This is a genomic window from Streptomyces sp. NBC_00572 (assembly GCF_026341815.1).
GTDB lineage: Bacteria > Actinomycetota > Actinomycetes > Streptomycetales > Streptomycetaceae > Streptomyces.
Window position 1 is genome coordinate 3,573,448 of record NZ_JAPENX010000001.1, and the last position, 53,825, is coordinate 3,627,272.

A 53,825-nucleotide genomic window follows, 5' to 3' on the forward strand; every position below is an offset into this window, starting at 1 on the left:
CACCGTGTCTGACGCGAACCTGAACGACGCCTTCGAGTCCGAGTCCGTCGAGGACGAGCTGGACATCGTCGAGGCCGCCGACGAGGACCAGGCAGACGCTGCTGACGACGTTGCCGGCGAGGCCGCCGAGGAAGCCGCTCTCCAGGTCGAGGACGAGGACCAGGACGAGTCGGCGACCGACGAGGACGACGACTCCTCCGACGAGGACGCCTCCGAGGACGACGACGACTCCTCCGACGAGGACGCCTCCGAGGAGGACGAGGACGAGACCGTCGTCGAGGCCGAGGACGACGAGGACACCGAGGAAGAGACCGACGAGGAGGCCGAGCCGGCCGCCCCGGTCGACCCGGTCGCCGCGCTCCGCGAGGAGCTGCGCACCCTCCCCGGCGAGTGGTACGTCATCCACACCTACGCGGGCTACGAGAAGCGCGTGAAGGCCAACCTCGAACAGCGTGCCGTCTCGCTCAACGTCGAGGACTTCATCTACCAGGCCGAGGTCCCCGAGGAAGAGATCGTCCAGATCAAGGGCGGCGAGCGGAAGAACGTCAAGCAGAACAAGCTTCCCGGCTACGTTCTCGTCCGCATGGACCTGACGAACGAGTCCTGGGGCGTCGTCCGCAACACCCCCGGTGTCACCGGCTTCGTGGGCAACGCCTACGACCCCTACCCGCTGACCCTGGACGAGATCGTCAAGATGCTCGCCCCGGAGGCCGAGGAGAAGGCCGCCCGCGAGGCCGCCGAGGCCGAGGGCAAGCCGGCTCCGGCCCGCAAGCTGGAGGTCCAGGTCCTCGACTTCGAGGTCGGCGACTCGGTCACCGTCACCGACGGCCCCTTCGCCACGCTCCAGGCGACCATCAACGAGATCAACCCCGACTCGAAGAAGGTCAAGGGCCTCGTCGAGATCTTCGGTCGCGAGACCCCGGTCGAGCTCAGCTTCGACCAGATTCAGAAGAACTGATCTCATAAGTTTCCGACCAGGTCAGAGTGGCTCTCGCAGCTGCTCTGACCTGCTCGGTTTTTGGCCGCAGCGCTATACCCGTTATCGTGGTGCGGTATGCCTGCATCCGGATGACCGGATGGCGGGCTGAACACTCTCACTAGGACCCGGAGAGAGCAATGCCTCCCAAGAAGAAGAAGGTCACGGGGCTTATCAAGCTCCAGATCAACGCTGGTGCGGCCAACCCGGCCCCGCCGGTCGGTCCCGCGCTGGGCCAGCACGGCGTCAACATCATGGAGTTCTGCAAGGCCTACAACGCCGCGACCGAGTCGCAGCGTGGCATGGTCGTGCCGGTGGAGATCACGGTCTACGACGACCGCTCCTTCACCTTCGTCACGAAGACTCCGCCGGCCGCCAGGCTGATCCTCAAGGCCGCTGGTGTGGACAAGGGCTCCGGCGAGCCGCACAAGACCAAGGTCGCCAAGCTCACGGCTGCCCAGGTCCGCGAGATCGCCACGGTCAAGCTCCCCGACCTGAACGCCAACGACCTGGACGCCGCGTCCAAGATCATCGCTGGCACCGCCCGTTCCATGGGCATCACGGTCGAGGGCTGATCAGCCCCCTCGTGACCTAGTGGTAGGGCCAGCGCCGGCCCGCACCACGACTCCACACCTGAACCAACAGGAGAAGCAGTGAAGCGCAGCAAGACCCTCCGCGCAGCGGACGCCAAGATCGACAGCGAGAAGCTCTACGCTCCTCTCGAGGCCGTCCGTCTCGCCAAGGACACCTCCAGCACGAAGTTCGACGGCACCGTCGAGGTCGCCTTCCGCCTGGGCGTCGACCCGCGCAAGGCCGACCAGATGGTCCGCGGCACCGTGAACCTCCCGCACGGCACCGGCAAGACCGCCCGGGTCCTGGTCTTCGCGACCGGTGACCGTGCCGAGGCCGCGATCGCCGCTGGCGCCGACATCGTCGGTTCCGACGAGCTCATCGACGAGATCTCCAAGGGCAACCGCCTGAACGAGTTCGACGCCGTTGTCGCCACCCCGGACCTCATGGGCAAGGTCGGCCGCCTCGGCCGCGTCCTCGGCCCGCGTGGTCTCATGCCGAACCCCAAGGTCGGCACCGTCACCCCCGATGTCGCCAAGGCTGTCAACGAGATCAAGGGCGGCAAGATCGAGTTCCGCGTCGACAAGCACTCGAACCTGCACTTCATCATCGGCAAGGTCTCCTTCGACGAGACGAAGCTGGTCGAGAACTACGCCGCGGCCCTGGACGAGATCCTCCGTCTGAAGCCGTCCGCCGCGAAGGGTCGCTACATCAAGAAGGCGACCATCACGACGACGATGGGCCCCGGCATCCCGCTGGACTCGAACCGCACCCGCAACCTGCTCGTCGAGGACGAGACGGTCTGAGCCCCACAGGCTCACTGAGCGGTCGGCCGGCCCCGCACCTCTTCGGAGGTGCGGGGCCGGCTTTTTGTTACGGTCCGGGAGACGTACGACGTTGATCAAGGAGTGGAACACGTATGGGCAGCTCCGCAGGGAAGCGCGTGGCCTTCGCACTGGCGGCCGTGGTCGTCGTGGCGGGCGTCTCGGGGTGTGAGGACGGCGACGGCGGTACGAAGCCGGCGGGGGCGTCCGCCGGGCCGGCGACCCAGAGCCGGGAGGAGGCCGTGAAGGCCGTCCGGGCCGCGTACACCAAGACCGCGGAGGCCAAGAGCGCCAAGGTCGAGATGCGCGTCGTCGTCAGCGGTGACCAGGGCGGTAGCAGCACGTTCACCGGCGTCCAGGGATGGAGCCCCTCGGTCGCGGACCTGAAGGTCACCGATTCGACGTACCTGGAGGGCATTCCCGGCGCCCCCGTGGAGACGCGCATGCTCACGGCCGGCGGCGCCACCTACATGGACGTGGGCGCCGAGCAGGCCGCTCAGACGGGCGGCAAGCGCTGGATGAAGGTCGAGGCCGAGGGCGCCGCCGGTGGCGACGAGCTGCTGACGCAGCTGACCGCGGGCCTGAGCAGCGTGAACCAGGACCCGGCTCAGGAGCTCGGCCTCCTAGCCGGGTCGTCGACGGTGAAGCACCTCGGCCCGGCGAAGGGCGGCGACGTCACGGGACAGAGGTACGAGGGCGCGCTCTCCGGGGGCAAGCACGTGGAGGTCTGGATCGGCACGGACGGCTATCCGGTGCGGATGATCGTCGAGACGACGGCCGGCGGGTCGTCGACGAAGCTCACCACGAACTACCGCGACTACGGCGCCAAGGCCGCCGTGCAGGCCCCGCCCGCCGACGAGACCTTCGGCTTCATGGAACTGCTGAAGAAGATCGGTCAAGGTCTCGGACAGGGCTGATTTGCCCCGGGCCGACCCGGTCGCGTACTCTTCCGAGGAAGCCAAAGACCGCTGGTCGTCACTGTGCCGTCAAGGTGTGGTGGCCGAAGGATTCGCTGAGACGCGAACGACCCGCGCAGGTGATTGTGGATGAGTTCCCGGATCCTCGTGATGCGGTTGAGCTGAGCCCCGAGCGCCTGCGCCGGGGCGTTTTGTTTTGTCAGCCCCTTCTGAGCGGTCCTCATCACCCGGAAGGAGGCCGACGCTCTATGGCAAGGCCCGACAAGGCTGCCGCGGTAGCCGAGCTTGAGGACCAGTTCCGCAGCTCGAACGCCGCCGTGCTGACCGAGTACCGGGGTCTCACCGTTGCGCAGCTCAAGACGCTGCGTCGTTCGCTCGGTGAGAACGCCCAGTACGCCGTGGTGAAGAACACGCTGACCAAGATTGCGGCCAACCAGGCCGGGATCACCGCGCTGGACGAGCACTTCGCTGGTCCGACCGCGGTCGCCTTCATCACCGGTGACCCGGTGGAGTCGGCGAAGAGCCTGCGTGACTTCGCCAAGGACAACCCGAACCTCATCATCAAGGGCGGTGTCCTTGATGGTAAGGCGCTCTCCGCCGATGAGATCAAGAAGCTCGCGGACCTCGAGTCCCGCGAGGTTCTGCTCAGCAAGCTGGCCGGCGCGTTCAAGGGCAAGCAGTCTCAGGCTGCCTCGCTCTTCCAGGCGCTGCCGTCGAAGTTCGTCCGCACCGCGGAGGCGCTTCGCGTCAAGCTCGCCGAGGGCGGTGCCGAGTAACTCGGCTCGCGTCATGATCTGTGCCGCCTAGGCACAGGTCGTAGCGGGCCGTAACGCCCGCCTCTCTATACATCCGGCACTTGCCGAATTAGTGGAAGGATCGCCCATCATGGCGAAGCTCTCTCAGGACGACCTCCTCGCCCAGTTCGAGGAGATGACCCTCATCGAGCTCTCCGAGTTCGTGAAGGCGTTCGAGGACAAGTTCGACGTCACCGCCGCCGCGGCCGTCGCCGTTGCCGGCCCGGGTGCCCCCGTCGCCGCCGAGGCCGAGGCCGAGCAGGACGAGTTCGACGTCATCCTCGAGGGTGCCGGCGACAAGAAGATCCAGGTCATCAAGGTCGTGCGCGAGCTCACCTCCCTGGGCCTCAAGGAGGCCAAGGACCTCGTCGACGGCACCCCGAAGCCGGTCCTCGAGAAGGTCGCGAAGGAGGCCGCCGAGAAGGCTGCCGAGTCCCTCAAGGCCGCCGGCGCCTCCGTCACGGTCAAGTAAGACCGTTTCGAGTCGCTGAAGCTGACTCCTGCCCCCGTGTAACGCGAGGGCACCGAAAGGCGATCACCCTTCTGGGTGGTCGCCTTTCGGCGTTCCCCGGGAAGGGCGTGGCGGGGCACCTGAGGGCCGCCGGAAGCGGAGTATGGTGATCTTCGCCGTGCGCCCCGCAGACCGGGGGGCCTTGACGAACCGCACGCAGCGCGCAATTCTCAGGACGCGTCGTCACAACGATCCGTTTCCGAGGCATGGATCGACGACTGAACGGGCAGTATCGAGGTGCGCCGCCCGGCGCGAGGTACCGCGGAGTTGAGAGCAACGAGGGTCGCGAATTATTCGCCCTGGACATCAGTGAGCCAAGTGGCTACACTGACCCTTTGCGCTGCCTGTTAGCTGCCCCCTGCCCGTCACCAGGGGCATACCTTCGCATCCGCTTCATAGCCCGACCCAGTCTGACCTGGCCTTTCGGTCATTTCAGGAAACGTCTGCCATGAAGCATGCAGGGGACCGGTACGCGCGTAGTGAGTCCGAGCCCTCGGAAGGACCCCCTCTTGGCCGCCTCGCGCAACGCCTCGACCAATACGAACAACGGCGCAAGCACCGCCCCGCTGCGCATCTCTTTTGCAAAGATCAGGGAGCCCCTCGAGGTTCCGAACCTCCTCGCGCTGCAGACCGAGAGCTTTGACTGGCTGCTCGGCAACGCCGCCTGGAAGGCTCGCGTCGAGGCTGCCCTTGAGTCGGGACAGGACGTCCCCAGGAAGTCCGGCCTGGAGGAGATCTTCGAGGAGATCTCCCCGATCGAGGACTTCTCCGGGTCGATGTCGCTGACCTTCCGCGACCACCGCTTCGAGCCGCCGAAGAACTCGATCGACGAGTGCAAGGACCGTGACTTCACGTACGGCGCCCCGCTCTTCGTCACCGCCGAGTTCACCAACAACGAGACCGGCGAGATCAAGTCCCAGACGGTCTTCATGGGCGACTTCCCGCTCATGACGAACAAGGGCACCTTCGTCATCAACGGCACCGAGCGTGTCGTGGTGTCGCAGCTGGTCCGTTCGCCCGGTGTCTACTTCGACTCCTCCATCGACAAGACGTCCGACAAGGACATCTTCTCCGCCAAGATCATCCCGTCCCGGGGTGCCTGGCTGGAGATGGAGATCGACAAGCGCGACCTGGTCGGTGTCCGCATCGACCGCAAGCGCAAGCAGTCCGTCACCGTCCTCCTCAAGGCTCTCGGCTGGACCACCGAGCAGATCCTGCAGGAGTTCGGCGAGTACGAGTCCATGCGCGCCACCCTGGAGAAGGACCACACCCAGGGCCAGGACGACGCGCTGCTCGACATCTACCGCAAGCTGCGTCCGGGCGAGCCGCCGACCCGTGAGGCCGCTCAGACGCTGCTCGAGAACCTCTACTTCAACCCGAAGCGCTACGACCTCGCCAAGGTCGGCCGCTACAAGGTGAACAAGAAGCTCGGCGCGGACGAGCCGCTGGACGCCGGCGTGCTCACCACCGATGACGTCATCGCCACGATCAAGTACCTGGTCAAGCTCCACGCGGGCGAGACCGAGACGATCGGCGAGAACGGCAACGAGATCGTCGTCGAGACCGACGACATCGACCACTTCGGCAACCGTCGTCTGCGCAACGTCGGCGAGCTCATCCAGAACCAGGTCCGCACGGGTCTGGCTCGTATGGAGCGCGTCGTGCGTGAGCGCATGACCACCCAGGACGTCGAGGCGATCACGCCGCAGACCCTGATCAACATCCGGCCGGTCGTCGCCTCCATCAAGGAGTTCTTCGGCACCAGCCAGCTGTCGCAGTTCATGGACCAGAACAACCCGCTGTCGGGTCTGACGCACAAGCGTCGTCTCTCGGCGCTGGGCCCTGGTGGTCTGTCCCGTGAGCGGGCCGGCTTCGAGGTCCGAGACGTGCACCCGTCCCACTACGGACGCATGTGCCCGATCGAGACCCCGGAAGGCCCGAACATCGGTCTGATCGGTTCGCTCGCCTCGTACGGCCGCGTCAACGCGTTCGGCTTCATCGAGACGCCGTACCGCAAGGTCATCGACGGCACGGTCACCGACGACGTCGACTACGTCACCGCCGACGAGGAGGACCGCTTCGTCATCGCGCAGGCCAACGCCGCGCTCGACGACGACCTGCGGCTCACCGAGAACCGTGTCCTGGTGCGTAAGCGTGGCGGCGAGGTCGACTACGTCGAGCCGTCGGACGTGGACTACATGGACGTCTCGCCGCGCCAGATGGTGTCGGTCGCGACCGCCATGATCCCGTTCCTCGAGCACGACGACGCCAACCGTGCCCTCATGGGCGCGAACATGATGCGTCAGGCGGTGCCGCTGATTAAGTCGGAGGCCCCGCTCGTCGGCACCGGCATGGAGTACCGCTGCGCCACCGACGCCGGCGACGTGCTCAAGGCCGAGAAGGACGGTGTCGTCCAGGAGCTGTCGGCCGACTACGTCACGGTCGCCAACGACGACGGCACGTACATCACGTACCGCCTGCACAAGTTCTCGCGCTCGAACCAGGGCACCTCGGTCAACCAGAAGGTCGTCGTCGACGAGGGCGACCGTGTGATCGAGGGCCAGGTCCTCGCCGACGGTCCCGCCACCGAAGACGGCGAGATGGCGCTCGGCAAGAACCTGCTCGTGGCGTTCATGCCGTGGGAGGGTCACAACTACGAGGACGCGATCATCCTGTCGCAGCGCCTCGTGCAGGACGACGTCCTCTCCTCGATCCACATCGAGGAGCACGAGGTCGACGCCCGTGACACCAAGCTCGGCCCGGAGGAGATCACCCGGGACATCCCGAACGTCTCCGAGGAGGTCCTCGCCGACCTCGACGAGCGCGGCATCATCCGTATCGGTGCCGAGGTCGTCGCCGGCGACATCCTCGTCGGCAAGGTCACGCCCAAGGGTGAGACCGAGCTGACCCCGGAGGAGCGTCTGCTCCGCGCGATCTTCGGTGAGAAGGCCCGTGAGGTCCGTGACACCTCGCTGAAGGTGCCGCACGGCGAGATCGGCAAGATCATCGGCGTCCGCGTCTTCGACCGCGAGGAGGGCGACGAGCTTCCCCCGGGCGTGAACCAGCTGGTCCGCGTCTACGTCGCCCAGAAGCGCAAGATCACCGATGGTGACAAGCTCGCCGGCCGTCACGGCAACAAGGGTGTCATCTCCAAGATCCTTCCGATCGAGGACATGCCCTTCCTTGAGGACGGCACCCCGGTCGACATCATCCTCAACCCGCTGGGTGTCCCGTCCCGAATGAACCCGGGACAGGTCCTGGAGATCCACCTCGGCTGGCTCGCCAGCCGCGGCTGGGACGTCTCCGGCCTCGGGGAGGAGTGGGCGCAGCGCCTCCAGGCGATCGGCGCCGACCAGGTCGCCCCCGGCACCAACGTCGCGACCCCGGTCTTCGACGGTGCGCGTGAGGACGAGCTCGCGGGTCTGCTGAACCACACCATCCCGAACCGCGACGGCGAGCGCATGGTGCTCCCGACCGGTAAGGCGAGGCTGTTCGACGGCCGCTCCGGCGAGCCGTTCCCGGAGCCGGTCTCGGTCGGCTACATGTACATCCTCAAGCTCCACCACCTGGTCGACGACAAGCTCCACGCTCGTTCGACCGGCCCGTACTCGATGATCACCCAGCAGCCGCTGGGTGGTAAGGCCCAGTTCGGTGGCCAGCGCTTCGGTGAGATGGAGGTGTGGGCGCTGGAGGCATACGGCGCCGCGTACGCCCTCCAGGAGCTGCTGACGATCAAGTCCGACGACGTGACCGGCCGCGTGAAGGTCTACGAGGCCATCGTCAAGGGCGAGAACATCCCTGAGCCCGGCATCCCCGAGTCCTTCAAGGTGCTCATCAAGGAGATGCAGTCCCTGTGCCTCAACGTGGAGGTGCTGTCCTCGGACGGCATGTCCATCGAGATGCGCGACACCGACGAGGACGTCTTCCGCGCAGCGGAGGAGCTCGGCATCGACCTGTCCCGGCGTGAGCCGAGCAGCGTCGAAGAGGTCTGACGGGAGTTCGGTCGGGGACTCGGCGCAATACCGCTGAGTCCCCGGCCGGCCCCAAGACCCCCGTATCAGACCCCAAGCCTTACAACCCTGAGAGGGATTGACGCATAGTGCTCGACGTCAACTTCTTCGACGAGCTCCGGATCGGTCTGGCCACCGCTGACGACATCCGTCAGTGGAGCCACGGCGAGGTCAAGAAGCCGGAGACCATCAACTACCGCACGCTCAAGCCCGAGAAGGACGGACTCTTCTGCGAGAAGATCTTCGGTCCGACCCGGGACTGGGAGTGCTACTGCGGCAAGTACAAGCGTGTCCGCTTCAAGGGCATCATCTGTGAGCGGTGTGGCGTCGAGGTCACCCGCGCGAAGGTGCGCCGTGAGCGGATGGGCCACATCGAGCTCGCCGCTCCCGTCACCCACATCTGGTACTTCAAGGGCGTCCCGTCGCGCCTTGGCTACCTGCTCGACCTCGCCCCGAAGGACCTTGAGAAGGTCATCTACTTCGCGGCGTACATGATCACGTTCGTCGACGACGAGCGTCGTACGCGGGACCTGCCCTCGCTGGAGGCGCACGTCTCCGTCGAGCGTCAGCAGATCGAGAACCGTCGTGACTCCGACCTGGAGGCCCGCGCCAAGAAGGTCGAGAACGACCTGGCCGAGCTTGAGGCCGAGGGCGCGAAGGCCGACGTGCGCCGCAAGGTGCGCGAGGGCGCCGAGCGTGAGATGAAGCAGCTGCGCGACCGTGCGCAGCGCGAGATCGACCGTCTCGACGAGGTCTGGTCGCGCTTCAAGAACCTCAAGGTCCAGGACCTGGAGGGCGACGAGCTCCTCTACCGCGAGCTGCGTGACCGCTTCGGCACGTACTTCGACGGTTCGATGGGTGCCGCGGCGCTGCAGAAGCGCCTGGAGTCCTTCGATCTGGAGGAGGAGGCCGAGCGCCTCCGCGAGATCATCCGTACCGGCAAGGGCCAGAAGAAGACCCGTGCGCTCAAGCGCCTCAAGGTCGTCTCCGCGTTCCTGCAGACCGCGAACAGCCCCAAGGGCATGGTTCTCGACTGCGTGCCGGTCATCCCGCCGGACCTGCGTCCGATGGTGCAGCTGGACGGTGGCCGCTTCGCGACCTCCGACCTGAACGACCTGTACCGCCGCGTGATCAATCGCAACAACCGTCTGAAGCGTCTGCTCGACCTCGGTGCCCCCGAGATCATCGTGAACAACGAGAAGCGGATGCTCCAGGAGGCGGTCGACGCCCTCTTCGACAACGGCCGTCGTGGTCGCCCGGTCACGGGCCCCGGCAACCGTCCGCTGAAGTCCCTCAGCGACATGCTGAAGGGTAAGCAGGGTCGTTTCCGTCAGAACCTGCTCGGCAAGCGTGTGGACTACTCCGCGCGTTCCGTCATCGTCGTGGGTCCGCAGCTGAAGCTGCACCAGTGTGGTCTGCCGAAGGCCATGGCGCTGGAGCTCTTCAAGCCGTTCGTGATGAAGCGCCTGGTCGACCTGAACCACGCGCAGAACATCAAGAGCGCCAAGCGGATGGTCGAGCGCGGCCGCACGGTCGTGTACGACGTCCTCGAAGAGGTCATCGCCGAGCACCCGGTTCTGCTGAACCGTGCGCCCACGCTGCACCGCCTCGGCATCCAGGCCTTCGAGCCCCAGCTGGTCGAGGGCAAGGCCATCCAGATCCACCCGCTCGTCTGCACCGCGTTCAACGCGGACTTCGACGGTGACCAGATGGCCGTGCACCTGCCGCTCTCCGCGGAGGCGCAGGCCGAGGCCCGCATCCTGATGCTGTCCTCGAACAACATCCTGAAGCCCGCCGACGGCCGTCCGGTCACGATGCCGACCCAGGACATGGTCCTCGGTCTGTTCTTCCTGACCACCGACGGTGAGCTCCGTGACACCAAGGGCGAGGGCCGCGCGTTCGGCTCCACGGCCGAGGCGGTCATGGCGTTCGACGCCGGCGAGCTCGCGCTGCAGTCGCAGATCGACATCCGCTTCCCCGTCGGCACCGTCGCTCCGCGTGGCTGGGTTCCCCCGGTCACCGAAGAGGGCGAGCCGGAGTGGCAGCAGGGTGACTCGTTCCGCCTGCGCACCTCGCTGGGCCGCGCGCTCTTCAACGAGCTGCTGCCCGAGGACTACCCCTTCGTCGACTACTCCGTCGGCAAGAAGCAGCTCTCCGAGATCGTCAACGACCTCGCCGAGCGCTACCCCAAGGTCATCGTGGCGGCGACGCTCGACAACCTGAAGGCGGCCGGCTTCTACTGGGCGACCCGCTCCGGTGTCACCGTGGCCATCTCCGACGTCGTCGTGCCCGAGGCCAAGAAGGCCATCGTCAAGGGCTACGAGGAGCAGGACGAGAAGGTCCAGAAGCAGTACGAGCGCGGTCTCATCACGAAGGAAGAGCGCACTCAGGAGCTCATCGCGATCTGGACCAAGGCGACCAACGAGGTTGCCGAGGCGATGAACGCGAACTTCCCGAAGACGAACCCCATCTTCATGATGGTTGACTCGGGTGCCCGAGGAAACATGATGCAGATGCGTCAGATCGCCGGTATGCGTGGTCTGGTGTCGAACGCCAAGAACGAGACGATCCCGCGTCCCATCAAGGCGTCCTTCCGTGAGGGCCTCACCGTTCTGGAGTACTTCATCTCCACGCACGGTGCCCGTAAGGGTCTGGCGGACACCGCCCTGCGTACCGCCGACTCGGGTTACCTGACCCGTCGTCTGGTGGACGTCTCGCAGGACGTGATCATCCGCGAGGAGGACTGTGGCACCGAGCGCGGTCTGAAGCTGCGGATCGCCGAGCGCGGCGCCGACAACGTGCTGCGCAAGACGGACGACGTCGAGACCTCCGTGTACGCGCGGATGCTCGCCGAGGACGTCGTCGTCGACGGCAAGGTCATCGCGCCTGCCAACGTCGACCTGGGTGACGTGCTCATCGACGCCCTCGTGGGCGCCGGTGTCGAGGAGGTCAAGACCCGCTCGGTCCTGACCTGTGAGTCCGCCGTCGGTACCTGTGCGTTCTGCTACGGCCGTTCGCTCGCCACCGGCAAGCTGGTCGACATCGGTGAGGCGGTCGGCATCATCGCCGCCCAGTCCATCGGTGAGCCCGGTACCCAGCTGACGATGCGTACCTTCCACACCGGTGGTGTGGCCGGTGACGACATCACCCAGGGTCTGCCCCGTGTCGTCGAGCTCTTCGAGGCTCGTCAGCCCAAGGGTGTCGCCCCGATCTCGGAGGCGGCCGGCCGCGTCCGTATCGAGGAGACCGAGAAGACCAAGAAGCTCGTCGTCACCCCGGACGACGGCAGCGACGAGACGGCGTTCCCGATCTCGAAGCGTGCCCGTCTGCTCGTGGGCGAGGGCGACCACGTCGAGGTGGGCCAGAAGCTCACCGTGGGTGCCACCAACCCGCACGACGTGCTGCGCATCCTCGGTCAGCGCGCGGTCCAGATCCACCTGGTCGCCGAGGTCCAGAAGGTCTACAACTCGCAGGGCGTGTCGATCCACGACAAGCACATCGAGATCATCATCCGGCAGATGCTGCGCCGTGTGACGATCATCGAGTCCGGCGACGCGGAGCTGCTGCCGGGCGAGCTCGTCGAGCGCTCGAAGTTCGAGACCGAGAACCGTCGTGTGGTCACCGAGGGCGGTCACCCCGCCTCCGGCCGTCCGCAGCTGATGGGTATCACCAAGGCCTCGCTCGCCACCGAGTCGTGGCTGTCGGCGGCGTCCTTCCAGGAGACGACCCGAGTTCTGACGGATGCGGCGATCAACGCCAAGTCCGACAGCCTCATCGGCCTCAAGGAGAACGTCATCATCGGTAAGCTCATCCCGGCCGGTACGGGTCTGTCCCGCTACCGCAACATCCGGGTCGAGCCGACCGAAGAGGCCAAGGCCGCGATGTACTCGGCCGTCGGCTACGACGACATCGACTACTCGCCGTTCGGCTCGGGCTCCGGCCAGGCCGTTCCGCTGGAGGACTACGACTACGGTCCGTACAACCAGTAAGCGAGTCGCTTGACCGAAGGGCGGTCACCCCGATGGGGTGGCCGCCCTTCGGCGTGCCCGGCTAGCGGGCGGCGAGTTCCCATACGGCGACGAGCACGCCGGCGCTCGCGGCCAGCGCGGCGATGCTGGTCAGCGGCCAGCGGGAGCGCTCCAGGTCGTCGAGTCGGGCCTCGTGGTCGGCGAGCTGTCGGTCGGTCTGGTCGCTGCGCTGTACGAGCAGCGCGAGTGAGCCGTCGACGCGGGCGAAGCCGGCCTCCAGGGTGCCGCGGAGCCGTTCCAGTTCGAGGGCGACGGCGACGGGGTCGTTCGGATCAGACTCGGTCATCGGCACCGCCCTCGGCCGGGGCGCTGTTGTCGCCGGCGTCGCTGCCGTCGCTGCGGAGCCAGGAGGGCAGCAGGGTCTGCACCACATCCAGGGCCATCACCCGGGCGAGACCGCCGGCGACGGCCAGCGCCCCGGCGACCCAGGGGAGGGTCGCGGGGACACCGGAGGCGTCGACGATCGCGGGGAGCACGACGGCGATGCCGACGGCGGACTGGAGGACGGTGCGGGCCGTGCGCTTGGCGGCATCGGACATCGGGGGTCTCCTCTGGTGCGGTGGCTACTTCGTGTGCGGGACCTTCAGCGCGCTCCAGGACGCGGCGCCGGGGATGCCGTCGGCGTCGGAGCCGCGGAAGCCGAGCTTGCGCTGCCACTTCGCGTAGCTGAGCCGATCGGCCTCGCTCCAGCGGGGGCCGGGTCCGACGGTGTACGCGGAGCAGCCCTCGGCGACGAGTCGGCGGCCCATGGCCGTGATGACCGGGGAGCTCGTCTCCTTGCGGAAGAACGAGGTGCCCGGGAACGGCTGGAGGCGGGGGACGGCGGGCTTTCCGCTGTCGGGGGTGTTCTTCGCGGGGTCCTTGGCGAGCCGGGTCTGGACCCGCTGGCGGAGGGTCGGCATGCCGAAGCCCTTGGGGTCGCTCTTCCAGTCGGACCACTCCAGGTGGCCGATGACGGACTTGGCGCCCCAGCCGTGGGCCCGGCACAGGGCGGCGGAGACCCGTTCGATGGCGTCGAGCTGGGCGGCCGGCCAGGGGTCGGAGCCGTTGCCGAGGTTGATGCACTCGAAGCCGTAGAAGCGGGAGTTTCCGTCGACGGCGCCTTCGCTGCCCTGGTGGGCGCGCGGGGTCGGCGGCCGGTCGCCGTACGTCTCGGTGACCACGGCCTGGAGGACGGACGGGTCGCCGCCGCCGGCGTGGTTGGCGCGCCCGTTGCCGACGAGGTGGACGGTGCCGTCCTTGGCGATGACGCCGTGGCAGAGGGGTCCGGGCAGGCCCTCGTAGCCGTTGAAGCACATCTCGACGGACGAGGTGGTGCCGGAGCTGACGGTGTGGTGGATCATCACGCCGGCGACCGGACCCCAGGCGCCGGCGTGGTTGCGGTTGTGGGTGCGCCAGCCGGGGTGTTCGACGACGGTGACGCCTTCGGCGCGGAGCGCGGCGACGAGCCAGTCCGCGGGGAGGGGAGTGGCCATCTGATGTCCTCCGGACATGAGAAAGGCCCGCACGGAGGGCGGGCGTACGGGTGAGCGGCGGGGTGGTTACGGGGCCGCGGGCGTTTCCGGGGTCGGCTCGGGGTCCGGTTCGGGGGCGGCGGGGACCCAGGCGGCGCAGAGCGCGGCGTAGGCCAGTCGACGGGTCTCGAAGTCGGCGAGCGAGGCCTCGACGGCCCGCTGGACCGCGGTCGGGTCGGGCACAGCCGGGTTGCCGTTGGCCGGGTTGACGGTGACCAGGCCGTAGCCGCGGAGGAAGGCGCCGGTCTCGCCGGTCTCGCTGATCTGGGCGGTGACGTACACGGCCGGGAACTCGCCGGTCATCGGGTCGGGCTCCAGCGGGCCGCCGAGGGTGTTGTCGTACAGGCGGACGCCGATCGTGTGGCCGTTCTCGGTGACGGTGCCGCGGCCCGCGTAGTCGATGGGCAGGCCCCAGGGGTGGTTCGGGTCGGGGATCATGGTGGCTCCTCTCAGGGGGTGGGGCAGGTCAGGTCTGGCGGCCGTACATCAGGATCGGTTTGGCGTAGACCGTGCCGGAGGCGCTGGTCACGATGCCTTGGATCTCCACCGTCAGGTCCTTGCCGAAGTTGGTCTGCATGTCGGCGGTGACCAGGTCGGTGGTGTCGAAGACGGTGCCGGCGGCGACGGTCGCGCCGAACTGGAGGCCGTTGACCATCACCCGGATCTGGCCGGTGGCCGAGGCGGAGACCCGGGTGAGCATGCGCAGGCGCATCTTGGGCTGCCAGATCGGGTTCTGGGACTGGGCGATCGTGGTCCATCCGGTGGCGCTGGTGGCCGGCCAGTTCGCGGAGGCCAGGTCCTGCGGCGGGAGCATCGACAGCCAGGGCCGGGCGAGACCGCCGGTGATGATGTCGTCCGAGAGGATCTCGTGGCCGTAGGCGTCGTTGACCCGCAGGACCGGCTTGGCGGAGCCGGGCCCGCTGCTGTTGATCTGGGTGACGGTGACGGAGGTCGTCGGGTCGTCGGGGTTGGGCTGTCGGCGCACGGTGAGCGAGCCGTTGACGACCTCGGTGATCGGGGGGCGGGTGTTCACCGCGGTGGACAGTGCCTGGATCCGGCGCTCCATCTGGATGAGCCGGTCGATGATGTCCTCGGGCAGCTGGGCCATCAGGCCTCCTCAAGGCTGAGCTCGGCGGTGTCGGGGCGGCCGCGCTCCGGCGGCCGGAACTTGACGCCGACGATCCGGTAGCGGGCGTCGAGCCCCTGGGGGTGCCACTCGTCGGTGATCCGGATCCTGGCGGTACGGCCGAGGAGGGCGGGCGGAACGATTCCGCCACCCAGTCGGATGCTGATCTCGGGGATCAGTACGGAGCCGCTCGCCGCCGTGACCTGCGCCAGGGCCAGCGAGTTGAGCGTGTCGACGTCGCTGATGTCGTTGTGGTCGGAGGACAGGTCGACCAGCGGCCAGTCCGCGTGCTGCGGGCTGAGCTTCACCTCGGAACAGGTGGGCCGGGACTCCGAGGCGGCGTTCGTGTTGGTCGTGGCGCCGCGGGCCACGGCGGCGGTGCCGCCCCGGGTCGCGTCGTCGGGGAACGAGTAGCTGAGGATGGTGCCGGGCCGGTCGAAGACCATGTCGGTCGCGCCGGTACGGATCTTGGGCGAGCCGAGCCGCAGCTGGCGCACGCGCGTGCCGTCGGTCGGGTCGCGGTAGACCAGGATCTGGTACTCGAAGCCGTTCGCCTGGGAGGCGAGCTGGTCGAGCGCCTCCTGGTAGACGGTCTCGTCGCCGAACCGCCAGGACGCCGTCCGCAGGATGTCGGACGGGTCGGTGCCGGCCACGACGCCGCTCTTGCCCAGGCCCGCCGAGAGGTCGGCCCAGAGCGTGCGGGCGATGTCGAACTGGTCCGTCGGCAGGTTGAACGTGATCGGCCTGCGGATGCGGCGCCGGGTCGCGTACGAGTCGAAGGTGGCGGCCTGGATGCCCAGGGTCAGCACCCCGCGGTCGCTGCTCTGCAGGTTGGTCGTCCAGACGATGCCGCCCCACCACAGGTCGCCGCCGCGCTCCAGATAGACCGCGGTGCGGCCCGCCTGGACCTTGTGGGCGCGCTCGGCGATGGCCCGGTCGGAGAGCGGGATGGTGCCGGACAGGGAGCCGGCCCGGCCGATGTAGTCGTCGCACTGGACGTCCCGCAGCGGCAGGATGTCCAGGGTCGTGTCGGTCAGCAGGTCGCAGAAGATCGCCCGGTAGGGCGTGTCGATTGTCATCGGTGGGACCTCACAGCACGTAGGTGGCGGAGACGCGGACGTTTCGGCCGGCCGTGAGAGCGCCGTTCGACGACCAGGTGCGCAGCACCACCTGTCCGTTGGGGGAGAAGTAGGCGCTTCCGGAGGCGAAGCCGTCGCCGGCGGCGGCCTCCAGGTCGAGGACGCAGCGCCAGCCGACGGGCAGCGTCAACAGCGGCTCGTCGTTGATGTTGCCGGCGCTGTTGGCGTAGATGTCGGCGCCGTTGCGGGTGACGGTGGCGGTGACGGTGGCGATGCCGCGGGTGCGGCGGGCGCTGAACGAGATCAGCGTCCAGCCGGTGAGCGCGGTCGCGCCCGTCGTGATCGTCTCCACCTCCACGGGCGGCTGGTAGTTCACCCAGGCGCTGCCGTTCCAGCGCTGGAGCACGCCCGCGTTGTCGCGGAACTGGCCGGGGTAGCCACCGGTGGTGAGCGTCGTCCCGGTGGGGACGACGCCACCGATCTCCTTCGGGTACGCGACCCAGGAGGTGCCGTCCCAGCGCTGGAGGAAATGGGAGTTGTCGTTGTCCTGGTACTGGCCCGGGTAGGAGCCCGGCACTCCGGCGTTGTTGTAGACGGGCAGGATGCCGCCGACGCCGACGAGGGTGGTGCGCAGGTCGGTGAGGGCCCCGCCCGCCCAGTCGATGCCGCCGGTGCCGGCGGAGGCGCCCGCCTTCACCCTGACCTGGCAGAGGGGGAGTGAGAGCGGGGGTGCGGCGGGCGCGACCGGTACCGCCTTCGGTGTGCCCCGCACGATCTCCAGGACGGCTTCGTTCCTGGTCAGGGCGTCGAACTCGTCGTCGTACACGCGCAGGACGACGAGGTCCAGCCGGGGGTTGAGCGGGTCGCCGTCGCCGAAGGTGACCACGGTGTCCTCGTCGAGGGTGACGGGGTAGGCGCCCTGGTTGTCCGCTCCCTGGATGACCGCGCGTCCGTGGTGGACGGTCGCGGTCATCGGGCCGCTGGAGGTCATCGAGAGGCCGCCGACCCGGTACTGGCCCTCGATCGAGCCGGGCAGGATGCCGGAGCGCGAGGCGAGCGGGTTGACCGGGGTGGTGGCGCCGTGGGCGGTGAGGCGGGTCGTGACACGGGTCTGCCCGGTCGGCGGGAGCCAGCCGCTGCGGAGTGCCATGGGATTCTCCTGTCGGGTGGGTGGGCCGGTGTCAGAACTGCGGGTCGACGCGGATGAAGGTGTTGTCGAAGCCGGCCTTGATGGAGGTGGTGTTGGGCGCGATCTTGAAGTAGGCCGTGAACGTGTAGCTCTGGCCCGCTGTCAGCCCGGACAGGCGGCGCATGGCGGAGACCGAGACCGTGGTGTCGCTCGCGACGATCGCCGCGTACTCGTCGTTGAGGTCGTTCACGACCGTGGCGCCCTGGGTGAGCTTGAGCGCCATGAACCCGTAGTGGGTGTTGGCCGACTTCATCCGGGCGCCGAAGGTGACGAGGACGGACTTCGACGGCGGGGCGACGAAGGTGAGCGCGATCGGGTTGGTGGCGCGGGCGGCCAGCGTCGGGGTGTACGTGGTCGACGTGGTGTCGCCGTAGTCGGTGTTGTCGGCGTAGTACGGGCCGGTCACGACCGGCACCCACGCCGTACCGTTCCACCGCTGGAGCTGGCCGCCCACCGTGTCGCGGTACTGGCCGGTGTAGCTGGCGGGAGTGGTGGAGGCGGAGTTCGGGATGATGCCGCCGAGCGCGGACGGGTACGACACCCAGGCGCCGCCGTCCCAGCGCTGGAGGGCGCCGCCGGAGTCCTGGTACTGACCCGGGTAGGCGCCCGGCAGGACCGGGCCCTCGACGGGCAGGATGCCGCCGAGCGCGACGACCGGGGTGCGCAGGTCCTTGAGCGAGGAGGCCCACGGGATGCCGCCGTTGCCCGCGCTGGCGCCGGCCGGGACGGTCACCTCGTACAGCGGGAGGCTGCGCGGCGGGACCGCCGGGGCCTGCGGGGTCTGCCCCGGGACGCCCTGGATGATCTCGATCTTCGCCTCGTTGCGGTTCGAGGAGTCGTAGAGGTTGTCGTAGATCTTCACCACGAGCAGGTCGATCCGGCCGTACAGGGCGTCGCCCGGCGCGAAGGTGACCGCCTCGGACGTCGGCAGGGTCACCGGGTAGACGCCCTGGGAGATCTCGCCCTGGATGACGGCCCGGCCCTCGGAGACGGTCGCGGTCATCGCGGCCGAGCCGAAGGTCCAGAAGCCGGACAGCCGGTACAGGCCGTCGTAGGAGCCGGGCAGGACGCCGGAGCGGACCTGGACGGGGTTGGTCAGGGTGGTCACGCCGGTCTGGGTGAGGCGGGTGTCCTCGCGGGTCTGGCCGGTCTCGGCGACCCAGCTGCTGCGCAGGTTCATGGGGTTTCTCCGTTCGACAGGGAGGGGGTGGGGGTCAGGACTTGATCCACTCGGCGGAGAGGTTGCCGGCGTAGCCCGAGCCGCCGAGGGTCTTCACCGCCACGTCGTGGGTCTGGTAGGCGGCGACCTGGATGATGCTTCCGGCGTTGAGCTTGATCAGGCCCTGGCCGCCGACGACCACGGCGCCGGCGCCGGCCGGGGTCAGCCAGGTGCAGCGCGGTACGCCGACGCTGTCGACGAGGATCCGGGCGCCGCGCATGCCGGCCGAGGAGTCGGGGGCCCAGGCGACGTGGGCGGAGAGGCGCCACCAGCCGGTCCGCGGGACGCGGTAGTAGGAGCCGCCGGACCAGCCCGCCGCGTCGTCGACGTCGACGGTCTGGAAGCCGAGCGTGTACCACGTGTTGGGTGGGACGGTGGACTGCGCCGTCTGCGAGACGCTGAACAGGATCGACGACTTGCCCTCGGCGTACTGCCAGGCCGTGCCGTCCCAGCGCTGCAGCACACCCGCGTTGTCCCGGTACTGACCGACGTAACTGCCCGTGGTCACCGTGCCGTTGGGGGCGATCCCGCCGATGGGCTTGGCGTACGACACCCAGGTCGTGCCGTCCCAGCGCTGGAGGAGGCCCGAGGCGTCCCGGTACTGGCCGACGTAGGCGCCCTTGTAGCCGCTGGTGGGCATGATGCCGCCGAGGGCGACGACCGGCCAGTGCATGGTGGTCACATCGGCGGTGCTCCACTGGACACCGCCGGTGCCGGCGGACGTGCCCTTGCGCACCAGGACCGTGTACAGCGGGATCGTGCTGCCGGGGCCGCTCGCAGGGGCGGTCGGGGAGGCCGCGGGGGTGCCCTTGACCAGACGGACCACCGCCTCGGTGGCGCCCGTCCGGTCGTAGGCGTCGTCCACCACGGCCAGCTCGATCAGGTCGATCCGGTCGTACTGCGGGTCGCCGTCCGCGAGGGTCAGGATCTCCGGCGCGGTCACGGCCACGAGGTAGGCGCCCTGGGCGGTGTCCTTGCCCTGGACGATCGCGCGACCGTTGCCGATCGTGCACTGCATGGGCGTCGACGCGGCGAGGACGAAGCCGCCGGGCACGATGCCCGGCCGCGAGCGCAGTGGCGTCTCCTCGGCGCTCTGCCCGCTGGGGGTGAGCAGAGCGGCGAGGGTCAGACGGGTGTCCTCGCGGGTCTGGCCGGTGGGCTGGAGCCAAGCGGCACGTACGGTCATGGGGTCACCTCTCCGAGAAGGGGGTCGTGGCGTCGGGGGAAGGCCGCGGTCCGGCTGCTCCCGGTCCGGCGGAGGGAACGGTTCGGTTCCGGGGGGAAGGAACGGTTCGGTGACCGGCCACCGTGCGGCGGCCGGTCACCGTGCGGGCGCAGGTCACCATTCGGCGCTGCGCCAGCGCACCGTCATCAGCGCGTCCTCGGTCGCCTCGTCGGGCCGGAAGGACAGCTCCGTACGGCCGGGGTCCAGGACGAAGAGCTCCTCCGGGCTGGAGTCGGCCATCGCGGTGTGCAGCCGGGAGGCCGAGTTGTTCAGCAGGACCGTGCCGGCGCGGGTGTCGATGACGAGCTCGTCGCCGGCCGCCAGATCGATCCCGTACCGCAGTCGCCGCCGGCTGGTCCGCTCGGTGACGGTCGGCATGGAGCAGGGGCCGCGGAAGACGATCACCGGGTGCGCCGGGGCGGAACCGATGTTCTCGACGACGGCGTCGCCCGTGCTCTTCGCCTGGCCCCAGGAGAGCGGCCAGATCAGCGGCCAGGTGAGGCCCGACTCCGGCTGCGGGGCGGTGGCGGTGGCGAGCTGCTCGTTGACGACGTACCGGCGCGGGTCGGAGGCCAGCCACTGGATCGACATGCGCGAGCTGCCCTGGGTGGCGAAGCCCTGGTCCGCGGGAACCACGCGCTGCGCGATCCGGGCGCGCACGGCGAGCATCTCGCCGTGCAGCCGGACGGTGAGCCAGCGCTCCTCGTCGAGCAGGGCGAGCGACTGTCGCAGGGCGCGGACGGCCTCGGTGGCCTGGTTCCACTCCGGCATCAGCACGATCGTGCCGCCGACCTTGCGCGGCTTGGCGTACCGGGAGCCAGGCCAGGCGCCGTGGGAGGTCGGCCGGTCGGCGTCCGAGGAGTCGTACTCGGGCAGGTCCTCCCAGCCCGACAGGCCGGACTTGTCGACGGCGAACGGGGTGCCGGGCCCGATGAGAAGCCCGGCCCACTGCATCTGCCCGTCCTGGGTGATGAGCGAGCCGGGCGCGAGGTCGGCGGTGAAGTTGCTTCCGGCGTAGGGGGTCGTGGTCTCGGCCATGGGGCCGTCACCTCACTTCGGATGGGGCGCGCACTTCGGACGGTGTGCCGGGAGTGGCGCGGTCAGGCATGGCCGGGTCGGACGGAGCGCGGTCGGACATGGCGGGGGCAGGGGCGCGGTCGGCCGGGGCGCGTTCAGGCATGGGCGGCCGCGAGGAAGAGCAGGTCCTCGGCGGTCGACCGGGGGCCGGCGCCGGGCTCCTCGTGGAAGTCCCGGATGCGGTGCGGCGGGCGGGGCGTCTCGGTGAGGGCCGGGATGCGGCGGTTCTCCAGCTGCGCGAGCGAGTCGATGCGGTAGTCGTCCGCGGAGCCGGGGGAGACGATGCCGCCCTCGGCGAGCATGGGGAGCTTGTCGAGTTCGACGCCGAACTTCTTGCCGGTGAGGGGGATCTCGAAGCTCAGCTTGTTGAGCCCGTCGATGATCCAGTTGGCGAAGGCGATCAGACCGTTGATCGGCCCCTTGACGACGCCGATCACGGCGCTGAGGGCGCCCTTGACCAGGTCGCCGATGCCGCGCATCGCGTTGCTCACGGCGTCCTTGGCGGTACGGAAGAACCCGGGCACCTTGTCGGTGACCCAGGTGACGACCGGTTGGACGGCGCTCTTGATGCCGCCGATCGTGTTCGAGGCGATGCCGCGGAGGGCGTTCGTGGCGGAGGAGACGGTGGAGCGGAGCTTGGAGATTCCCTCGATGGCCGCGCCGACGATCTTGAGCGCGGTCTTGAACAGGGTCAGATAGGCCTTGAAGTAGGTGCCCACGGCTTGGCCGAGGAGCCTCATGATCGGCTGGAGGAACTTCCAGACGGCCTGGAACCCCTTCAGCGCCTGTTGCATGCCCTGCTTGATCAGCCGCTGGCCGGTCTCGGAGTTGACCGCGAGTTCGATCAGGTACGCCGCGATGGGCACGATCAGGCCGACGAGGAAGCCGAGCGGGTTGGCCCGCATGGCGACGTTGACGCCTGTCATGGCGAGGGAGGCGATGGTCATGACGGTGCCGAAGGTGTCCATGAGACCGGTGATGACGTCGGTGATGGGCAGCAGCGGCAGGAGGATGCCGAGGGCCACGCCCGCGCCGGTGCCGATCTTTCCGGCGGCGGTACGGGCCTTGCCGGCCGCGGTGCCGATCCGCCGGACGCCCGCGGGTGCGGTGGACCTGCGGATCCGGCCCATGGCGGTGGAGGCTCCGGAGGCGTTCCCGCCGAGGCTCTTGAGGGCGGTGTCGCTCGTGCGCAGGACGGTGGCGAGGCCGCCGATCCCGCCGGTCGCCTGCCGGACGTTCTGGGAGAACCGCCGCAGCGAGCCCCTCGCGTCACCGAGCCCTCGTGACAGGGAGCTCACCGTCGGGACGACCGCCCGGAAGTTCGGCATGGCGCCCGGGGCCACGGCGCTCATGCGCGTGCTCCACGCGCCTTCACGAGGTACATGAGCGCGTCGGCGGTCGCGTGCGGGTCACTGTTCCGGGCCGCGTGGTAGTGCTCGATGTGCAGTCCGGCACCGGCGCCCACGGCCTGGTTGCCCTGGGCCGCGCGGGCACGGCGTGCGGTCTGGGCGAGGAGCCGGTCCAGCTTGGAGAGCGGGAGGACGGCCTCGGCCTCGCCGGCCTCGGCGAGGATCGCCGGGACACCGCCGTGCCGGGGCATGACGACACCACCGGTGGCGAGCATCGGGATGGTCGGGATGTTGACGCCGAAGGTCTTGCCTCCGACGACCGGCACCCATCCGGGGACGCTGACCTTCACCCGGTTCAGGCTGCCGATCATCCCGTTGATCAGGCCGATGACGGCGTTGATCGGGGACTTCACGCCGTCCTTGATGCCGTTGAACGCCCGGGACGCGATGTCCTTGAGGCCGTTCCAGACGGACGACATCTTGTCCTTGACGGCGGTGAACGCGTTCGGGATCGCGGACTTGATCCAGTTCACCACCGGGGTGATGACGGCCTTGATGCCGTTCCAGACCGTGCTGATCACGGTCTTGATGGCCTTCATCACCGTGGTGATGACCGTCTTCCAGATGTTCACGTAGGTCTTGACGACGGTCGCGACGGCCTTGACGACGGTGGAGATGGCCTTCTTGATGCCGTTCCAGACCGTCTTGATGAGCGATCCGGCCTTCTGCATGATCGGCCCGATGGCCTTCATGACGGAGCTGATCACCGTCTTGATGGCGCTGAACGCCTTCTTCAGGACCGTCTGCATCGTCTTCGAGCGCAACGCCATCTCGACGATCGACTCGATGAGCGGCATGAAGAGTTCGAGCAGCCGGACCAGGAAGTTGCCCTTCATGGACCGGTTGAGCTTGTCCTGGCCCTTGGCCGCCTTGCCGGCGCCGGACTCGTACTTGCCGAGCTTGCCGCCGGCCGACTGGGCGGTGTCGCCGGCCTTCTTCATGGCGCGCTCGGCCTGCTCCGAGGCGGTCTTGAGGTTCTTGAGCTGGGTGCCGGAGCCCTGGGCGTTGGTACGGAGCGTCTTGAGCTGGCCGGATGCCGACTTGCCGGCGTCCCCGACCTTCTTGACCGAGGTGCCGGCGTTGGACGCCTGCGTCTTGAGGTTGCCGAGGGCGGTGGACGCGTTCTTCAGGTTTCTGACGAGAGACATGGATGTACCTCCTTTCGCGGTGGGGTGGGGATCAGGCGGTGGCGCCGAGTTCGTCGTTGATGCTGCGGACCGTGGCCGCGAAGTCGCGCATCTTCTGCGCGAGGGTCCCGGTGTTGTCGGCGAGCCGCTTCGCGTTGTCGGCCGCCTGGCCGAGGGTCCCGGCCTTGGGGACCTTGTCGACCTCCAGGCCGTCCATGGCGAGCTTGAGCTTCCCGATGGCCTTGGCGAACGAGGAGGTCTTCCGGGGGTTCGCGTTCTTCACGGCGCCGTTGATCTTGCCCATGCCGCTGGCGACCAGGGCCATGTTCTGGTGGTCGACTTCCTTGACCGCCAGGGCGATCTTCTCGACGACGTCCGCCTTCGCGGCCGCGCCCTTCGTCGGCATCTTGCGGAAGTTCGAGACGAACGAGGGGGCGTGGAGGTTGAACTTCGCGAGGTGCGGGTTCAGCCGTTCGAGCTGACCGCGCAGCTCGTCGAAGTTGGCGTCCGCGGGGATGTCGGCCATGCCGCCGGGGGCGACGCCGTTTCTCTCGGCCTCGATCTCCGAGAAGTTCCGTCGGCCGAAGCTGCCGTCCGCACGCGGGCCGAACGTCTCGTTGGTGGCGCTCCTGCCGGCGTGCCACTTCTGCAGCTGGAAGACGATGAAGGCGCCGAGCGCGGTGAGGAGGATGGGGACGATCATGCCGCCGAGGGCGACGAAGGCGGCCCCGACGGCGGCCATGATGCCTTCCTCGGAGAACTTCTTGATGATCTCGGCCACGGAGCCGAGGCCCAGCTGTTCGAGGACCTGCTCCCAGGGGGCCTTGACGACTTCCTCGGCGACCTTCTCCTGCTCCGCCTTGAGGTCCTCGATCAGTTTGTTGACGGGTGCCAGCTGCTGCTTCATCCACTCGGTGGTGGGCAGCGAATTGTGGTCGACCTTCGTGAGGTAGTGCCGGAGGCTGCCGATCTGGATCGACAGATCCTCCGTTGTCACTTCTGCCATGAGTCACTCCGCTTCCGGCCGGTGACGGCCAAGCGCCGAAAAGCCCCTGCCGGTCCCGGCAGGGGCTCGTTCGTAGGGGCAGCGGGAGGCCGGCTAGGCGTCCTCGGTGCGGCGCGGGCCGCGCCGCACCGTCGCGAGGGCGTCGTTCCAGCCGGCCGCGTAGGCGACCGCCTCACGCCGGTTGACCTCGGCGTACAGCGTGCCGAGCAACGCTCTCTTGTCGAGGGCGGTGGGTCCGTCGAGGAGCTGGCGGAGGCGGTCCTGGAGAGGGATCTGCGGTCGCGATGCCTCGGCCTGCTGGGTCATGGACGCCTGCCTTCCGGTTGCTTGCCCGTGCGTGTGTGGCGGCGCCGCGGATCAGAGGAGCGGGGGCACCACGTGTTCGAACTCTTGTGCGAACAGAGTGTGGAACACCTGTTCGGGGTTTGTCGAGCGGGAAACGTCTGACGGCGTGTCTTCTTGCCTGATTCCCGAACGGGTTGGCGGCTGATCGGACCTTCTGTTCGACCGGGTAACCTGGAAGGCGCTCTCCGGACCGGACCACCTCGGGGCGCGGGGGCGCGAGGGGCGCGCGGGGACCCCAGGGGGCTGGAAGGCAGTGCTGACGCATGGAAACGGAGCCGGGAGCCAACCGGCGGGAGCGAGTCGTCGACTGGCTCGCGTCCCACCCCGATCTGCCCCATCTCTTCGCACGCCTCTCCGAGCTCGTCCTGGTCCACGGGTACGCCACCGAGGACCTCGTCGTGATGCCCCGGTCCGAGGTCGACCGCCGGGAAACGGCCGCGTTCACCGCGGGCTGGGCCGAAGCGGTGTCGGACGAACTCCCGCGCATACGACGGGAATACGAGAAGCGCGTCGCCGACGCCTACTCCCAGGGCCAGGGTGACGCGCGTGGAATCCGCCGGCCCGAGCGCCGGATCGACGGCGGACAGGACGGCGCCCGGGTCATCGCGCTGCCCTTCGCCCGGCTCCTCGAACCGCCGCCCGCCGTGGTCGAGGCCGAGGAGCGGGTACGCAGGGAACGCGAGCTGTTCGAACAGCGGCCCGAACCGGAACCCGAGCACACCTCGGGCCCCGATCCGGGCTCGGACCCGGACGTCCTCCTGACCGCCCAGGAGAGCCGCACCCGCAGGAGCGCCCAGCCGGTACGGAAGGTCGTCCGCGGCAAGGGCGGACGCCCGATCGTGCCGCCGCTCGCCGGGGTACCCGTACAGAACGGCCCGAACGCCGACCGCCGTGACCAGGAGGCCGCCGACCCGGAGCCGCGTCCGGGCAAGGGGCGCCGGGGGTCGTTGTCCGAGCGCGCCAAGGCCCTGGAGAAGGAACTCTCCGGCGAGCGAGCACGGGAAGCGCCCCCGGAGTCCGCTCCCTGACGGGAACGGCCTCCGGGGGCCGCGGGGTCACCCGAAGAACCGGGCGAGGGCATGGGGAGACACGTCCGTGCTCTCCTCGGCACGCGCGCTCCGCCCGTTCTCGTCGGTGTCCGCGCCGTCGTCGTCCCGGTCCGGACCGCCCGGCCGGGGAACGGGCTCCGGCGGATCGGGCTGGTCGCCGTCCTCGCCGCCGTTGACGCACAGGAACATCCAGTTGGCGACGGCCAGATGGTCCACCGTGGCGGCCAGCAGGTGATCGGTGATCGACCACTCCGCGGACTCGCCGTGGAGCTCCCGCTGGACGGCGCTGTCCTGCGGCAGGTTCTTGATCAGCGCCAGGACCCGGCGGCTGGAGAGGGTGCCGCGGTGCCAGTCGAGGAGATCGATGGAGTAGTAGCGGAGCAGGTCCGCCTCAAGGGCCTCGGCGTGTTCGTCGACGAACTCGACGAGGCTCAGTCTTCCCCCAGGCCGAGCCCGGTCTCCTTGCCGTAGGCCTCCAGGATGGCGGCGATGTCCTGCATGGTGACGTCGTGCTGCTCGAAGCGAGCGAACTGCTTCTCACCCATCAGGAGTTCGAGCAAGCCGTCCACGTCGTTGTCGTCGAGCTTGCGCAGCGCCTTGGCCGTCGCACGGCTCAGTTCGGTCGGAAGGGTGTAGCTCTCGCCGTCCAGCTCGAAGGACCAGGCGCGGCCGTGGGCCTCCTGCCGCTGGGCGCGGGCTGCGTTGACGTCGAAACGGGCCATGGTGATGCGTACTCCTTGTTCGAGTGAGTGAAGAGGAGAGGGGCGGGGCGGGACGGATCTCTCCGTCCCGCCCCTGGAGAAGGGATCAGACGGTCGCGGAGTACTGGCTGTCCTTCATGAGGAAGGTCGCCAGCGGCTTGCCGTCGCCCTTCGACATGGCGGTGAAGGTGACGCCCAGCTGCGACGCGGCCTTGCGGGCCAGCTTGATGTCGTCGGTGGCCGTGACCTGGCCGCGCGGGATGATGAAGCGGTACTTGACCGCGGTCGTGCCACCGGCCTTGACGTCGGTGAACTCCAGGCCGAGGGCACGCACGTCGGCGAACGGACGCTCGGCGATCTCGTAGCGGTAGGTGTCGACGGCCGGGGTCGGCTCCGCCTTGACGGCGTCGCCGCCCATGAAGAACGGCAGCGTGTCCTCGTTGAACTGGAGCAGCGAGAACTTCAGCGAGAGGTCACGGCTGGAGTAGATGAAGTGGATCGGGGAGACCGACTGCCACGAGTCGATCGGCTCCAGCTTGTCCTTCTTGGAGAAGGTGACGCCGTCGCCGGAGGTGAAGCCCAGGTCCTTCCAGCCCGCGCCGGACCAGTCGGCGGCGGAGTCGGTGCCGAACGTGGCCGGGGCGGAGGTGCCCGCGTCGGCCACGTAGAGCTTGCCGGTACCGGCGACGCGGATCTCGGCCGAGTTGTTTCCTGCCATGGTGTGTTTCTCCTTGGTGAGAGGCTGACCGCCCCGGACGCTCTGTCCGGGTACGGCAAAGGCCCCGCCGGACGGCGAGGCCTGGTCTGTGGGGCGAGCGACTGGGCGCTCGGGGCGAGCGGCTAGAACACGCTCAGGGAGAGGCGGATGACGCACAGGTAGCGGTTGGCGCCCCGGTAGAGGTAGTCGGGCAGCCAGCGCGGCCCGTCCTGCTCCTCGACGTCGTGGACGACGTTGTTGGCGCCGATCTGCTTGCCGATGGTGGCGAGCAGGGCCCGGCGGGCGCCGTTGGCGAGGACGTGGGCGGCGTTCTTGGTCGGCCCGTACACCTCGAACTCGATCAGCGGCATGTCGACGTGCAGGTCGCCGATCCAGGCGCCGCCGCGGCGGTTCACCAGGACGGCGAGCTGGGTGCCGTCGAAGCCCGCCGGCGCGTTGACCGCGATGGTCGCGCCGGCGAGCGCCGGATCGGCCTTGAGGACGTCGACGACCAGCTTCTCGACGTCCGGGAATGCACTCGGGGGAGTGGTCATGACGGTTTCTCCTCGGGTGAGGGGTGCGGGACGGGGTGCCGCCCAGGGCGCTCCGGCGGGAGGGGGCGGGGCGCGGCAGCGCACCCGGACGGCGAACGGCGAAGCCGCCGCCCGTTGTTCGGGCGCAGCTCCGCCGCTGCACCAACTGTGACAGAGAGCGTGCGCGCACGCAACTAGTTCTGGACGGTCGACAAATCCTCGTTCGCCCATCCCCTGCACGGCCCTCCGCGGGTCCTTACGCGCGGGGCCCGGACAGGCGCCGGATAGGTTGGCGGCCACCGACCGAGGAGCCGCCCCGTGCCCGCCCGCCCCAGCCTTCTGTACGTCACCGACCTCGCCTACCCGGCCCGTGGACGGCGCTACTGCGACGAGGACATCCACCTCACCGCCCGGCTGCGCGAGACCTTCGACCTGGCGATCTGTCATCCGCTCGACGCCGCCGCGCTCATGGACGGCTTCGACGCCGTCGTCGTACGCAACAGCGGCCCGGTCCTCGGCTACCAGAAGGAGTACGACGCCTTCCGTGAGCGCGCCCTGGCCGAGGGCACCCGCGTCTACAACCCGCTCCACGGCCGCGGCGACATGGCCGGCAAGCAGTACCTGCTCGACCTGACCACCGCCGGATACCCCGTCATCCCCACCGTCGACCGGCCCGAGGACCTCCACCGGCTGCCCGCCGCCACCGCGTACGCGGTCAAGCCCAAGGCCGGGGCCGACTCGATAGGCCTGCGCTTCCTGGCGTACGAGGAACTCGCCGGCCTCGCGTACGACGGCCTCCTCGTCCAGCCGCGCATCGACTTCCGGTACGAGGTCTCCTTCTACTTCGTCGACGACCTCTTCCAGTACGCCCTCCACGCCCCCGACCCCGAACGCCGCTGGGTTCTGGAGCCGTACGAGCCCACCGAGGACGACCTCGCCTTCGCCCGCCGCTTCGTCGACTGGAACACCCTCGACCACGGCATCCAGCGCGTGGACGCCTGCCGCGCCCCCGGCGGCGAGCTGCTCCTCGTCGAACTGGAAGACCTCAACCCCTATCTCTCCCTGGACCGCGTCCCCGAGGAGACCCGCGACCGCTTCGTCGCCGCCTTCACGGCCTCCCTCGACCGATTCCTGAGGGCATGAGAAAGCGGCATGAGAAAGCGCCCCCGTCCTTCCTGGACGGGGGCGCTTCTCGTACGGGGGGAGTCAGGCGGTACGGGGACGGCGGCGGGCGACACGCTCGGCGGCGAAGACGTCCTCCAGGCGGAAGAGCTGTGCCCGGCCCGCCTTGCCGGCCGCCCGCAGATGACCGAGCTGGACCCACTTGCGGATGGTCGCGGGGGCGACACCCGCCTCCTCGGCGGCGAGCGGTCCCGGAATCAGGGCCGGCAGGGCGAGCGAGCTCAGCACGAGGTCTCCTCCGTGTCGTTCGTCGTGGGGTCCGCGATCGTGCTCGTCGTCGAGTCCATCGCCGCCTCGATCTCCTCGGCAAGGGCTCCGGAGGCCGCCGCGAGCTCCTCCCACTCCCGCTCCGGCCACAGATGCCGGTAGGCGGGGTCGTCCTGACAGCCGCACACCTCGTCCGTGCACACACAGGCCGGGTTCACACAGAGCACCGCGCGCCGGTCGGGGAAGGCCCGCAGCGACACCGAGTCGCACCAGGGGCAGCGGCCCGACACCCGGACCACCGCCTCCGAGTCGCCGAGCGTCCGGGCGCAGCGCCGGGCCATCCGGCGGATCTCGTCCCGTACGTGCCGGGCCAGGTCCGGCTCGGCGGCGATCGCGTCGAGCAGTCCCACCACCCGCCGGAGCCGGTCGACGACCCCCGCGCGGGGTGGCCGGGGGAGCGCGAGCCGGGCGCACACGGCCTCCTCCAGCTCCACCACCCCGTCGGTGATGTCGCGGATGGCGTCGGAGACGTGCAGCCGGATGGGGGCGGCGCCATGGCCGGGGACGGCGAGCCCGTGCCGCTGCTGGAGCAGCAGCGCCTCACGGCGCTCCTCGCGGATCTGCTCGTCGCGGCCGGCAGGGGAGGGGGCCGGGGCGCTCCCGGCGGGGCCGCGGCGGCCGGGCGCGAGCTCCTCGGCGAGCTCGGGGAACTGGCGTACGAGGGAAGCGGTCCAGAGCGCGATGTCACGCAGCACCGGTTCGACGGATGCGATGGGGGGCGTGCGGTCAGCCACGGCGGCCGCTCCAGGCGAGCGTCGGGGTGAGGGCGACCGCCTTCGCGACGCGCGCCGGGTCCGCCGGCCGCCCGTTGCGGTAGAGGCGGCCCGCGCAGACGCCGTCGAAGTAGCTCTCGGCGGGGGCCACCGCCGTCTCGCACTCGCGGCGGACGGGGCAGTCGGCGCAGGCGCGCAGCGCCGGGGCCGCCTCCTTGGCACGGCGGGCGAAGACGACGGACGGGGAGAGGCCGGCACACGCGGCGGCGGCCTGCCAGGGGGCGGGGTCGGGCTGGAACAAGAGGTTCTCCACGGTCCGGGGCTCCCGGGGACTCCCATGGGGCCGATGGGGCCGTTGGGGCTCAGGGGGCCGACGAGTGCGGCGGCGAGCCAGACTTACATGTTGCGTGCGGGCGCGCAACAAGAAAATGTGTGGCACCTCTGGAGCCACCTTCATCGATTCGACACGTTGCGTACCCGAAACCAGGTAATTCCTTGCGCGCAAGCACGCTAGAGTTGAGCGCCTGGAGGAGTGGAGTGAGGAGCTGTACATGACCACTCGTGGGCTGGACGAGTTCGCAGGCTGGGTCGAAGGCCTGATGCGACAGCGTGGCTACGACATCGACAGCCCGCGCGGCGGCGGCAAGTCCCGGATCGCGGACGAGGCCGGGGTGCACCGGGCTGCCGTGACGCGGCTGCTGCAGCGGCAGAGCATGCCCGACCTGGAGACCATGCGCAGGATCGCCCCGCTGCTGGGCGTCTCGGTCCGCGACATGCTGATCCGGTCCGGCCGCGTGTCGCCCGAGGAGCTCCCGATGGCGGCGGATCTGCTGCCGCCGAGCGACTGGCAGCCCTCGATGGAGGACTTCGCCCGCTGGCTGGGGGTGCCCGACGAGCGCATGGGCGTCTTCGTCAAGGTCGTGAACCAGTTCCTGGAGCCCGACACGGAGGCCGAGGGGCCCGCCGAGGCCCCGGAACCGCGCCGCACCGCCCGGGACTGACCCCGGTCCCCGCATGATCTTGCCTGGTCCCGGCCTTGCTCGGCCGGGACCACGTGCGCGTGGGCATTTGTTTTGACCGGAGTCCATGCGATAGGTACGCTCAAGCCTTGTGCCTGGGGTGTGCCTGGGCTCGCGTGCGTGTCATCAACCGCAAGGCGAGTCATATATCGGCCACCGTGATCCGCGCCTTTCCACTCTGGTGGAGGGGTCCGCGCGATTCGACACACCCGACCGCGTGGGTCGGCGAATGTTCCAGGTTAGTTTCACCGACGGCACACAGAAACCGGAGAAGTAGTGCCTACGATCCAGCAGCTGGTCCGAAAGGGCCGGCAGGACAAGGTCGAGAAGAACAAGACGCCCGCACTCGAGGGTTCCCCTCAGCGTCGCGGCGTCTGCACGCGTGTGTTCACGACCACCCCGAAGAAGCCGAACTCGGCGCTCCGTAAGGTCGCGCGTGTGCGTCTGACCTCCGGCATCGAGGTCACGGCCTACATCCCGGGTGAGGGTCACAACCTGCAGGAGCACTCGATCGTGCTCGTGCGTGGTGGCCGTGTGAAGGACCTGCCGGGTGTTCGCTACAAGATCATCCGCGGTTCCCTCGACACGCAGGGCGTCAAGAACCGTAAGCAGGCTCGCAGCCGCTACGGCGCCAAGAAGGAGAAGTAAGAATGCCTCGTAAGGGCCCCGCCCCGAAGCGCCCGGTCATCATCGACCCGGTCTACAGCTCTCCTCTTGTCACCTCGCTGATCAACAAGATCCTGCTGGACGGCAAGCGTTCCACCGCCGAGCGCATCGTCTACGGCGCCATGGAAGGCCTCCGCGAGAAGACCGGCGCTGACCCGGTCATCACGCTGAAGCGCGCGCTTGAGAACGTCAAGCCCTCGCTCGAGGTCAAGTCCCGCCGTGTCGGTGGCGCCACCTACCAGGTGCCGATCGAGGTCAAGCCGGGCCGCGCCGCGACCCTGGCGCTCCGCTGGGTCGTGGGTTACTCCCGCGCCCGTCGTGAGAAGACCATGACCGAGCGCCTCATGAACGAGCTCCTCGACGCCTCGAACGGCCTCGGTGCGGCCGTCAAGAAGCGTGAGGACACGCACAAGATGGCCGAGTCCAACAAGGCCTTCGCGCACTACCGCTGGTAGTCGCAACCCACATCGAGACCGAGAGAAGACTGAGCCGATATGGCTACCACTTCGCTTGACCTTGCCAAGGTGCGCAACATCGGCATCATGGCGCACATCGACGCGGGGAAGACGACCACCACCGAGCGGATCCTGTTCTACACCGGCGTTTCGTACAAGATCGGTGAAGTCCACGACGGCGCTGCCACGATGGACTGGATGGAGCAGGAGCAGGAGCGCGGCATCACGATCACGTCTGCCGCGACGACCTGCCACTGGCCGCTCGAGAATGTCGATCACACGATCAACATCATCGACACGCCGGGTCACGTCGACTTCACCGTCGAGGTGGAGCGTTCGCTGCGCGTGCTCGACGGTGCTGTCACCGTGTTCGACGGTGTGGCCGGCGTTGAGCCCCAGTCCGAGACTGTCTGGCGTCAGGCGGACCGCTACGGCGTGCCGCGTATCTGTTTCGTCAACAAGCTCGACCGTACGGGTGCCGAGTTCCTCCGCTGCGTCGACATGATCGTGGAGCGCCTCGGCGCCGTCCCGATCGTCATGCAGCTGCCCATCGGCTCCGAGATGGACTTCCAGGGCGTTGTCGACCTGGTCCGTATGAAGGCGCTTGTCTGGTCCGCCGAGGCCAGCAAGGGTGAGATGTACGACGTCGTCGACATCCCGGCCTCGCACACCGAGCTCGCCGACGAATGGCGCGCGAAGCTGGTCGAGACCGTCGCGGAGAACGACGAGGAGCTCATGGAGCTCTTCCTCGAGGGCGTCGAGCCCACCGAGGAGCAGCTGTACGCGGCTGTCCGTCGTATCACCATCGCCTCCGGCAAGGGTGGCGGCGAGAAGACGATCACCCCCGTCTTCTGTGGCACCGCGTTCAAGAACAAGGGCGTTCAGCCCCTGCTCGACGCTGTCGTCCGCTACCTGCCGTCGCCCCTGGACGTCGAGGCCATCGAGGGCCACGACGTCAAGGACGCCGAGCTTGTCGTCAAGCGCAAGCCGTCCGACGACGAGCCGCTGTCGGCCCTCGCGTTCAAGATCGCGAGCGACCCGCACCTCGGCAAGCTCACCTTCGTCCGGATCTACTCCGGTCGCCTGGAGGCCGGCACCGCGGTGCTGAACTCCGTCAAGGGCAAGAAGGAGCGCATCGGCAAGATCTACCGCATGCACGCGAACAAGCGTGAGGAGATCGACTCGGTGGGCGCCGGCGACATCGTCGCCGTCATGGGCCTCAAGCAGACCACCACCGGTGAGACGCTGTGTGACGACAAGAACCCGGTCATCCTGGAGTCCATGGACTTCCCGGCGCCGGTCATTCAGGTCGCCATCGAGCCCAAGTCCAAGGGTGACCAGGAGAAGCTGGGTGTTGCCATCCAGCGTCTCGCGGAGGAGGACCCCTCCTTCCAGGTCCACTCGGACGAGGAGACCGGCCAGACCATCATCGGTGGTATGGGCGAGCTTCACCTCGACATCCTCGTCGACCGCATGCGTCGCGAGTTCAAGGTCGAGGCGAACGTCGGCAAGCCGCAGGTCGCGTACCGCGAGACGATCCGCAAGGCCGTCGAGCGCGTGGACTACACCCACAAGAAGCAGACCGGTGGTACCGGTCAGTTCGCCAAGGTGCAGATCGCGATCGAGCCCATCGAGGGTGGCGACGCCTCCTACGAGTTCGTGAACAAGGTCACCGGTGGCCGCATCCCGAAGGAGTACATCCCTTCGGTCGACGCGGGTGCGCAGGAGGCCATGCAGTTCGGCATCCTGGCCGGCTACGAGATGACTGGCGTCCGCGTCATCCTTCTCGACGGTGGCTACCACGAGGTCGACTCCTCCGAGCTCGCGTTCAAGATCGCCGGTTCGCAGGCCTTCAAGGAGGCCGCGCGGAAGGCTTCGCCGGTCATCCTCGAGCCCATGATGTCCGTCGAGGTCACCACGCCCGAGGACTACATGGGTGAGGTCATCGGCGACATCAACTCCCGCCGTGGTCAGATTCAGGCCATGGAGGAGCGCAGCGGCGCTCGCGTCGTGAAGGGCCTCGTGCCCCTTTCGGAGATGTTCGGCTACGTCGGCGACCTCCGCAGCAAGACCTCGGGTCGCGCAAGCTACTCGATGCAGTTCGACTCCTACGCCGAGGTTCCGCGGAACGTCGCCGAGGAGATCATCGCGAAGGCCAAGGGCGAGTAACTCTTCCGAGTTCACGCTTTAGGCTTGACACCAGTCGCCGGGGCTCAGCCCCCGAAACCCGAGGGATCGGGCCCCGGCGGATGGCATCCCAGCAAAGATCACCTGGCGCCGATGAGCAAGGCGTACAGAACCACTCCGCAGGAGGATTCAGTGGCGAAGGCAAAGTTCGAGCGGACTAAGCCGCACGTCAACATCGGCACCATCGGTCACATTGACCACGGTAAGACGACCCTCACGGCCGCCATTACCAAGGTGCTGCACGACGCGTACCCGGACCTGAACGAGGCCTCGGCCTTCGACCAGATCGACAAGGCTCCCGAGGAGCGCCAGCGCGGTATCACGATCTCGATCGCGCACGTCGAGTACCAGACGGAGTCGCGTCACTACGCGCACGTCGACTGCCCGGGTCACGCTGACTACATCAAGAACATGATCACGGGTGCCGCGCAGATGGACGGCGCGATCCTCGTGGTTGCCGCCACCGACGGCCCGATGCCGCAGACCAAGGAGCACGTGCTCCTGGCCCGCCAGGTCGGCGTTCCGTACATCGTCGTCGCCCTGAACAAGGCCGACATGGTGGACGACGAGGAGATCCTGGAGCTCGTCGAGCTCGAGGTCCGTGAGCTCCTCTCCGAGTACGACTTCCCGGGCGACGACCTTCCGGTCGTCCGTGTCTCGGCGCTCAAGGCGCTCGAGGGCGACAAGGAGTGGGGCGAGAAGCTCCTCGGCCTCATGCACGCGGTCGACGAGTCCATCCCGCAGCCCGAGCGTGAGGTCGACAAGCCGTTCCTCATGCCGATCGAGGACGTCTTCACGATCACCGGTCGTGGCACCGTCGTCACCGGTCGTATCGAGCGTGGTGTCCTCAAGGTCAACGAGACCGTCGACATCATCGGCATCAAGACCGAGAAGACCACCACCACGGTCACCGGTATCGAGATGTTCCGCAAGCTGCTCGACGAGGGCCAGGCCGGTGAGAACGTCGGTCTGCTCCTCCGTGGCATCAAGCGTGAGGACGTCGAGCGCGGCCAGGTCATCATCAAGCCGGGTTCGGTCACGCCGCACACGAACTTCGAGGCCCAGGCCTACATCCTGTCGAAGGACGAGGGTGGCCGTCACACCCCGTTCTTCAACAACTACCGCCCGCAGTTCTACTTCCGTACCACGGACGTGACCGGCGTCGTGACCCTCCCCGAGGGCACCGAGATGGTCATGCCGGGCGACAACACCGCCATGAGCGTTGAGCTGATCCAGCCCATCGCCATGGAGGAGGGCCTCAAGTTCGCCATCCGTGAGGGTGGCCGGACCGTCGGCGCCGGCCAGGTCGTCAAGATCACCGCCTGATCGGCGATCTGACCTGGTAGCTCCAGCGAGCTGCTGAGCAGTAAAGAGAAGGCCCCGCACCGAAAGGTGCGGGGCCTTCTCGCGCTCCCGACTCCTAGGGGGTCCAGCTCCAGGGGTGGCCGTCCGCGCCCAGACCCACCACGGTCGCCCGGCCCGTCCCCAGGTGCAGCGCGGCCGACACCGCCGACGGCCCCGCCGTACGGGTGCGCAGCCGGCCTCCGGCCCGCACCCGCACCCGGCCGCGTGCGTCCGTGCCGAGGAGCACGGTCCCGAGCGCCGCGGAGCGCGCCGCGACCACACCCCCGTAACCGTCCAGACCGGCGTCGCCCGCCGGGCCCAGGAGTTCCCCGCTCGCCGGCCGCCGGTAGTACAGCTCGCCTCCGGCCGCCGCCACCGTGGACCCGGAGAGCGGCAGCGGCTCCGGCCGCTCCACCCCGTCCACCCAGTGGCGTACGGACTCCCGCCCCGCCGCGTGGAGGTGCACCCGGCCCGTCGCGTCGAGCGAGACGGCGAGACCGTCCTGGACCTCCGCAGTGCCGGGAAGCGTCCGCCACGGGCTCCAGGACCCGTCCGCCGACCGCACCAGGGTGGAGACGCCCTTGTCGGCGTTCCGTACGAAGAGATGGACCCGGCCGTCGGGGGCCGCGACCGCCACCGGGGCGCCGACCCGACGGCCCCGGTCGTCACCGCGCTCCGGATTGCCGAGCCCGCGCCAGGCCAGGAACGGGCCGCCGGGGGAGCGCTGCTCCAGGAGCACCAGCTCGCGCCGGTTCGACCCGCCGTGCCCGTCGATCGCGGCGAACCGCACCCCGAAGAGCAGCACCCGGCCGTCGCCGAGCACCGCCGAGCCGAGCGCGGGTGCGAGCGGCCCGCCGCCGAGGTCCGCCGGCTCGCTCCAGACGCCGGGTGCGGTCTCCCGCCAGCGGACGGCGCGCAGACCCAGCACTCCGTACGCGGTGAGGCGGCCGTCCGGCTCCTCGGCGAGCGCCGGGCCGGCGGACGGCCAGCGGTGGTGGGTGGAGCGGACCCAGCCCTTGCGGTTGGTGAGCGGCCGGTCGCCGCCGACGCCGTAGTCGCCGCAGCCCGAGGGGTTTCCGCACTCCCAGGAGGGGTCCCCGCCGTACGGGACGAGGCGCCCTGCCTTCTCCTTGAGCACCTGCGGGGGGAGGTTCTTGGGCCAATGGCGGTTGTAGTAGCCGCGGAAGGCGGTCGTCGTGAAAGCCGGTATCGGGTTGCCGTCCCGGACCGCGTCCGAGACCCAGCGGCTCAGCGCCGCCCAGGTGAAGGAGGCGACCGCCGTGTGGTCCCCGTGGTCGGAGTAGCCGGGCTGCTCGGAGTCCCGCCTGCGGGTGGCCTCGTCGCCGGTCTGGACGTCCGGATCCGGGTCGAGGGTGTGCACCACCGTGGGCCGGAAGCGGCGGAGCAGCCCGACGAGGACGCCGACCAGCTGGTCGTAGTCGTAGGTGTCCGAGCGGGTGACGGACGAACCGGTCGACAGATGGGTCCGCAGCTCCAGGGCGCGGTCGTGCCAGAGCGCGGGCAGGGCCATGTAGCGCCGGTTGGTGTGCATGGGCAGGTTGAGGAAGATCAGCTCTATGCGGCGTCCACCGTGCGTGAGCGTGTCCGTCTCCGCCCGACGGCCGCCGGGGAGCGTGAGCACCTCACGCCGCCAGGGCGTGAACATCGGCAGGCCGAGCGCCGCCGCGTACGACTGGCGCAGGCCCTGGTGGCGTGCCGAGGAGTAGGCGGCGCGGTCCGGGGGAGTGTCCGGCATCCCCTTGATCCGGTTCCGGCCGGTGTGCTCGCCGGCGGTCACGTACACGGAGACGAGCGGGACCCCGGCGTCGAGGAGGCGCTGGGTGTCGGGGTTCATGAAGTACAGGTCGTCGTCCGGGTGCGCGGCGACCTGCAGGAGCAGCGCCCGCCGGGTCCGCGCGGAGGCGATCGGCTTGCCGGGCGCGGGGTCGACGGTCGGGGCGGTCCTGCGCGGCTCGGGCACGGAACACCCGGCGACGGCCGAGGTGACGGCGAGGGCGGCGGCGAGAACCGCCCGCCGACGGGGTGCTGTGGTCACGTACGCGGTCCGTCCCCTGGGCTTTGCGGTCCTCAGCAAGACGAATATTCGATGCTCGGGGTTGTGTGTGGACGGGTCGCCGAGTGGCAGGATTCGGCCACCGGAAAAAGATCTTCGAAGATCGCCGTCGATCATGTCGAGGACCGGCCGGCGGCTCCGACCAAGGGGTGACAGCACGCCACAGGGGCGCGCGGGACGGGGAGGACACCCGAGATGAAGTACGTCGCGATGATCTACGGCAGCCAGGCCAAGTGGGACTCCTTCCCGGCCGAGGCCTGGCCCGAGGCGATCGCCCGCCAGGACGCCTTCAACCGGAAGTACCGGGAGAGCGGTGAGCTGATCGGCGCGTACGGACTCGCCGACGCGGCCGCCGCCCAGCTCGTACGCCGTGAGGGCGGCGCCCCGGCGGTCACCGACGGCCCCTACCTGGAGACCAAGGAGTACCTGGCCAGCTTCTACCTGCTCGACTGCGACAGCCTGGAGCGGGCCCAGCAGATCGCCGCGGACATGCCGTTCGCGGACGTCGACCCCGTCGAGCTGTGGCCGGTCCTGCACGAGTCCGCGGCGGACGTGTGAGCGGCCCCACCGGCATCGAGGACCTGCTGCGCACGTACGCGCCGCAGGTCCTCGGCGTGCTCGTCCGCCGGTACGGCACCTTCGACACCTGCGAGGACGCCGTCCAGGAGGCCCTGATCGCCGCCGCCCGGCAGTGGCCCGGGGAAGGCGTCCCGGAGAACCCGCGCGGCTGGCTGGTCACCGTCGCCTCCCGCAAGCTCGTCGACCAGGTCCGCAGCGAGGCCGCGCGGCGCCGCCGCGAGGACGCCCTCGCCCTCGCCACCCCCGACTCGGAACTCCTCGCGCACGCCGCCGACGAGGAGCCGGGCTCCGACCGGGACGACTCGCTCGCCCTGCTCTTCCTCTGCTGTCACCCGGATCTCTCCCCGCCCAGCCGCATCGCGCTCACCCTGCGCGCGGTCGGCGGTCTCACCACCGCGCAGATCGCCGCCGCCTTCCTCGTCCCCGAGTCGACGATGGCGCAGCGCATCAGCCGGGCCAAGCAGACGATCAAGGCGGCGGGCGGGTCGCTCACGCTGCCCCCGGAGGACCGCACGGCCCGCCTCGCCGAGGTCCGGCACGTGCTCTACCTCGTCTTCAACGAGGGCTACACGGCCAGCGGCGGCGACGAGCTCACCGCGCCCGAGCTGTCCACGGAGGCGATCCGGCTCGCGACGCTGCTCCACCGGCTGCTGCCCGAGGACACCGAGACGGCGGGCCTGCTGGCCCTGATGCTGCTCACGGACGCCCGCAGGCCGGCCCGGACGGGACCGCACGGAGAACTGGTGCCGCTCGCGGAGCAGGACCGGGGGAGGTGGGACGGCCGGCTCGTCGCGGAGGGCGTCGCGCTGATCAGCCGCACCCTGCCCCGGGGCCAGGTGGGCCCGTACCAGCTCCAGGCGGCGATCGCGGCCGTCCACGACGAGGCGGAGACCGCCCAGGCCACCGACTGGCCGCAGATCCTCGCGCTCTACGAGCTCCTGGAGCGGACCGGGCCGAACCCGATGATCACCCTCAACCGTGCGGTGGCCGTCGCCATGGTCCACGGACCGGCGGCCGGTCTCGCCCTCCTGGACGAGCTCGCGCGGGACAAGAGGACGGCTCGGCACCACCGGCTGCTGGCCACCCGGGCTCATCTGCTCGAACTCCTCGGCGACCGGGAGACGGCGGCGGAGGTCTACCGGGAGGCGGCACGCCGTACGACCAGTGCCCCTGAGCGGCGTCATCTCACCGAGCGGGCACGGCGCTTGGGATGAGCGGGGGAAGGGGGGCGGGCGAGCCAGGCGCGTGCGCCCCGGCGCATGGCCTGACGTGACGTGGGGTACAGTCTTCGCTCCCGATTGGCGGCCGGATGGCCCCGTATGGCAGACTGTCGGGGTTGCTCGGTTGAGTGCCGATGCTGCGCGCCTCCCGTCGGGAGGACCGGAAGCGAGTCCCACAGTACTCGTCGCTCCTTTTCAGGGGCGGACGTACGGGAATCTTCTGGGAAGCGTCAGCGGGGTGCAGACCAGGCACCCGGTGGGTGTTTTGCCCCCGGCCTGCGGTTCATGGCGACCGTGCCCCCTTGGTTGGGAAATCCTCAGGGATTTCTGCGTAGAGGGAGTGCGACACGCCCGACCGCGTGGGTCGGAGATACGACAACGCTTTTCAGTAAGCGAAGCCGATCGGGTTCCAGAGCGTTACGAGACAAAGGACTACTAGTAGCCATGGCGGGACAGAAGATCCGCATCCGGCTCAAGGCCTACGACCACGAGGTCATCGACTCCTCGGCGAAGAAGATCGTCGAGACGGTGACCCGCACTGGTGCGTCGGTCGCAGGCCCGGTGCCGCTGCCCACTGAGAAGAACGTGTACTGCGTCATCAAGTCGCCGCACAAGTACAAGGACTCGCGCGAGCACTTCGAGATGCGCACGCACAAGCGCCTCATCGACATCCTCGACCCCACGCCGAAGACGGTTGACTCGCTCATGCGTCTCGACCTCCCGGCGGGCGTTGACATCGAGATCAAGCTCTGAGGGCGCGCGAGATGGCTAAGAACATCAAGGGCATCCTGGGCGAGAAGCTCGGCATGACGCAGGTCTGGGACGAGAACAACCGGATCGTTCCGGTGACCGTCGTCAAGGCCGGCCCCAATGTCGTGACCCAGGTCCGTACGAACGACGTCGACGGCTACGAGTCGGTCCAGATCGCCTTCGGCGAGATCGACCCTCGCAAGGTGAACAAGCCCCTCAAGGGTCACTTCGCCAAGGCCGACGTCACCCCGCGCCGCCACCTGGTGGAGCTCCGCACCGCTGACGCCTCCGAGTACACGCTCGGCCAGGAGATCACCGCCGAGCTCTTCGAGGCCGGCGTGAAGGTCGACGTCACCGGTAAGAGCAAGGGCAAGGGCTTCGCCGGTGTCATGAAGCGCCACAACTTCCGTGGTGGCAAGGCGTCGCACGGTGCCCACCGCGTGCACCGCAAGCCCGGTTCCATCGGTGGCTGCGCCACCCCGGGCCGTGTCTTCAAGGGTATGAAGATGGCTGGTCGCATGGGCAACGAGCGCGTGACCACCCAGAACCTGACCGTCCACGCCGTTGACGCCGAGAAGGGTCTGCTGCTCATCAAGGGCGCCGTCCCCGGCCCCAACGGTGGCCTCGTCCTGGTCCGCACCGCGGCCAAGGGGGTTTGAGGAACCGATGAGCACCATTGACATCCTTTCGCCGGCAGGCGACAAGACCGGGACCGTCGAACTCCCCGAGGAGATCTTCGGCGCCAAGGTCAGCGTTCCGCTGATCCACCAGGTCGTCGTCGCGCAGCTGGCCGCGGCCCGTCAGGGCACGCACAAGACCAAGCGCCGTGGCGAAGTCCGTGGTGGTGGCAAGAAGCCTTACCGCCAGAAGGGCACCGGCCGCGCCCGTCAGGGTTCGACCCGCGCTCCGCAGTTCGTCGGCGGTGGCGTCGTCCACGGCCCGCAGCCGCGTGACTACTCGCAGCGGACCCCGAAGAAGATGAAGGTCGCCGCCCTCCGCGGTGCCCTCTCGGACCGGGCCACCCACTCCCGCATCCACGTCGTGACCGGCGTGGTCGAGGGTGACATCTCCACCAAGGCCGCGAAGACGCTGTTCGGCAAGATCTCGGAGCGCAAGAACCTGCTCCTGGTCGTCGAGCGCTCCGACGAGGCCGCGTGGCTGTCCGCTCGTAACCTGCCCCAGGTGCACATCCTGGAGCCGGGCCAGCTCAACACGTACGACGTGATCGTCTCCGACGACGTGGTCTTCACCAAGGCCGCCCTCGAGTCCTTCGTGTCTGGCCCCCAGACCGCTGAGACCGAAGGGAGCGACGCCTGATGACTGAGGCCGTCGTCACCAGCAAGACCTTCTCGGACCCGCGCGACATTCTGATCAAGCCGGTCGTTTCGGAGAAGAGCTACGCTCTGCTGGACGAGAACAAGTACACGTTCATCGTCGCGCCTGGCTCCAACAAGACTCAGATCAAGCAGGCCGTCGAGGCGGTCTTCTCGGTCAAGGTCACCGGGGTCAACACGATCAACCGCCAGGGCAAGCGCAAGCGCACCAAGGCCGGTTTCGGCAAGCGCAAGGACACCAAGCGCGCCATCGTGACCCTGGCTGAGGGCAACCGTATCGACATCTTCGGCGGTCCGACCGCCTAAGGGCGGTCTGGATCGTCCGGAATCGGACGAGGACTGAGAAATGGGAATCCGCAAGTACAAGCCGACTACGCCGGGCCGTCGTGGCTCCTCCGTAGCCGACTTCGTCGAGATCACGCGGTCCACGCCGGAGAAGTCGCTGGTTCGCCCCCTGCACAGCAAGGGCGGCCGTAACAACACCGGTCGGATCACCGTTCGCCACCAGGGTGGTGGACACAAGCGCGCCTACCGTCTGATCGACTTCCGTCGTCACGACAAGGACGGCGTGCCGGCCAAGGTCGCGCACATCGAGTACGACCCCAACCGCACCGCGCGCATCGCGCTGCTCCACTACGTGGACGGCGAGAAGCGCTACATCATCGCCCCCAAGGGTCTGACGCAGGGTGACCGCGTCGAGAACGGCCCCGGCGCGGACATCAAGCCCGGCAACAACCTGGCGCTCCGCAACATCCCGGTCGGTACCACGATCCACGCGATCGAGATCCGTCCCGGTGGTGGCGCGAAGTTCGCCCGCTCCGCTGGCGCCTCCGTGCAGCTGCTGGCGAAGGAGGGCACGATGGCCCACCTTCGTATGCCGTCCGGTGAGATCCGTCTCGTCGACGCCCGCTGCCGCGCCACGATCGGCGAGGTCGGCAACGCCGAGCAGTCGAACATCAACTGGGGTAAGGCCGGCCGTAAGCGCTGGCTGGGCGTTCGCCCGACCGTCCGCGGTGTGGCGATGAACCCGGTTGACCACCCGCACGGTGGTGGTGAGGGTAAGACCTCCGGTGGTCGTCACCCGGTCTCCCCGTGGGGTCAGAAGGAGGGTCGTACTCGCTCGCCGAAGAAGGCTTCGAGCAAGTACATCGTCCGCCGCCGCAAGACGAACAAGAAGCGCTAGGAGCGGGTTTAGATGCCGCGCAGTCTCAAGAAGGGACCCTTCGTTGACGGCCACCTCGTAAAGAAGGTGGACGTACAGAACGAAGCCGGTACCAAGAACGTCATCAAGACCTGGTCCCGTCGCTCGATGATCATCCCGGCCATGCTCGGCCACACGATCGCGGTGCACAACGGCAAGACCCACATTCCGGTGTTTGTCACCGAGTCGATGGTCGGCCACAAGCTCGGCGAGTTCTCGCCGACGCGCACCTTCCGGGGTCACGTGAAGGACGACCGGAAGTCGAAGCGCCGCTAGTAGCGGGGTGGAATGACCATGACAGACACTGGAAGGACAACCATGGAAGCCAGGGCCCAGGCGCGGTACATCCGCGTCACGCCCATGAAGGCCCGCCGCGTGGTGGACCTTATCCGTGGCATGGATGCCACGGAGGCTCAGGCGGTCCTGCGTTTCGCCCCGCAGGCCGCGAGCGTGCCGGTTGGCAAGGTGCTTGACAGCGCCATCGCCAACGCTGCACACAACTACGACCACACCGACGCCTCTTCGCTGGTCATCAGCGAGGCGTTCGTGGATGAGGGTCCGACCCTGAAGCGGTTCCGTCCGCGTGCTCAGGGCCGTGCCTACCGGATCCGTAAGCGGACCAGCCACATCACCGTGGTCGTCAGCAGCAAGGAAGGAACCCGGTAATGGGCCAGAAGGTTAACCCGCATGGGTTCCGGCTCGGCATCACCACGGACTTCAAGTCCCGCTGGTACGCCGACAAGCTGTACAAGGACTACGTCAAGGAAGACGTCGCCATCCGTCGGATGATGACGTCCGGCATGGAGCGCGCCGGCATCTCGAAGGTTGAGATCGAGCGCACCCGTGACCGCGTGCGGGTGGACATCCACACCGCGCGTCCCGGCATCGTCATCGGCCGTCGTGGCGCCGAGGCCGACCGCATCCGCGGCGACCTCGAGAAGCTGACGGGCAAGCAGGTCCAGCTGAACATCCTCGAGGTCAAGAACCCCGAGATGGACGCTCAGCTGGTTGCTCAGGCCGTTGCCGAGCAGCTCTCCTCCCGCGTCTCCTTCCGTCGCGCCATGCGTAAGAGCATGCAGGGCACGATGAAGGCCGGCGCCAAGGGCATCAAGATCCAGTGTGGCGGTCGTCTCGGCGGCGCCGAGATGTCCCGCTCGGAGTTCTACCGCGAGGGTCGTGTGCCGCTGCACACGCTCCGCGCGAACGTGGACTACGGCTTCTTCGAGGCCAAGACGACCTTCGGTCGCATTGGCGTCAAGGTCTGGATCTACAAGGGCGACGTCAAGAACATCGCCGAGGTCCGCGCCGAGAACGCTGCGGCCCGTGCGGGTAACCGCCCGGCCCGTGGTGCCGGCGCTGGCGACCGCCCGGCCGGCCGTGGTGGCCGTGGTGGCGAGCGTGGCGGCCGCGGCCGCAAGCCGCAGCAGCAGTCCGCGCCGGCTGCCGAGGCCCCCAAGGCCGACGCTCCCGCCGCCGCTGCCGCTCCGGCTGAGAGCACCGGAACGGAGGCCTGACCGAAATGCTGATCCCCCGTAGGGTCAAGCACCGCAAGCAGCACCACCCCAAGCGCTCGGGTATGAGCAAGGGTGGTACGCAGGTTGCGTTCGGCGAGTACGGCATTCAGGCCCTCACGCCGGCGTACGTGACCAACCGCCAGATCGAGGCGGCTCGTATCGCGATGACCCGCCACATCAAGCGTGGCGGCAAGGTCTGGATCAACATCTACCCGGACCGCCCGCTGACCAAGAAGCCTGCCGAGACCCGCATGGGTTCCGGTAAGGGTTCGCCGGAGTGGTGGATCGCGAACGTCAAGCCCGGTCGGGTGATGTTCGAGCTGTCCTACCCGAACGAGAAGATCGCGCGCGAGGCCCTGACCCGTGCGGCCCACAAGCTGCCGATGAAGTGCAAGATCGTTAAGCGCGAAGCAGGTGAGCTGTGATGACCGCCGGTACCAAGGCGTCCGAGCTGCGCGAGCTGGGCAACGAGGAGCTTCTCAACAAGCTCCGCGAGGCCAAGGAAGAGCTGTTCAACCTCCGCTTCCAGGCGGCGACGGGCCAGCTCGAGAACCACGGCCGGCTCAAGTCCGTCCGTAAGGACATCGCCCGGATCTACACCCTGATGCGTGAGCGCGAGCTGGGCATCGAGACGGTGGAGAACGCCTGATGAGCGAGAGCAACGTGACTGAGAAGACCGAGCGCAACGCTCGCAAGGTCCGCGAGGGCCTGGTCGTCAGCGACAAGATGGACAAGACCGTCGTCGTCGCTGTCGAGGACCGCGTCAAGCACGCGCTGTACGGCAAGGTCATCCGCCGTACGAACAAGCTCAAGGCTCATGACGAGCAGAACGCTGCCGGCATCGGCGACCGCGTCCTCCTGATGGAGACCCGGAAGCTGTCCGCCACGAAGCACTGGCGCGTCATCGAGATCCTCGAGAAGGCCAAGTAGGCATTTCGCGCAAGCGAAATCCAGTAACCGCAGCTTGAAGGGGTAACCCTTCGAGTTCGTTCCGCCAGGCTCGGCCGGGGCTTCCTCGTGAAGCCCCGGCCGGGAACCGGCAGACAATCAGGAGATAGACGTGATCCAGCAGGAGTCGCGACTGCGTGTCGCCGACAACACTGGTGCCAAGGAGATCCTTTGCATCCGTGTTCTCGGTGGCTCGGGTCGCCGCTACGCGGGCATCGGTGACGTCATCGTCGCCACCGTCAAGGACGCGATCCCCGGTGGCAACGTGAAGAAGGGTGACGTCGTAAAGGCGGTCATCGTTCGCACCGTCAAGGAGCGCCGCCGCCAGGACGGCTCGTACATCCGCTTCGACGAGAACGCCGCTGTCATTCTCAAGAACGACGGCGACCCTCGTGGCACCCGTATCTTCGGCCCGGTCGGCCGTGAGCTGCGCGAGAAGAAGTTCATGAAGATCATCTCGCTCGCGCCGGAGGTGCTGTAAGCATGAAGATCAAGAAGGGCGACCTGGTCCAGGTCATCACCGGTAAGGACAAGGGCAAGCAGGGCAAGGTCATCACGGCCTTCCCCCGCGAGAACCGCGTCCTCGTCGAGGGTGTCAACCGGGTCAAGAAGCACACCAAGGCCGGCCCGTCGCAGGCCGGTGGCATCGTCACGACCGAGGCTCCGGTCCACGTCTCCAACGTCCAGCTGGTCGTGGAGAAGGACGGCAAGAAGGTCGTCACGCGTGTCGGCTTCCGCTTCGACGACGAGGGCAACAAGATCCGCGTTGCCAAGCGGACGGGTGAGGACATCTGATGGCTACCACCACTCCGCGTCTCAAGACGAAGTACCGCGAGGAGATCGCGGGCAAGCTGCGTGAGGAGTTCTCCTACGAGAACGTCATGCAGGTTCCCGGCCTCGTGAAGATCGTGGTCAACATGGGTGTCGGCGACGCCGCCCGTGACTCGAAGCTCATGGACGGTGCCGTCCGTGACCTGACCACGATCACCGGTCAGAAGCCGGCCGTCACCAAGGCTCGTAAGTCCATCGCGCAGTTCAAGCTGCGTGAGGGCCAGCCGATCGGTGCGCACGTCACCCTCCGTGGCGACCGCATGTGGGAGTTCCTGGACCGCACCCTGTCGCTCGCGCTTCCGCGCATCCGCGACTTCCGTGGTCTGTCCCCCAAGCAGTTCGACGGGCGTGGCAACTACACCTTCGGTCTCACGGAGCAGGTCATGTTCCACGAGATCGACCAGGACAAGATCGACCGTGTCCGGGGTATGGACATCACCGTGGTGACCACGGCGACCAACGACGACGAGGGCCGTGCCCTTCTGCGTCACCTCGGCTTCCCCTTCAAGGAGGCGTAAGCGAGATGGCGAAGAAGGCTCTCATCGCGAAGGCTGCCCGCAAGCCCAAGTTCGGCGTGCGTGGCTACACGCGCTGCCAGCGTTGTGGTCGTCCCCACTCCGTGTACCGCAAGTTCGGCCTGTGCCGCGTGTGCCTTCGTGAGATGGCTCACCGTGGCGAGCTGCCGGGCGTGACCAAGAGCTCCTGGTAATCCCTTAGTTGGGATGACCGGAGTCTCTCGGTAAGCACTGGGTTGTCGGATGCCCATCCCTCCATGGCTTAGGCTAGGAGGGTTGGGCGTCCGTCGCCCGTACGACTTACTACGCCGTAGGTCCCCGCGCCGCACCCGTCCCGCCCCTGTGTGGGGAGAGGGATGGCGCATACAGGAAACCCCGGCGAGAGAGGCCGAAGGCCAATTCATGACCATGACTGATCCGATCGCGGACATGCTGACTCGTCTGCGTAACGCGAACTCGGCATACCACGACTCCGTGACGATGCCGCACAGCAAGATCAAGTCTCACATCGCGGAAATCCTCCAGCAGGAGGGCTTCATCACGGGCTGGAAGGTCGAGGACGCCGAGGTCGGCAAGAACCTCGTCCTCGAGCTCAAGTTCGGTCCGAACCGTGAGCGCTCCATCGCGGGCATCAAGCGGATCTCGAAGCCCGGTCTCCGGGTTTACGCGAAGTCCACCAACCTGCCGAAGGTTCTCGGCGGCCTGGGCGTGGCGATCATCTCCACGTCCCACGGCCTCCTGACCGGCCAGCAGGCAGGCAAGAAGGGCGTAGGTGGGGAAGTCCTCGCCTACGTCTGGTAGTCGGGAAAGGAAGGAAAGCTCATGTCGCGTATTGGCAAGCTGCCTATCCAGGTTCCCGCCGGCGTGGACGTCACCATCGAGGGCCGCACGGTCACGGTGAAGGGTTCCAAGGGCACCCTGAGCCACACCGTCGCCGCGCCGATCGAGATCGTTAAGGGCGAGGATGGCGTGCTGAACGTCAACCGTCCGAACGACGAGCGTCAGAACAAGGCCCTTCACGGCCTGTCCCGCACGCTGGTGGCCAACATGATCACCGGTGTGACCCAGGGTTACGTGAAGGCGCTCGAGATCAGCGGTGTCGGTTACCGCGTGGCCGCGAAGGGCTCCAACCTGGAGTTCCAGCTCGGCTACAGCCACCCGATCCTCGTCGAGGCGCCCGAGGGCATCTCGTTCAAGGTCGAGTCGCCGACCAAGTTCTCGGTCGAGGGCATCGACAAGCAGAAGGTCGGCGAGGTCGCGGCGAACATCCGCAAGCTGCGGAAGCCCGACCCGTACAAGGCCAAGGGCGTCAAGTACGCCGGCGAGGTCATCCGCCGCAAGGTCGGAAAGGCTGGTAAGTAAGCCATGGCATACGGTGTGAAGATCGCCAAGGGCGACGCTTACAAGCGTGCCGCCAAGGCGCGCCGCCACATCCGCATCCGCAAGAACGTGTCGGGTACGGCGGAGCGTCCGCGCCTCGTCGTGACGCGTTCGAACCGTGGTATCACCGCTCAGGTCATCGACGACCTCAAGGGTCACACCCTTGCGTCTGCGTCGAACCTGGACGCGTCGATCCGCGGTGGCGAGGGTGACAAGTCCGCGCAGGCCAAGCAGGTCGGAGCTCTCGTCGCCGAGCGCGCCAAGGCCGCTGGTGTCGAGGCTGTCGTGTTCGACCGTGGTGGCAACAGGTACGCCGGGCGCATTGCCGCTCTGGCTGACGCCGCCCGCGAAGCCGGGCTGAAGTTCTAAGCCCCGGTTCCGGGACTAACGGACGTAACAGAGAGAGGTAAATCCAATGGCTGGACCCCAGCGCCGCGGAAGCGGTGCCGGTGGCGGCGAGCGGCGGGACCGGAAGGGCCGCGACGGTGGCGCTGCCGCCGAGAAGACCGCGTACGTTGAGCGCGTTGTCGCGATCAACCGCGTCGCCAAGGTTGTCAAGGGTGGTCGCCGCTTCAGCTTCACCGCGCTGGTCGTGGTGGGCGACGGTGACGGCACCGTAGGTGTCGGTTACGGCAAGGCCAAGGAAGTTCCCGCGGCCATCGCCAAGGGTGTCGAGGAAGCCAAGAAGAACTTCTTCAAGGTTCCGCGCATCCAGGGCACGATCCCTCACCCGATCACGGGTGAGCGTGCCGCGGGCGTCGTGCTGCTGAAGCCGGCTTCCCCCGGTACCGGTGTTATCGCCGGTGGCCCGGTGCGCGCCGTTCTGGAGTGCGCCGGCGTTCACGACATCCTGTCGAAGTCGCTCGGCTCGTCCAACGCGATCAACATCGTGCACGCGACCGTGGCGGCCCTCAAGGGCCTGCAGCGTCCCGAGGAGATCGCGGCTCGCCGTGGTCTGCCCCTCGAGGACGTCGCCCCCGCGGCTCTGCTTCGTGCACGTGCTGGGGCGGGTGCGTAATGGCTCGCCTCAAGGTCACGCAGACGAAGTCGTACATCGGCAGCAAGCAGAACCACCGCGACACCCTGCGTTCGCTTGGCCTCAAGAAGGTCAACGACGTGGTTGTCAAGGAGGACCGCCCCGAGTTCCGCGGAATGGTTCACACCGTCCGCCACCTCGTGACGGTCGAGGAGGTTGACTGACATGGCGGAGACCAACCCGCTGAAGGCCCACAACCTCCGTCCCGCCCCCGGCGCCAAGACCGCGAAGACCCGTGTCGGTCGTGGTGAGGCGTCGAAGGGTAAGACGGCCGGTCGTGGTACCAAGGGCACGAAGGCCCGTTACCAGGTTCCGCAGCGCTTCGAGGGTGGGCAGATGCCCCTCCACATGCGTCTGCCGAAGCTCAAGGGCTTCAAGAACCCGTTCCGCACCGAGTACCAGGTCGTGAACCTGGACAAGCTCACCGCGCTCTACCCGCAGGGTGGCGAGGTCACGGTGGCCGATCTGGTCGCCAAGGGTGCGGTTCGCAAGAACCAGCTCGTCAAGGTGCTCGGCACCGGCGAGATCACCGTGGCGCTGCAGGTGACGGTTGACGCCGTCTCCGGCTCCGCCAAGGAGAAGATCGCCGCTGCCGGCGGCACCGTCACCGAGCTCGTCTAAGACGACTCGATGGCTTGAACATCCGATCGGGGATGCCTCCCAAAAGGGGCATCCCCGATTGGTCGTTCCTAGGGGGGCATGCTCGCCGGTAAGGTGGCGTGCACTGTCTAGGCTCCGTGCGGTATGCCCGCACGGGATTGATGACCGATACCTAATCGTCGAACCTCAAGACCGTCACCCTTGACGCATAGCGCGGGGGTCGCAGGAGGCACCGTGCTTACCGCGTTCGCCCGGGCGTTCAAGACGCCCGACCTGCGCAAGAAGCTGTTCTTCACGCTCGCCATCATCGTGCTGTACCGCCTCGGGGCCCACATCCCGGTCCCCGGCGTCAGCTACGAGGCCGTCCAGCAGTGTGTGAAGCAGGCCAGCGAGGGCAACAACAGCCTGTTCGGCCTGGTCAACATGTTCAGTGGCGGCGCGCTGCTGCAGATCACCATCTTCGCGCTCGGCATCATGCCGTACATCACGGCGAGCATCATCCTGCAGCTGCTGACCGTCGTGATCCCGCGACTCGAGGCCCTCAAGAAGGAGGGTCAGTCCGGTACCGCCAAGATCACGCAGTACACCCGGTACCTGACGGTCGCCCTCGCCATCCTTCAGGGCACCGGTCTCGTGGCCACCGCCAAGAGCGGTGCTCTCTTCAGTGGCTGCCGTGTCGCCGACCAGGTCGTCCCCGACCCGTCGATCTTCACCATCGCCACGATGGTCATCACGATGACCGCCGGAACCTGCATCGTCATGTGGCTCGGTGAGCTCATCACCGACCGTGGCATCGGCAACGGCATGTCGATCCTGATGTTCATCTCGATCGCCGCCGGCTTCCCGGGTGCCCTCTGGGCCATCAAGGAGAGCGGCAAGCTCGCCAAGGGCTGGATCGAGTTCGGCACCGTCATCCTCATCGGCTTCGTGATGGTGGCCCTCGTGGTCTTCGTCGAGCAGGCCCAGCGGCGCATCCCGGTGCAGTACGCGAAGCGCATGATCGGTCGGCGCTCCTACGGCGGTACGTCCACGTACATCCCGTTGAAGGTGAACCAGGCGGGTGTGATTCCTGTCATCTTCGCGTCGTCGCTGCTCTACATCCCGGCCTTGATCGCCCAGTTCTCGAACTCCACCGCAGGGTGGAAGACCTGGATCGAAGCCCACTTCGTCAAGGGTGACCACCCCTACTACATCGCTACGTACTTCCTCCTGATCGTGTTCTTCGCCTTCTTCTACGTGGCGATCTCGTTCAACCCCGAGGAAGTCGCGGACAACATGAAGAAGTATGGTGGCTTCATCCCGGGTATCCGGGCTGGTCGACCTACTGCCGAGTATCTGAGCTACGTGCTCAACCGGATCACTTGGCCGGGCTCGCTGTACTTGGGTCTGATCGCTCTTGTGCCGACGATGGCGTTGGCAGGCTTCGGTGGCGCCAATGCCAACTTCCCCTTCGGTGGGACGAGCATCCTCATCATCGTGGGTGTGGGGCTGGAGACCGTGAAGCAGATCGAGAGCCAGCTCCAGCAGCGCAATTACGAAGGGTTCCTCCGCTGATGCGAATCGTCCTCGTCGGACCGCCCGGTGCCGGCAAGGGAACGCAGGCTGCGTTCCTTGCCAAGAACCTGGACATCCCGCACATCTCCACGGGCGACCTGTTCCGCGCCAACATCTCTCAGGGCACGGAGCTGGGTCTGAAGGCCAAGGCGTTCATGGACGCCGGGGACCTGGTACCCGACGAGGTGACCATCGGGATGGCCAAGGACCGGATGGAGCAGTCGGACGCCGCCAACGGCTTCCTGCTGGACGGGTTCCCCCGCAACGTGGCGCAGGCCGAGGCTCTGGACGTGGTCCTGAAGGCCGAGGACATGCAGCTCGACGCGGTCCTGGACCTGGAGGTCCCCGAGGACGAGGTCGTGAAGCGGATCGCGGGTCGCCGCATCTGCCGTAACGACTCGGCGCACGTGTTCCACCTGACGTACAACGCCCCGAAGACCGAGGGCGTCTGCGACGTCTGCGGCGGCGAGCTCTTCCAGCGCGACGACGACTCCGAGGAGACCGTCCGCCGGCGCCTGGAGGTCTACCACACGCAGACCGAGCCGATCATCGACTACTACCGGGCGCAGAACCTGGTCGTGACGATCTCGGCGCTCGGCAAGGTGGACGAGGTCACCGCGAAGGCGATGGCCGCGCTCAAGAAGTAACCCTGGTTCGTTCGATACGGCCGCGGTGCCCCTCGGGGGTGCCGCGGCCGTATCGTTGTTCTGTTCCCCGTACTCGATGGAAAGGCCGCGGCCACGATGGTGCAGATCAAGACCCCCGAGCAGATCGCGAAGATGCGCGAGGCGGGGCTGGTCGTCGCCGCCATTCACTCGGCGACCCGTGAGGCGGCCGTGCCGGGCGCCACGACCCGTGATCTCGACGAGGTCGCGCGGAAGGTCATCGCCGACCACGGGGCGAAGTCGAACTTCCTCGGGTACGGCGGGTTCCCCGCGACGATCTGCACCTCGGTGAACGAGGTCGTCGTCCACGGCATCCCCGACGACAAGACCGTCCTCAAGGACGGCGACATCATCTCCATCGACGCGGGCGCCATCGTGGACGGCTGGCACGGTGACGCGGCCTACACGGCCTTCGTGGGCACCGGGCACGCGCCGGAGCTCGTCGAGCTCTCCCGGGTCACGGAGGAGTCGATGTGGGCCGGTATCGCGGCCATGAAGCTCGGCAACCGTCTGGTCGACATCTCGAAGGCCATCGAGACGTACATCAAGCGCCAGCCGCGCCCCGCCGTCGGCGACCACAGCCTCGGCCGGTACGGGATCATCGAGGACTACGGCGGCCACGGCATCGGCACCGAGATGCACATGGACCCGCACCTCCTGAACTACGTCTCCCGCAAGCGCGGCAAGGGCCCGAAGCTGGTCCCCGGCCTCTGCCTGGCGATCGAGCCGATGGTCTCCCTGGGCACCCCCCAGACGGAGGTCCTGAAGGACGACTGGACCGTCATCACCACGGACGGCACCTGGTCCTCCCACTGGGAGCACTCGATCGCCCTGACCGAGGAGGGCCCCCTGGTCCTGACGGCGGTCGACGGCGGCAAGGCGAAGCTGGCGGAGCTGGGCGTGACGGCGGCGCCGGACCCGTTGGCGTAAGGACCGGCCGTCTGTGGCTCCGCGCCGGTTCGCCGGTCGGAGGCCGGCGCGACCCGCTGGGGTAGCGGGGCGGAGCGGTGTCGTTCGCTCAGGAGTAGCTTTGAAGTTTCTACGGCGTGGTGCCTTGCGTAAGGATCAGTTCGGGTGGGCAGACTTCCCGATTCGTCTTTTCCTGGGGCCTGACGTAGACTGATGCGTCGGCTCTCGTGTACCCGTGTGTCCGCATACGGCGACGAGAGTCGATCAAGGTAGCCGATTCGAAAGGCGAAGCGTGGCCAAGAAGCAAGGTGCCATCGAAATCGAGGGCACCGTGATCGAGTCCCTCCCGAACGCCATGTTCAGGGTGGAGCTCCAGAACGGTCACAAGGTCCTCGCGCACATCTCCGGCAAGATGCGGATGCACTACATCCGAATCCTTCCGGACGACCGGGTCGTGGTGGAGCTTTCTCCGTACGACCTGACGCGTGGCCGGATCGTCTACCGGTACAAGTAGATCTTGCCCGCACCCCGCCTTCACGCGCGGGTGGTGGCACTGACCCGGAGAACCTCACACCCATGAAGGTCAAGCCGAGCGTCAAGAAGATCTGCGACAAGTGCAAGGTGATCCGCCGTCACGGCCGGGTCATGGTCATTTGCGACAACCTGCGCCACAAGCAGCGCCAGGGCTGACGCACGCCGACCGACCTGCAACTTCGCAGTTCTTCGCGCGACGCATAGCAATACGTACATACGCAGAGCCCGTCGGACCGTGATTCACGGTTGACGGCACCTCCGGCGGGGGCCGGGGACCCGACCTGTACCTCATACGGCAGCCGGGAACGGTTCTGCAGCAGACCCCCGAGAACACAGGAGCCATTGAATGGCACGCGTTTCCGGTGTTGACATCCCGCGCGAAAAGCGTGTGGTGGTCGCACTCACCTACGTCTTCGGTATCG

Annotated in this window: 66 protein-coding genes (1 of these 66 running past the window's edge); 44 read left to right on the forward strand and 22 right to left on the reverse strand. The window is 68.0% G+C overall.

Features of this window, described 5'->3' with window-relative positions; translation table 11 throughout:
• Positions 1–4: 4 nt before the first annotated feature.
• From nusG to OG514_RS16680, 8 genes are all read left to right on the forward strand, one after another.
• Complete coding sequence (gene nusG, locus OG514_RS16645) at positions 5–958, forward strand: transcription termination/antitermination protein NusG (RefSeq protein ID WP_266895352.1); 954 nt, start codon at positions 5–7, stop codon at positions 956–958.
• Between the two features lie 158 nt (positions 959–1,116).
• Positions 1,117–1,551, forward strand: coding sequence for a 50S ribosomal protein L11 (gene rplK / locus OG514_RS16650; RefSeq protein ID WP_266895354.1), 435 nt, complete (start codon positions 1,117–1,119; stop codon positions 1,549–1,551).
• Positions 1,552–1,629: 78 nt separating this feature from the next.
• Complete coding sequence (gene rplA / locus OG514_RS16655) at positions 1,630–2,352, forward strand: 50S ribosomal protein L1 (protein ID WP_266895356.1); 723 nt, start codon at positions 1,630–1,632, stop codon at positions 2,350–2,352.
• Between the two features lie 113 nt (positions 2,353–2,465).
• On the forward strand, positions 2,466–3,287 hold the full coding sequence (locus OG514_RS16660; RefSeq protein ID WP_266895358.1) for a hypothetical protein: 822 nt from the start codon (positions 2,466–2,468) through the stop codon (positions 3,285–3,287).
• Between the two features lie 248 nt (positions 3,288–3,535).
• Positions 3,536–4,063, forward strand: a complete 528-nt coding sequence (rplJ, locus tag OG514_RS16665) for a 50S ribosomal protein L10 (RefSeq protein ID WP_189831652.1) — start codon at positions 3,536–3,538, stop codon at positions 4,061–4,063.
• A gap of 109 nt (positions 4,064–4,172) precedes the next feature.
• Positions 4,173–4,553, forward strand: a complete 381-nt coding sequence (gene rplL / locus OG514_RS16670) for a 50S ribosomal protein L7/L12 (protein WP_266895362.1) — start codon at positions 4,173–4,175, stop codon at positions 4,551–4,553.
• A gap of 548 nt (positions 4,554–5,101) precedes the next feature.
• Positions 5,102–8,584 (forward strand): DNA-directed RNA polymerase subunit beta, encoded by a 3,483-nt coding sequence (rpoB, locus tag OG514_RS16675; protein ID WP_266895364.1) that lies wholly within the window; start codon positions 5,102–5,104, stop codon positions 8,582–8,584.
• 107 nt (positions 8,585–8,691) lie between these two features.
• Positions 8,692–12,591 (forward strand): DNA-directed RNA polymerase subunit beta', encoded by a 3,900-nt coding sequence (locus tag OG514_RS16680; RefSeq protein ID WP_266895366.1) that lies wholly within the window; start codon positions 8,692–8,694, stop codon positions 12,589–12,591.
• Positions 12,592–12,652: 61 nt separating this feature from the next.
• Here the strand turns inward: OG514_RS16680 and OG514_RS16685 are convergent, their stop codons facing one another.
• The 14 genes from OG514_RS16685 to OG514_RS16750 all read right to left on the reverse strand — a co-directional run bounded on the left by OG514_RS16685 (position 12,653) and on the right by OG514_RS16750 (position 24,907).
• Positions 12,653–12,916 (reverse strand): hypothetical protein, encoded by a 264-nt coding sequence (locus OG514_RS16685; RefSeq protein ID WP_266895368.1) that lies wholly within the window; start codon positions 12,914–12,916, stop codon positions 12,653–12,655.
• Positions 12,903–13,169, reverse strand: coding sequence for a hypothetical protein (locus tag OG514_RS16690; protein WP_266895370.1), 267 nt, complete (start codon positions 13,167–13,169; stop codon positions 12,903–12,905). Before OG514_RS16690 ends, OG514_RS16685 begins: the two co-directional genes overlap by 14 nt.
• A gap of 24 nt (positions 13,170–13,193) precedes the next feature.
• Positions 13,194–14,105 carry a peptidoglycan-binding protein gene (locus OG514_RS16695; protein ID WP_266895372.1) on the reverse strand — a complete coding sequence of 304 codons (912 nt, stop codon included), beginning with the start codon at positions 14,103–14,105 and terminating at the stop codon, positions 13,194–13,196.
• Positions 14,106–14,171: 66 nt separating this feature from the next.
• The gene (locus OG514_RS16700; protein ID WP_266895374.1) at positions 14,172–14,582 is read right to left on the reverse strand and encodes an ATP-binding protein; all 411 of its coding nucleotides are present in this window, start codon (positions 14,580–14,582) and stop codon (positions 14,172–14,174) included.
• A gap of 28 nt (positions 14,583–14,610) precedes the next feature.
• Positions 14,611–15,252, reverse strand: a complete 642-nt coding sequence (locus OG514_RS16705) for a hypothetical protein (RefSeq protein WP_266895376.1) — start codon at positions 15,250–15,252, stop codon at positions 14,611–14,613.
• A complete protein-coding gene (locus OG514_RS16710; RefSeq protein ID WP_266895378.1) occupies positions 15,252–16,349 on the reverse strand; it encodes a hypothetical protein in 1,098 nt (365 codons plus the stop codon). The genes OG514_RS16705 and OG514_RS16710 overlap by 1 nt, the downstream gene beginning before the upstream one ends.
• Before the next feature lie 10 nt (positions 16,350–16,359).
• Entirely contained in the window at positions 16,360–17,499 is a 1,140-nt protein-coding gene (locus OG514_RS16715) for a hypothetical protein (protein ID WP_266895380.1), read from the reverse strand.
• A 31-nt stretch (positions 17,500–17,530) separates the two neighbouring features.
• Positions 17,531–18,718 carry a hypothetical protein gene (locus tag OG514_RS16720; RefSeq protein WP_266895382.1) on the reverse strand — a complete coding sequence of 396 codons (1,188 nt, stop codon included), beginning with the start codon at positions 18,716–18,718 and terminating at the stop codon, positions 17,531–17,533.
• Positions 18,719–18,752: 34 nt separating this feature from the next.
• Positions 18,753–19,943 (reverse strand): hypothetical protein, encoded by a 1,191-nt coding sequence (locus OG514_RS16725; RefSeq protein WP_266895384.1) that lies wholly within the window; start codon positions 19,941–19,943, stop codon positions 18,753–18,755.
• A gap of 153 nt (positions 19,944–20,096) precedes the next feature.
• The gene (locus OG514_RS16730; RefSeq protein ID WP_266895386.1) at positions 20,097–21,020 is read right to left on the reverse strand and encodes a phage tail domain-containing protein; all 924 of its coding nucleotides are present in this window, start codon (positions 21,018–21,020) and stop codon (positions 20,097–20,099) included.
• Between the two features lie 134 nt (positions 21,021–21,154).
• On the reverse strand, positions 21,155–22,411 hold the full coding sequence (locus OG514_RS16735; protein WP_266895388.1) for a tape-measure protein: 1,257 nt from the start codon (positions 22,409–22,411) through the stop codon (positions 21,155–21,157).
• Positions 22,408–23,616 (reverse strand): phage tail protein, encoded by a 1,209-nt coding sequence (locus OG514_RS16740; protein WP_266895390.1) that lies wholly within the window; start codon positions 23,614–23,616, stop codon positions 22,408–22,410. Before OG514_RS16740 ends, OG514_RS16735 begins: the two co-directional genes overlap by 4 nt.
• A 31-nt stretch (positions 23,617–23,647) precedes the next feature.
• Positions 23,648–24,601: a hypothetical protein gene (locus OG514_RS16745; protein WP_266895392.1), complete on the reverse strand. Its 954-nt coding sequence runs from the start codon at positions 24,599–24,601 to the stop codon at positions 23,648–23,650.
• Positions 24,602–24,694: 93 nt separating this feature from the next.
• The gene (locus OG514_RS16750; protein WP_266895394.1) at positions 24,695–24,907 is read right to left on the reverse strand and encodes a hypothetical protein; all 213 of its coding nucleotides are present in this window, start codon (positions 24,905–24,907) and stop codon (positions 24,695–24,697) included.
• 302 nt (positions 24,908–25,209) lie between these two features.
• On the opposite strand from OG514_RS16750, the gene OG514_RS16755 reads away from it, so the two are divergent.
• Positions 25,210–25,974 carry a hypothetical protein gene (locus OG514_RS16755; protein ID WP_266895396.1) on the forward strand — a complete coding sequence of 255 codons (765 nt, stop codon included), beginning with the start codon at positions 25,210–25,212 and terminating at the stop codon, positions 25,972–25,974.
• Positions 25,975–26,001: 27 nt separating this feature from the next.
• On the opposite strand, the gene OG514_RS16760 is transcribed toward OG514_RS16755, so the two are convergent.
• From OG514_RS16760 to OG514_RS16775, 4 genes are all read right to left on the reverse strand, one after another.
• The gene (locus OG514_RS16760) at positions 26,002–26,361 is read right to left on the reverse strand and encodes a hypothetical protein (protein WP_266900873.1); all 360 of its coding nucleotides are present in this window, start codon (positions 26,359–26,361) and stop codon (positions 26,002–26,004) included.
• Between the two features lie 65 nt (positions 26,362–26,426).
• Complete coding sequence (locus OG514_RS16765; RefSeq protein ID WP_266895398.1) at positions 26,427–26,717, reverse strand: hypothetical protein; 291 nt, start codon at positions 26,715–26,717, stop codon at positions 26,427–26,429.
• Between the two features lie 85 nt (positions 26,718–26,802).
• Entirely contained in the window at positions 26,803–27,414 is a 612-nt protein-coding gene (locus OG514_RS16770) for a phage tail protein (protein ID WP_266895400.1), read from the reverse strand.
• 122 nt (positions 27,415–27,536) lie between these two features.
• A complete protein-coding gene (locus OG514_RS16775; RefSeq protein WP_266895402.1) occupies positions 27,537–27,947 on the reverse strand; it encodes a hypothetical protein in 411 nt (136 codons plus the stop codon).
• A gap of 297 nt (positions 27,948–28,244) precedes the next feature.
• Here OG514_RS16775 and OG514_RS16780 point away from each other — a divergent pair, with 297 nt between their 5' ends.
• Positions 28,245–29,069 (forward strand): hypothetical protein, encoded by an 825-nt coding sequence (locus OG514_RS16780; RefSeq protein WP_266895404.1) that lies wholly within the window; start codon positions 28,245–28,247, stop codon positions 29,067–29,069.
• 63 nt (positions 29,070–29,132) lie between these two features.
• Here the strand turns inward: OG514_RS16780 and OG514_RS16785 are convergent, their stop codons facing one another.
• Genes OG514_RS16785 through OG514_RS16795 form a run of 3 tightly spaced genes read right to left on the reverse strand, consistent with a single transcriptional unit; the run spans position 29,133 to position 30,401 of the window.
• Positions 29,133–29,336 (reverse strand): hypothetical protein, encoded by a 204-nt coding sequence (locus OG514_RS16785; RefSeq protein WP_266895406.1) that lies wholly within the window; start codon positions 29,334–29,336, stop codon positions 29,133–29,135.
• A complete protein-coding gene (locus OG514_RS16790) occupies positions 29,330–30,109 on the reverse strand; it encodes a hypothetical protein (protein ID WP_266895408.1) in 780 nt (259 codons plus the stop codon). Before OG514_RS16790 ends, OG514_RS16785 begins: the two co-directional genes overlap by 7 nt.
• On the reverse strand, positions 30,102–30,401 hold the full coding sequence (locus tag OG514_RS16795; protein WP_266895410.1) for a WhiB family transcriptional regulator: 300 nt from the start codon (positions 30,399–30,401) through the stop codon (positions 30,102–30,104). Before OG514_RS16795 ends, OG514_RS16790 begins: the two co-directional genes overlap by 8 nt.
• A gap of 238 nt (positions 30,402–30,639) precedes the next feature.
• On the opposite strand from OG514_RS16795, the gene OG514_RS16800 reads away from it, so the two are divergent.
• The 5 genes from OG514_RS16800 to tuf all read left to right on the forward strand — a co-directional run bounded on the left by OG514_RS16800 (position 30,640) and on the right by tuf (position 35,741).
• Positions 30,640–31,089: a helix-turn-helix transcriptional regulator gene (locus OG514_RS16800; RefSeq protein WP_266895412.1), complete on the forward strand. Its 450-nt coding sequence runs from the start codon at positions 30,640–30,642 to the stop codon at positions 31,087–31,089.
• Positions 31,090–31,383: 294 nt separating this feature from the next.
• Positions 31,384–31,755 (forward strand): 30S ribosomal protein S12, encoded by a 372-nt coding sequence (gene rpsL, locus OG514_RS16805; protein WP_003948652.1) that lies wholly within the window; start codon positions 31,384–31,386, stop codon positions 31,753–31,755.
• Between the two features lie 2 nt (positions 31,756–31,757).
• Entirely contained in the window at positions 31,758–32,228 is a 471-nt protein-coding gene (gene rpsG / locus OG514_RS16810; RefSeq protein WP_018101248.1) for a 30S ribosomal protein S7, read from the forward strand.
• Between the two features lie 39 nt (positions 32,229–32,267).
• Positions 32,268–34,397 carry an elongation factor G gene (fusA, locus tag OG514_RS16815; protein WP_266895415.1) on the forward strand — a complete coding sequence of 710 codons (2,130 nt, stop codon included), beginning with the start codon at positions 32,268–32,270 and terminating at the stop codon, positions 34,395–34,397.
• A 150-nt stretch (positions 34,398–34,547) separates the two neighbouring features.
• Positions 34,548–35,741: an elongation factor Tu gene (gene tuf / locus OG514_RS16820; protein ID WP_266895417.1), complete on the forward strand. Its 1,194-nt coding sequence runs from the start codon at positions 34,548–34,550 to the stop codon at positions 35,739–35,741.
• Between the two features lie 94 nt (positions 35,742–35,835).
• Here the strand turns inward: tuf and OG514_RS16825 are convergent, their stop codons facing one another.
• The gene (locus OG514_RS16825) at positions 35,836–37,815 is read right to left on the reverse strand and encodes a PIG-L family deacetylase (protein ID WP_266895419.1); all 1,980 of its coding nucleotides are present in this window, start codon (positions 37,813–37,815) and stop codon (positions 35,836–35,838) included.
• 213 nt (positions 37,816–38,028) lie between these two features.
• Between OG514_RS16825 and OG514_RS16830 the strand changes: the two genes are divergently transcribed.
• The 29 genes from OG514_RS16830 to rpsM all read left to right on the forward strand — a co-directional run.
• Positions 38,029–38,391, forward strand: a complete 363-nt coding sequence (locus OG514_RS16830) for a YciI family protein (RefSeq protein WP_266895421.1) — start codon at positions 38,029–38,031, stop codon at positions 38,389–38,391.
• Positions 38,388–39,626 (forward strand): RNA polymerase sigma factor, encoded by a 1,239-nt coding sequence (locus OG514_RS16835; RefSeq protein WP_266895423.1) that lies wholly within the window; start codon positions 38,388–38,390, stop codon positions 39,624–39,626. The genes OG514_RS16830 and OG514_RS16835 overlap by 4 nt, the downstream gene beginning before the upstream one ends.
• 450 nt (positions 39,627–40,076) lie before the next feature.
• Positions 40,077–40,385 (forward strand): 30S ribosomal protein S10, encoded by a 309-nt coding sequence (rpsJ, locus tag OG514_RS16840; protein ID WP_003948644.1) that lies wholly within the window; start codon positions 40,077–40,079, stop codon positions 40,383–40,385.
• An 11-nt stretch (positions 40,386–40,396) separates the two neighbouring features.
• Positions 40,397–41,041 carry a 50S ribosomal protein L3 gene (gene rplC / locus OG514_RS16845; RefSeq protein ID WP_148005762.1) on the forward strand — a complete coding sequence of 215 codons (645 nt, stop codon included), beginning with the start codon at positions 40,397–40,399 and terminating at the stop codon, positions 41,039–41,041.
• Positions 41,042–41,048: 7 nt separating this feature from the next.
• Positions 41,049–41,699, forward strand: a complete 651-nt coding sequence (rplD, locus tag OG514_RS16850) for a 50S ribosomal protein L4 (protein WP_189831625.1) — start codon at positions 41,049–41,051, stop codon at positions 41,697–41,699.
• Entirely contained in the window at positions 41,699–42,022 is a 324-nt protein-coding gene (rplW, locus tag OG514_RS16855) for a 50S ribosomal protein L23 (RefSeq protein ID WP_015035575.1), read from the forward strand. Before rplD ends, rplW begins: the two co-directional genes overlap by 1 nt.
• Positions 42,023–42,062: 40 nt before the next feature.
• Positions 42,063–42,899 carry a 50S ribosomal protein L2 gene (gene rplB / locus OG514_RS16860; RefSeq protein ID WP_266895432.1) on the forward strand — a complete coding sequence of 279 codons (837 nt, stop codon included), beginning with the start codon at positions 42,063–42,065 and terminating at the stop codon, positions 42,897–42,899.
• A gap of 12 nt (positions 42,900–42,911) precedes the next feature.
• The gene (gene rpsS, locus OG514_RS16865) at positions 42,912–43,193 is read left to right on the forward strand and encodes a 30S ribosomal protein S19 (RefSeq protein ID WP_024755409.1); all 282 of its coding nucleotides are present in this window, start codon (positions 42,912–42,914) and stop codon (positions 43,191–43,193) included.
• Positions 43,194–43,235: 42 nt separating this feature from the next.
• Entirely contained in the window at positions 43,236–43,583 is a 348-nt protein-coding gene (gene rplV / locus OG514_RS16870) for a 50S ribosomal protein L22 (protein ID WP_056552397.1), read from the forward strand.
• The gene (gene rpsC / locus OG514_RS16875) at positions 43,583–44,431 is read left to right on the forward strand and encodes a 30S ribosomal protein S3 (protein ID WP_017239578.1); all 849 of its coding nucleotides are present in this window, start codon (positions 43,583–43,585) and stop codon (positions 44,429–44,431) included. The genes rplV and rpsC overlap by 1 nt, the downstream gene beginning before the upstream one ends.
• Before the next feature lie 5 nt (positions 44,432–44,436).
• Complete coding sequence (rplP, locus tag OG514_RS16880) at positions 44,437–44,856, forward strand: 50S ribosomal protein L16 (RefSeq protein ID WP_015035580.1); 420 nt, start codon at positions 44,437–44,439, stop codon at positions 44,854–44,856.
• Positions 44,856–45,080 carry a 50S ribosomal protein L29 gene (gene rpmC / locus OG514_RS16885; protein ID WP_147980754.1) on the forward strand — a complete coding sequence of 75 codons (225 nt, stop codon included), beginning with the start codon at positions 44,856–44,858 and terminating at the stop codon, positions 45,078–45,080. Before rplP ends, rpmC begins: the two co-directional genes overlap by 1 nt.
• On the forward strand, positions 45,080–45,361 hold the full coding sequence (rpsQ, locus tag OG514_RS16890; protein WP_015035582.1) for a 30S ribosomal protein S17: 282 nt from the start codon (positions 45,080–45,082) through the stop codon (positions 45,359–45,361). Before rpmC ends, rpsQ begins: the two co-directional genes overlap by 1 nt.
• Positions 45,362–45,491: 130 nt before the next feature.
• Positions 45,492–45,860: a 50S ribosomal protein L14 gene (gene rplN / locus OG514_RS16895; RefSeq protein ID WP_003956455.1), complete on the forward strand. Its 369-nt coding sequence runs from the start codon at positions 45,492–45,494 to the stop codon at positions 45,858–45,860.
• A 2-nt stretch (positions 45,861–45,862) separates the two neighbouring features.
• A complete protein-coding gene (gene rplX, locus OG514_RS16900) occupies positions 45,863–46,174 on the forward strand; it encodes a 50S ribosomal protein L24 (protein WP_024755412.1) in 312 nt (103 codons plus the stop codon).
• Complete coding sequence (rplE, locus tag OG514_RS16905) at positions 46,171–46,728, forward strand: 50S ribosomal protein L5 (RefSeq protein ID WP_106975815.1); 558 nt, start codon at positions 46,171–46,173, stop codon at positions 46,726–46,728. The genes rplX and rplE overlap by 4 nt, the downstream gene beginning before the upstream one ends.
• Before the next feature lie 5 nt (positions 46,729–46,733).
• Complete coding sequence (locus OG514_RS16910; RefSeq protein ID WP_003948630.1) at positions 46,734–46,919, forward strand: type Z 30S ribosomal protein S14; 186 nt, start codon at positions 46,734–46,736, stop codon at positions 46,917–46,919.
• A gap of 208 nt (positions 46,920–47,127) precedes the next feature.
• Positions 47,128–47,526 (forward strand): 30S ribosomal protein S8, encoded by a 399-nt coding sequence (gene rpsH, locus OG514_RS16915; protein ID WP_015035585.1) that lies wholly within the window; start codon positions 47,128–47,130, stop codon positions 47,524–47,526.
• A gap of 21 nt (positions 47,527–47,547) precedes the next feature.
• Positions 47,548–48,087 carry a 50S ribosomal protein L6 gene (gene rplF / locus OG514_RS16920; protein WP_121830637.1) on the forward strand — a complete coding sequence of 180 codons (540 nt, stop codon included), beginning with the start codon at positions 47,548–47,550 and terminating at the stop codon, positions 48,085–48,087.
• A gap of 3 nt (positions 48,088–48,090) precedes the next feature.
• Positions 48,091–48,474: a 50S ribosomal protein L18 gene (gene rplR / locus OG514_RS16925; protein WP_015035587.1), complete on the forward strand. Its 384-nt coding sequence runs from the start codon at positions 48,091–48,093 to the stop codon at positions 48,472–48,474.
• A gap of 46 nt (positions 48,475–48,520) precedes the next feature.
• Positions 48,521–49,123 (forward strand): 30S ribosomal protein S5, encoded by a 603-nt coding sequence (gene rpsE / locus OG514_RS16930; protein WP_030214033.1) that lies wholly within the window; start codon positions 48,521–48,523, stop codon positions 49,121–49,123.
• Positions 49,123–49,305 (forward strand): 50S ribosomal protein L30, encoded by a 183-nt coding sequence (gene rpmD / locus OG514_RS16935; RefSeq protein WP_015035589.1) that lies wholly within the window; start codon positions 49,123–49,125, stop codon positions 49,303–49,305. The genes rpsE and rpmD overlap by 1 nt, the downstream gene beginning before the upstream one ends.
• Position 49,306: 1 nt before the next feature.
• Positions 49,307–49,762 (forward strand): 50S ribosomal protein L15, encoded by a 456-nt coding sequence (gene rplO / locus OG514_RS16940; protein ID WP_030318646.1) that lies wholly within the window; start codon positions 49,307–49,309, stop codon positions 49,760–49,762.
• 213 nt (positions 49,763–49,975) lie between these two features.
• Positions 49,976–51,295 carry a preprotein translocase subunit SecY gene (secY, locus tag OG514_RS16945; protein WP_266895449.1) on the forward strand — a complete coding sequence of 440 codons (1,320 nt, stop codon included), beginning with the start codon at positions 49,976–49,978 and terminating at the stop codon, positions 51,293–51,295.
• Positions 51,295–51,942 (forward strand): adenylate kinase, encoded by a 648-nt coding sequence (locus tag OG514_RS16950; RefSeq protein WP_266895451.1) that lies wholly within the window; start codon positions 51,295–51,297, stop codon positions 51,940–51,942. The genes secY and OG514_RS16950 overlap by 1 nt, the downstream gene beginning before the upstream one ends.
• Before the next feature lie 96 nt (positions 51,943–52,038).
• A complete protein-coding gene (map, locus tag OG514_RS16955; RefSeq protein ID WP_266895453.1) occupies positions 52,039–52,890 on the forward strand; it encodes a type I methionyl aminopeptidase in 852 nt (283 codons plus the stop codon).
• A gap of 271 nt (positions 52,891–53,161) precedes the next feature.
• Positions 53,162–53,383 (forward strand): translation initiation factor IF-1, encoded by a 222-nt coding sequence (gene infA / locus OG514_RS16960; protein ID WP_014047798.1) that lies wholly within the window; start codon positions 53,162–53,164, stop codon positions 53,381–53,383.
• 62 nt (positions 53,384–53,445) lie between these two features.
• A complete protein-coding gene (gene rpmJ / locus OG514_RS16965; protein ID WP_003956441.1) occupies positions 53,446–53,559 on the forward strand; it encodes a 50S ribosomal protein L36 in 114 nt (37 codons plus the stop codon).
• A gap of 190 nt (positions 53,560–53,749) precedes the next feature.
• A protein-coding gene (rpsM, locus tag OG514_RS16970; protein ID WP_266895455.1) for a 30S ribosomal protein S13 crosses the window boundary here: on the forward strand, positions 53,750–53,825 show its 5' portion. 305 nt of this gene lie beyond the right edge of the window; the window shows 76 of its 381 coding nt (coding positions 1–76); it begins with the start codon at positions 53,750–53,752; the stop codon falls past the right edge of the window.

What these genes read in the sequence shown, in the direction of transcription:
- rplL (WP_266895362.1), top strand. Translation starts at nt 4,173, where the DNA reads ATGGCGAAGCTCTCTCAGGACGACCTCCTCGCCCAGTTCGAGGAGATG.
- OG514_RS16800 (WP_266895412.1), top strand. Translation starts at nt 30,640, where the DNA reads ATGACCACTCGTGGGCTGGACGAGTTCGCAGGCTGGGTCGAAGGCCTG.
- OG514_RS16725 (WP_266895384.1), bottom strand. Translation starts at nt 19,943, where the DNA reads ATGACCGTACGTGCCGCTTGGCTCCAGCCCACCGGCCAGACCCGCGAG.
- rpsG (WP_018101248.1), top strand. Translation starts at nt 31,758, where the DNA reads ATGCCTCGTAAGGGCCCCGCCCCGAAGCGCCCGGTCATCATCGACCCG.
- OG514_RS16685 (WP_266895368.1), bottom strand. Translation starts at nt 12,916, where the DNA reads ATGACCGAGTCTGATCCGAACGACCCCGTCGCCGTCGCCCTCGAACTG.
- rplF (WP_121830637.1), top strand. Translation starts at nt 47,548, where the DNA reads ATGTCGCGTATTGGCAAGCTGCCTATCCAGGTTCCCGCCGGCGTGGAC.
- OG514_RS16745 (WP_266895392.1), bottom strand. Translation starts at nt 24,601, where the DNA reads ATGGCAGAAGTGACAACGGAGGATCTGTCGATCCAGATCGGCAGCCTC.
- rpmJ (WP_003956441.1), top strand. Translation starts at nt 53,446, where the DNA reads ATGAAGGTCAAGCCGAGCGTCAAGAAGATCTGCGACAAGTGCAAGGTG.
- rpmD (WP_015035589.1), top strand. Translation starts at nt 49,123, where the DNA reads ATGGCTCGCCTCAAGGTCACGCAGACGAAGTCGTACATCGGCAGCAAG.
- OG514_RS16770 (WP_266895400.1), bottom strand. Translation starts at nt 27,414, where the DNA reads ATGGCAGGAAACAACTCGGCCGAGATCCGCGTCGCCGGTACCGGCAAG.
- rpsQ (WP_015035582.1), top strand. Translation starts at nt 45,080, where the DNA reads ATGAGCGAGAGCAACGTGACTGAGAAGACCGAGCGCAACGCTCGCAAG.
- rplK (WP_266895354.1), top strand. Translation starts at nt 1,117, where the DNA reads ATGCCTCCCAAGAAGAAGAAGGTCACGGGGCTTATCAAGCTCCAGATC.
- OG514_RS16750 (WP_266895394.1), bottom strand. Translation starts at nt 24,907, where the DNA reads ATGACCCAGCAGGCCGAGGCATCGCGACCGCAGATCCCTCTCCAGGAC.
- rpsE (WP_030214033.1), top strand. Translation starts at nt 48,521, where the DNA reads ATGGCTGGACCCCAGCGCCGCGGAAGCGGTGCCGGTGGCGGCGAGCGG.
- rplJ (WP_189831652.1), top strand. Translation starts at nt 3,536, where the DNA reads ATGGCAAGGCCCGACAAGGCTGCCGCGGTAGCCGAGCTTGAGGACCAG.
- rplB (WP_266895432.1), top strand. Translation starts at nt 42,063, where the DNA reads ATGGGAATCCGCAAGTACAAGCCGACTACGCCGGGCCGTCGTGGCTCC.
- OG514_RS16830 (WP_266895421.1), top strand. Translation starts at nt 38,029, where the DNA reads ATGAAGTACGTCGCGATGATCTACGGCAGCCAGGCCAAGTGGGACTCC.
- OG514_RS16910 (WP_003948630.1), top strand. Translation starts at nt 46,734, where the DNA reads ATGGCGAAGAAGGCTCTCATCGCGAAGGCTGCCCGCAAGCCCAAGTTC.
- map (WP_266895453.1), top strand. Translation starts at nt 52,039, where the DNA reads ATGGTGCAGATCAAGACCCCCGAGCAGATCGCGAAGATGCGCGAGGCG.
- fusA (WP_266895415.1), top strand. Translation starts at nt 32,268, where the DNA reads ATGGCTACCACTTCGCTTGACCTTGCCAAGGTGCGCAACATCGGCATC.
- rpsS (WP_024755409.1), top strand. Translation starts at nt 42,912, where the DNA reads ATGCCGCGCAGTCTCAAGAAGGGACCCTTCGTTGACGGCCACCTCGTA.
- OG514_RS16735 (WP_266895388.1), bottom strand. Translation starts at nt 22,411, where the DNA reads ATGAGCGCCGTGGCCCCGGGCGCCATGCCGAACTTCCGGGCGGTCGTC.
- OG514_RS16950 (WP_266895451.1), top strand. Translation starts at nt 51,295, where the DNA reads ATGCGAATCGTCCTCGTCGGACCGCCCGGTGCCGGCAAGGGAACGCAG.
- OG514_RS16765 (WP_266895398.1), bottom strand. Translation starts at nt 26,717, where the DNA reads ATGGCCCGTTTCGACGTCAACGCAGCCCGCGCCCAGCGGCAGGAGGCC.
- rplW (WP_015035575.1), top strand. Translation starts at nt 41,699, where the DNA reads ATGACTGAGGCCGTCGTCACCAGCAAGACCTTCTCGGACCCGCGCGAC.
- OG514_RS16775 (WP_266895402.1), bottom strand. Translation starts at nt 27,947, where the DNA reads ATGACCACTCCCCCGAGTGCATTCCCGGACGTCGAGAAGCTGGTCGTC.
- rplX (WP_024755412.1), top strand. Translation starts at nt 45,863, where the DNA reads ATGAAGATCAAGAAGGGCGACCTGGTCCAGGTCATCACCGGTAAGGAC.
- OG514_RS16695 (WP_266895372.1), bottom strand. Translation starts at nt 14,105, where the DNA reads ATGGCCACTCCCCTCCCCGCGGACTGGCTCGTCGCCGCGCTCCGCGCC.
- rpsC (WP_017239578.1), top strand. Translation starts at nt 43,583, where the DNA reads ATGGGCCAGAAGGTTAACCCGCATGGGTTCCGGCTCGGCATCACCACG.
- OG514_RS16660 (WP_266895358.1), top strand. Translation starts at nt 2,466, where the DNA reads ATGGGCAGCTCCGCAGGGAAGCGCGTGGCCTTCGCACTGGCGGCCGTG.
- rpmC (WP_147980754.1), top strand. Translation starts at nt 44,856, where the DNA reads ATGACCGCCGGTACCAAGGCGTCCGAGCTGCGCGAGCTGGGCAACGAG.
- rplP (WP_015035580.1), top strand. Translation starts at nt 44,437, where the DNA reads ATGCTGATCCCCCGTAGGGTCAAGCACCGCAAGCAGCACCACCCCAAG.
- OG514_RS16705 (WP_266895376.1), bottom strand. Translation starts at nt 15,252, where the DNA reads ATGGCCCAGCTGCCCGAGGACATCATCGACCGGCTCATCCAGATGGAG.
- OG514_RS16710 (WP_266895378.1), bottom strand. Translation starts at nt 16,349, where the DNA reads ATGACAATCGACACGCCCTACCGGGCGATCTTCTGCGACCTGCTGACC.
- OG514_RS16720 (WP_266895382.1), bottom strand. Translation starts at nt 18,718, where the DNA reads ATGAACCTGCGCAGCAGCTGGGTCGCCGAGACCGGCCAGACCCGCGAG.
- rplR (WP_015035587.1), top strand. Translation starts at nt 48,091, where the DNA reads ATGGCATACGGTGTGAAGATCGCCAAGGGCGACGCTTACAAGCGTGCC.
- rpsJ (WP_003948644.1), top strand. Translation starts at nt 40,077, where the DNA reads ATGGCGGGACAGAAGATCCGCATCCGGCTCAAGGCCTACGACCACGAG.
- OG514_RS16740 (WP_266895390.1), bottom strand. Translation starts at nt 23,616, where the DNA reads ATGTCTCTCGTCAGAAACCTGAAGAACGCGTCCACCGCCCTCGGCAAC.
- rplV (WP_056552397.1), top strand. Translation starts at nt 43,236, where the DNA reads ATGGAAGCCAGGGCCCAGGCGCGGTACATCCGCGTCACGCCCATGAAG.
- OG514_RS16730 (WP_266895386.1), bottom strand. Translation starts at nt 21,020, where the DNA reads ATGGCCGAGACCACGACCCCCTACGCCGGAAGCAACTTCACCGCCGAC.
- OG514_RS16690 (WP_266895370.1), bottom strand. Translation starts at nt 13,169, where the DNA reads ATGTCCGATGCCGCCAAGCGCACGGCCCGCACCGTCCTCCAGTCCGCC.
- OG514_RS16755 (WP_266895396.1), top strand. Translation starts at nt 25,210, where the DNA reads ATGGAAACGGAGCCGGGAGCCAACCGGCGGGAGCGAGTCGTCGACTGG.
- rplD (WP_189831625.1), top strand. Translation starts at nt 41,049, where the DNA reads ATGAGCACCATTGACATCCTTTCGCCGGCAGGCGACAAGACCGGGACC.
- OG514_RS16715 (WP_266895380.1), bottom strand. Translation starts at nt 17,499, where the DNA reads ATGGCACTCCGCAGCGGCTGGCTCCCGCCGACCGGGCAGACCCGTGTC.
- OG514_RS16700 (WP_266895374.1), bottom strand. Translation starts at nt 14,582, where the DNA reads ATGATCCCCGACCCGAACCACCCCTGGGGCCTGCCCATCGACTACGCG.
- rplO (WP_030318646.1), top strand. Translation starts at nt 49,307, where the DNA reads ATGGCGGAGACCAACCCGCTGAAGGCCCACAACCTCCGTCCCGCCCCC.
- rplC (WP_148005762.1), top strand. Translation starts at nt 40,397, where the DNA reads ATGGCTAAGAACATCAAGGGCATCCTGGGCGAGAAGCTCGGCATGACG.
- rpsH (WP_015035585.1), top strand. Translation starts at nt 47,128, where the DNA reads ATGACCATGACTGATCCGATCGCGGACATGCTGACTCGTCTGCGTAAC.